Here is a 57,671-nt window from a genome sequence, read left to right on the forward strand (position 1 = left end):
GGGGGGGGGGGGGGGGCCGCGGGGGGGGGCGCCCCCCCCCCCGCCCCCCCCCGCGCCCCCCCCCCCCCCCCCCCCAGCCCCCAACAGCAACCACCTCACAAGAGCAACCAGCCCACAGCAGCAACCACCGAACAGCCGCGCCGATCACCCCAGCCCGGCGCCCACCGAGCAACCGCAGCTGGCGGCGTACCCCGGATCAGCCCTCGACGGCGGCGGCGAGCCGCCGGGGCTCCTCGGGCGGCGCGGCGTCGGCCTGGCCCACCGGGGCGCCGGCGACCGGCACGGCGACGGCGGCCTCGGCGACCGCCTGGGCGCGGCGGGTGCGACGCAGCGCCCGCACGGCCAGCGCCAGCGCGACCAGCCAGCCGGCGCCGAGCACCGCGTAGACCAGGAACGGGATCGGGCCGGCCAGCTCACCGGCGCGCAGGAGCGCCCGGGCGTTGGTCAGCACGATCACGCCGCCGATCGTCGCGCCCAGCAGCTGGGCGGGAACGATGCGGACCAGCCAGGCGGCGATCGGCGCCGCGACCAGGCCACCGATCAGCAGGGCGGCCACGGTGGGCAGCAGGAAGCCCTCGGAGCCGAGGCCGATCAGGAACCCGACACTGGCCGCGCCGGCGACCATGAACTCGGCGGTGTCGACCGAACCGATGACCTTGCGCGGCTCCATCCGGCCGGAGACGAGCAGCGCGGGCGTGGCGACCGGGCCCCAGCCCCCGCCGCCGGTGGCGTCGATGAAGCCGGCGACCAGGCCGAGCGGGCTCAGGAACCGCCCCCGCAGCCGGCCGGCGGTCCGGTTGGCGCGCAGCGGTCGGGAGAAGCGCACCAGCAGGTACGCGCCCAGGGTGAACAGGATCGCGGCCATCCACGGGGCGGCGGCCTCGGTGGAGATCGAGCTGAGGAAGGTGGCGCCGACGAACGCGCCGATCGCGCCGGGTACCGCGATCCGGGCGACCACCCGCCAGTCGACGTTGCCGAACCGCCAGTGCGCCACGCCGGCGGCGACCGTGGTGCCGATCTCCGCCAGGTGCACCGAGGCGGACGCGGCGGCCGGCGCCACCCCGGCGAACAGCAGCAGGGTGGAGGAGGTCAGCCCGTACGCCATGCCGAGCGCGCCGTCGACCAGCTGCGCGGCGAGCCCGACCAGGGCGAGGATCAGCAGCTTGCGCATGAGGTCCTCCGACTTTTCGGCATCTCCTATCGACTTGGTCGACAATGCGGTACGCGACCGCTCCGGTCAAGTCCCCCATCCAGTTAGTGGGACGCGCCGGACGGCGCGGAATGGGCGCGGGTCAGCCGGCCGGGCGGGACCGGCGGGCGGAGCGCGGGCAGCCCGGTCACGGGCTGAGGGGCGGGCCGGCGGACGGCCGGGTCGGTCAGCTCCAGGCGCTCGGGTCGGCGGCGAGCTCGTTGACCCGGCCGGGCAGTGCACCACTGGCCACGTCGGCGAGGGAGACCTGCTCCAGGATCTGCCGCTCACTGGCCCGCAAGGCGATCCAGACGTCCTGCAACGCCCGGGCCGCTCCCTGGTAGCCGAGATCCTCGGGTCGCTGACCGCGGATGTGGGCGAGCGGACCGTCGATCACCCGGATCACCTCGGCGAGGGAGATCTCCGCCGCCGGCCGGGCCAGCCAGTAGCCGCCCTCGGGCCCCCGCTGGGCGTGCACGATCCCGCCCCGGCGCAGCTGGAGCAGGATGCTCTCCAGGAACTTCGGCGGGATGTCCTGGGCGCGGGCGATCTGCTCGGCGGTCACCGGGCGGCTCCGTCCGGTGGCCGTCCCGTCGGCGACCGAGGCCAGCTCGGCGGCCGCGCGGAGGGCGTAGTCGACCCGGGCGGAGAGACGCATGCCGGCAAGATTAGTCGGCTGGTCAGCCAGCCGGATTGCCGGCCCTCGCCCGAGCGGGCACGGTGGCCCGGTCAGGCGCCCTCGCGGCGCAGCAAGCCCTCCTGCACCGCGCTGGCGATGTGCCGGCCGTCGGTGGTGAACATCCGGCCGGTGGCCAGCCCGCGGGCACCCGAGGCGGACGGGCTCCAGCAGTCGTAGAGGAACCACTCGTCGGCGCGGAACCGCCGGTGGAACCAGAGCGCGTGGTCGAGGCTCGCGCCCACCACTCCCCCGGGCCCCCACACCTCGCCGTGCACGGACAGCACCGAGTCGAGCAGGGTCAGGTCGGAGGCGTATGTGAGGGCGCAGGCGTGCAGCAGCGGGTCGTCGGGCAGCTTGCCGTCGATGCGCATCCACACCCGCTGGTGCGGCTCGGCGGGGCGGTCGCCGGGGCGTACCCAGCCGGGCTCGCCGACGTAGCGGACGTCGATCGGGCGCGGGATCTGACCCCAGATGCCGAGCCGCTCCGGGTAGCGGGCGAGCCGGTCGGTCATGGTCGGGATCTCGTCCGGCCCGGGCACGTCCGGCGGGGCCGGCGCGTGGTGGTCCAGCCCCTCCTCCTGCCGCTGGAACGAGGCCGACATGAAGAAGATCGGCTTGTCGTGCTGCAGCGCGACCGAGCGCCGGACCGAGAAGGACCGGCCGTCCCGGATGTCCTCGACCCGGTATTCGATCGGCTCGGCCGGGTCACCGGGACGGACGAAGTAGCCGTGCAGGGAGTGCACGAAGCGCTCCGGGTCGACGGTGCGTCCGGCGGCCACCAGGGCCTGGCCGGCGACCTGGCCGCCGTACACCCGCTGCGGGCCGACCGGCGGGCTGATCCCCCGGAAGGTCATCTCGCCGATCTTGTCCAGGTCGAGGACCTCGAGGAGCTGGTCGACCGCGGCCTGGCCGGTCGCCACCGGCTGCGCGCTCACGGGGCCACCTCAGTTCGCGACTGCGGGGCTCGCAAAACCGGCTCACTCCTCGCGCTCACGGTGCCGCTCTTCGTTCGCGACTGCGGGGCTCGCAAAACCGGCTCACTCCTCGCGCTCACCGTGCCGCTCTTCGTTCGCGACTGCGGGGCTCGCAAGACCGGCTCACTCCTCGCGCTCACGGGGTCACCTCGCCTGCGAGCCGGATAGCTCGGGCGCCCCGCTCGCTCACTGCAGCGCTCGGGCCGAGGCGGCGTCGACCAGCGAGCCGAGCTGGTGCACCCGCAGGGTGTTGGTGGAGCCGGGGGTGCCGGGCGGGCTACCCGCCACGATCACCACGTGATCGCCGGGGTTGGCCCGGTTGAGGCCGAGCAGCGCCTGGTCGACCTGGCGGAACATGTCGTCGGTGTGCGCGACGAACGGCATCAGGAAGGTCTCCACGCCCCAGGAGAGGGCGAGCTGGTTGCGCACCTCGGGCACCGGGGTGAAGGCGAGCAGCGGCAGGTCGCAGTGCAGCCGGCTGAGCCGCCGGACGGTGTCGCCGGTCTGCGAGAAGGCGACCAGCGCCTTGGCGCCGATGGCCCGGGCGATGGAGGACGCGCCGACGGTGAGGGCGCCGCCGTGGGTACGCGGGTCGTGCTGCAGCCGCGGCACGCCGATCGAGCCGGACTCGGTGGTGGAGATGATCTTGGCCATGGTGCTGACCGTGAGCACCGGGTACTTGCCGACGCTGGTCTCGCCGGAGAGCATCACGGCGTCCGCGCCGTCGAGCACCGCGTTGGCCACGTCGGAGGCCTCGGCGCGGGTCGGCCGCGAATTCTCGATCATGGAGTCGAGCATCTGGGTGGCCACGATGACCGGCTTGGCGTTCTCCCGGCAGAGCTGCACGGCGCGCTTCTGCACCAGCGGCACCTGGTCCAGCGGCAGCTCGACGCCGAGGTCGCCGCGGGCGACCATGACCCCGTCGAAGGCGAGCACGATCGCCTCCAGGTGGTCGACCGCCTCGGGCTTCTCGACCTTGGCCAGGACCGGGCGCTGCACGCCCTCCTCGGCCATGATCGCGTGCACCAGCTTGATGTCCTCCGGCGAGCGCACGAAGGAGAGCGCGATCAGGTCGACGCCCAGGCCGAGGGCGAACCGCAGGTCCTCGGCGTCCTTCTCCGACAGGGCCGGGACGCTGACCGCCACGTTCGGCAGCGAGACACCCTTGTTGTTGGAGACCGCGCCGCCCTCGGTGACCAGGCAGCGGATGTCGTTGCCGGTGACGTCGCTGACCTCGACCGCGACGCGGCCGTCGTCGATCAGCAGCCGGTCGCCCGGCTTCACCTCCTGGGGCAGCTTGCGGTAGGTGCAGGAGACCCGGTCCTTGGTGCCGAGGATGTCGTCACCGGTGATCACCACCGAGTCGCCGGTGCGCCACTCGTGCGGGCCGTCGGCGAACCGGCCGAGCCGGATCTTCGGGCCCTGCAGGTCCGCGAGGACCGCCACCGGGCGCCCCGAAGCCTCGGCCGCCTCGCGGACCAGCCGGCAGACCGCCTCGTGGTCCGCGTGACTGCCGTGGCTGAAGTTGAGCCTCGCCACGTTCATGCCCGCCTCGACCAGGCCCCGAATGCGCTCCGGGGACGAGGTGGCGGGGCCGAGGGTGCAGACGATCTTCGCGCGGCGTGTCACGCCCATCAGGCTAGTCTCTCCTCCGGGTCGACCTGCCGGCCGACCCCTTTCAGAGTGCGGAATTGTCCAACGACGGGCCATCCCCGCGCGGCGGGCGGAGCGGAACCGCGGCCGGAACGTCGTGGGTGGCGGGCATCGGCGACCGCGCGGCGGAAATCGTACCCCCCGCCACCAGTTCCCGTCGGGGCGCTCCCGGCCCACCCGCGAGCGCCGGTCGAGGCGGCGTCGACCGTTGCCCCACCGCGCTCAGCGCTGCGCCTCGGCCAGCGGGAACTCCAGCGAGCCGGCCGGGCAGAGGAAGGTCAGCACATCCACCCGGTAGAGCCCGGCCTGCACCGCCGGGTCGGCCTCCATGACGGTACGCACGTCGTCCACCGAGCCGGTGCGCGCCAGGCCGAAGCCGATCGGCGGGTCCGGCTCGCGGGCCGGACCGTCCACCGAGCCGTCGATCAGGATGATGCCCCGCCGGAGCAGCGCCTGCATGTGCTCCTGGTGCTCGGCCTGCAACCGCTGCACCGTCTCCTCGGGCAGGGCCCGGCCGGACGGCCCCGGGTAGAGCACGATGCACTCGTACGTGTCGAGCGCGAAGTCGACCTGCGGCGTTCCGGTCATGTCGCACCTCCAGACGTACGCCTCGGCCCAGCGTCGCACGGCTCGGACGGCCGCCGTGGTCGCTCGACCCAACTGCCCGGGGCGCCGCCGGGTTCCCGACCCGCCGCGCCGTTCGTCCCGGCGACAACGAGTTCCTGGCCGGCCTCGACGGCACGCCGTACCCGGTCGACGCCCCGCCGCCGGCGGGACCGGGCGACGGCCGCTGGCGTGCTCCACGGCCGGACCGGCGGGCGCATTCGGCCGCCCGCCGGGTGCTCGGATCAGATGGCGAAGCAGTTCGGGTGGATGGCGGCGCCGGCGAGCGCCTGCCGGACGATGCTGTAGGCCGTGCCGTCGAGGACGAGACCGAGGTGGCCGACCACTCGCAGCGGGCACGACGACTGGATCAGCACGTTGGTCGCGCCGTCGGCGAGGGTGGCGTTGTCGACCGGGATCACCAGCTCGTCCTGCCAGGTCCGGATCGTGGTCCAGCGGACCGCGCCCGGGGTGTCGTCACCGCCGTTGAGGTCGGCGAGCAGACCCGAGCCGACCGACATCTGCTGGCAGGCGACGATGCCGGCGCAGCTGCCCAGGCCGAGGAACTTCACGATGTTCGCGACGTAGGTGCCCTGCTGGGGGGTGCCCAGGCTGACGTAGCGGCCGACCTTGTCGACGCCGCCGAGGAACTTCACGTACCAGCGGGAGACCAGGCCGCCCTCGGAGTGGGTGACCAGGTCCACCTTGGCCGCCCCGGTGGCGGCGCGGACCTGGTCCACGTAGGACGAGAGCGCGCGGGCGGATTCCCGGATGTCGCCGAAGCCGAGGTCGGGAAGCTGGTAGATGGAGACCCGGTAGCCGTCGGCGCGCAGCCGGGCGGCGATCGGCTCGTACGCGATGGAGACCCCGATCAGGCCCCCGACGACGATGACCGGGTTGCCGGTGGCCGCGGCGGTGCGGCCGACGGTCTCGGTGGCGCCGGCGGGGGTGCCGGAACCCGCCGCGGCCGCCTGGGCGGCGGTGGCGGGCAGCAGCAGGGCCGCGACGGTGGTGATGGCGACCAGGATCTTTCGGAGCAGCATGGCTGCACCTCCGGTGGGAGGCACCCGGGGAACCGGGAGGGACGGATGAGGGAATCCGATCGATCGTGGGAACGATGATGCGTGGCAGATTTCACATACGTCAATGGAAAGTTACGCGCCGGTAACCCGTTGTTCCGCGAGACGCACAAACCGGCGTACCGGGCAACTGTCCTCTATGGAGTGGCGGGACGCGCCGGACCGCCCGCACCGGTCCCGGGCCGCCGAACCGACGGCAGCGCTCACGCCGAGGCGGCCGCGCGGGTGATCGCGCGAGCGGTCGCCGCCAGCCCGGCCCGGTCGCACCGCTCCGGGTCGGCCAGCACGTCGACCGCGACGCCCGGCTCGACCAGCCAGAACGCCTCCCCCACGCCGATCAGGCCGGGGCCGTCGGGGTGCGCGAACTCGGCCCACTCCCCGCCGCCGGGATCGCGCTCGTGGTAGTCGGCGAGGAAATCGTGCAACGCGGTGAGGTCGATGAGCCGCTCTCCCCGGAGCACGTGCACCCGCAGGTCGACCCGGAAGCCCTCCGCGACCTGGCGCTCCCAGACCCGCGTGGCGAAGCTGACCTCGTCCCACTCGCTGGCGAAGTCCGACACCTCGGTGCCGACGCCGGCCGGCACGTGACCGACGTGGAAGCCGTCCAGCTCACCGCCGTCGCGGGCGACGGACCCGTCCCGATCGCTCATCCCGGGCTCAGCTTCCCAGCGCCTGGACCTTGGCGATGGTCTCCTGGACATGCTGCCGGGCGGGCTCGCCGCCCTGGGCGGCCTGGGCCAGGGCCTGCCGATAGGCGTCGACCACGCCGAGCAACGGTCCCGCCGCCACGCCCTCCAGCGCGCCGGCCACCAGCGCGCGCGCCTCGGCCGCGTCCTGGGCCGCAGCCGCCGTCTTGGCCTTCGCCTCGTCCAGCTTCTGCGCCGCCGCCGCCAGCCTGGCGATGATCTGCGCTGCGCTCACGCCACCGCCTCGCTGCTGAACTGAATGGTTCGCTCGCTCCGCTCGCTCACGCGCCCTCCCCGTCCCGCCGCGTCGCCCCGACCGCACCACGGCACCTACACCGGCACCGGCCACTGAGGAGCCTACGAGATCACGGCACGCCCCGCGACCATCCGATCACGGATACTCGGCCGGCCGGGATCCCGCATGGTCAGCGCATCAGGCGGAACACCAGGAGGTAGACGCAGAACAGCGACGGCGAGAACAGCGCACAGATCACGAAGCCGAGCGGGACGTACCGCGACGGTGGGGGGCCGGAGCTGACCGGCGGCCGACCCCAGCGGGCAAGCACCAGTTGCCCGGCGAGGAACGACAGCAGCGGCACGCCCGCGCACGAGGCGGCGGCCACCAGATCGAGCCCGGTGGCCGGGATCTGCGAGCCCACCAGCGCGACCAGCATCAGCACCGAGCCGGCCAGCGCGCACGCCGCGTAGACCGCGACGGCCCGGGCCGGCGACGACCAGGCCGGCAGCAGCGCGGGCCGGTGCGCGATCGCCTCGGCCTGCTGCCCGTACCGGTCGGCCTCGTCGGCCAGTTGCCGGGCCGCGGCCAGCTCCGCCGCCGGATCCGCCTCCGCCGAGGGGGCGGGCACCGCATTTTCCGGGTACGCCCCGACGCCCGGCCGCCCCGGCGCGGCGGCTGCGCCGCCGGTCGCCACCGCCCCGGTTCCGGGCGCAGGTCCGGGTGCCCCCGCCAGGCGCGGTGCACCCGCCGGCGGCGGTACGGCCCCCGGCCCCGTGCCGGACCCGGGTCCGGCCAGACTCGACACACCGGTCGACGTCGACCAGGCCGGTGCCGGCCCAGCCGGGATCGCCGGTCCGCCCTGTGACGGGACCCGGTCCGCCGGGTCCGCCGGCGGCGACGCCGGCAGTCCGGCGGCCCGGCCGAGCTGGTCGAGGCGCTGCCCCTGGGCGGCGAGCCGCTGGCCGAGTTGGTCGACGGCGGTGTGCAGGGACCGGCGGCGTTCCGCCTCGGCGGCGACGGCCTGCTCCTCGCCGCGCTGCCGCGCGGACAGCTCCCGGGCCAGGGCCGCGTACTCCTCGAATCCGCTCACGCCGCCGCCTCGCTCCGCTCCGCGGCGGCGCGAGGCGCCACGCTACTGAGCCAAATGGTTCGCTCGCTTCGCTCTCTCACACCGCCGCCCCGCTCCGCACCGCGGCGGCGCGAGGCGCCACGCTACCGAGCCAAATGGTTCGCTCGCTCACGTGTCGCCTCCGTCACCGACGAAGGGCACGATCAGGGTGGTCCGCTGGTCGTGCCGGTCCACCAGCAGGGCCCGCCCGTCACGCGGGACATAGCCGAGGTCGTGCCAGCCCAGATGCAGGCCGAGGTCAGCGCCGGGCACGTTCAGCGCGACCAGGCAGGCCAGGTCGTCGCGGTTCTGCGTACCGCCGAGGTCCTCGCCGAGCCGGCGCAGCCCGCGCCACCAGCCGAGCAGGTGCACCCCGTGCGCCGGCCCCTGGCGGAGCACGGCCCGCAGGTCGTCGTGCCCGGAGCGGAAGGTGGCCGGGTCGGTGGCGGCGAGCACGCCGGAGGCGGCGTCCACCCCGAACAGCACGAGGTAGGTGCGCCCGGCCGTACCATCCCCCGAGCCAGCCGGGGCGCCGGACGGGCCGCCCGGTCGCTCACCTCCGGGTCCGGCGGCCGGCTCGGCGAGTTGGGCGCGCAGTGCCGCCGCGTCGAGGCGGCGGACCGGATGCCCGGCGGCGGCCAGGGTCATCGCCAGGTCGTCGGCGGCATCGGTGGTGCCGGGCGCCAGGGGGGCGAGCAGGAAGCGGGCCGTGCCGGGGGCCTGCTGCCGGGCCAGGCTGAGGGTGGCCGAGCGGAGCACGTCCACCCCGGCCGAGGCGGTGCCGACCACGGCGAGGTGCCGGCCGGGGCTGGCGTCCAGGCGGAAGGCTGCCGTGCTGCCGGCCACGTCCACCGTCCGGCCGACCAGCGCGAGCGGCGGCTCGGTGCCCGGCCGCAGCGCGGCCCAGGTGGGGTCGGCGGCCAGTCGCGGCGTCTCGTACCCGCGGAAGACGGTGGGCGGGCGCGCGCCCGCCGGCCGGGCCTGGAACAGCTCGTGCCGGAGGGTGGCCAGGTCGGCCCCGGCGGCGTGCGCGTCGGGGAAGCGGACCTCGGTGTTCGCGCCGGCCGCGCCCCCGGCGGTGTTGACCACGGCCGTCCCCACCCGCAGCGTCTGCGCGGCGTCGTTGAGCGGGTCGAGCACTCCGCTCCCGCCGGGGAGCGCCACCCGCAGCGGGAACTGGCCGAAGATGGCCTCGGCCCGGCCGTACAGGGCCTCGATGCCGGTGGTGCTCTGGCTGGCCAGCACCAGGTGCAGGCCGTACGAGCGACCCTTGCGGGCCAACTCCTCCAGCAGGTCGACGGCCTGCCGGGCGAGGGCGTCGTTGCCGGCGAACAGCACGTGGAACTCGTCGACCACGGTGACGATCCGGGGTGGCCGGTGCTCGGCCGGCAGGTCGGCGAGCTTGGTGACGCCGTGGCGCTTGAGCAGGTCCGCCCGGCGGGTCAACTCCTCGCGCAGCTCGCGCAGCACGGCGACGCCGTACTCGCGGTCGGACTCGATGCCGACCGCGCGGGCGTGCGGCAGCCAGGACGGGTCGCGCTCGGTGGGGACGAACTCGGTGAAGCTGACGCCCTCCTTGAAGTCGAGCAGGAGGAGCTGGAGCTCGGTCGGGGCGTACCGGGCGGCCAGGCCGTAGAGCACGTCGAGCAGGAACACCGTCTTGCCCGCGCCGGTCCGCCCGCCGACCAGCCAGTGCGGGGTGGCGTCGTCGAAGGCGACCGTGACCGGCTGGCCGACGGCTGCAGGTCGTGACGCGGCGTCAGCCGGGCCGAACTGAAGCCGTAGCGGCGCGGCGTCAGCCGGGCCGAGCGGGAGTTGTCGAACCGACCGGCCGAGCACGGTACGCAGCCCGGTGGCGGACGACTCGGCCCAGCGCCGGGCCGGGAGCAGGTCGGCGAAGGTCACCGCCTCGGCCCGGCGGGTGGCCGCGGCGAGCTGCCGGGCCAGCCCGGTGACGGTGGCGTGCGCCGGGTCGCCGTCGAGCACCACCGGGGCGGTCAGGCCGCTGCCGTCGGCGCTGAACGGCTCCCCCGGCGGGTCGCCGACCAGCGCGTACCGGTCGTTGAGCCGTAGCTGGGTGGTGGCGCCGAGCGGCGGTGGCGGGTCGCCGGGACCGGCGGCGGGGTAGCCGGCGAGCAGCACGCAGACCGCCCCGGCCGGACCGGCGTGGGTGAGCGCGGCGAGCCGGGCCAGCTCGCGGGGTGGCGGGGCGGACGCGGCGACCACCAGCAGCAGCTCCTGGTCGTCCCGGGCCGCCTGCTGGGCGCTGCGGGCGTGCCGTTCGGCCTCGTCGAGCAGGGCGGCCACCTCGGCGGCGGTGGTCGCGGCGGGGCCGAGCACCCCGGCGTCCAGCAGCGGGCGCAGCGGCAGGAACGCGGCGCCGAACGCGGCGGGGTCGATGCCGGCGACCCGGACCGTGCCGGCCGGCGCGGCCGCGAGCAGCCGCACCACCGCGGCCCGCAGCAGCTCACCGACCCGGGGATCGCGGGCGTCGGTGTCGACCGCGAGGTGCGTGCCGCCGGCCAGCGGCACCAGCACCGGGAAGCGACCGTCCAGGGTGGTCGCCTCGCCGATGCGGACCGGCACCGGGGTCGTGACCGGGCGGGCGGTGCCCGGTGCGGCGGCGGCCAGCTCGGCGCCGAGCCGGGCCAGCCGGGCGACCAGCTCGGGGCTGCCGGGGGCGACCGGCCCGGCGGCGGCGAGCGCCTGTCGCGCGGCCTCCCAGCGCCGTACGGCCCGCCGGTGGAAGGCAACCGCCTGCCCGTACGCCGTCGCGAGCCTGCCCACCGTCCCGTCCCTCCGACGCCGTCGCGGTCCCGATCGAGGGAACCCTAACGGAAGCGCGCCGAGCCGGCACAGTACGTGACGCGTTTTCAGGATTTGTCTACTGTTCACCTCGCGGATCCCGGCCGCGTCGGCGGCGTTCCCCGGCCACCGTTTGCCTGCTGACGGAAGCATCGTGAACAGGAAGGCGACGACGTGAGCTCCTCCCCCATTTCCCGCCGGTCCATGCTGCGCGGCGGTGCCGCTGGCGCCCTGGGCATCGTGGTGGCCGGTAACCTGGACGTCATCGCGGGACCGGCGGCGGCGCGCGCCGCGGCCCGCCCGGCGGTCGGCTACGGCGAACTCGTTCCGGACCCGGCCGGCCTGCTGGCCCTGCCGCCCGGCTTCTCGTACACCATCGTGGCGCAGGCCGGCGTGACCCTGCTGGAGTCCGGGCAGCCGACCCCGAGCGACGCCGACGGCACCGGCTGCTTCCTCGGCCGTGAGGGCTCGGTGCTGGTCAACAACCACGAGATCGGCGGCAGCGAGCCCTTCCCGGTGCCCGCGCTGGCCGGCCTCACCTACGACCCCGGTGCCCGCGGCGGCACCACCACCATCGAGGTGGACGCCCAGGGCCGGCGGCTGCGCGAGTACGTCAGCGTGGCCGGGACGCACAACAACTGCGCCGGCGGCATCACCCCGTGGGGCACCTGGCTGACCTGCGAGGAGACCGAGCAGAAGGCCGGCGGGCGGTACCTGAAGGACCACGGGTACACCTTCGAGGTCGACCCGCACGACCGGTCCGCCAACCTGGACCCGGTGCCGCTGAAGTTCCTCGGCCGGTACGCGCACGAGGCGGTGGCGGTCGACCCGTACACTCACGCGATCTACCTGACCGAGGACGCCGGCGGGCCGAACGGGCTTTACTTCCGCTGGACGCCGCCGGCCGGCTTCCGGGGCGGCAAGGGCGCGCTGCGCGCGCTGGCGCAGCGTCCCGACGGGGACACCGCCGGCAGCCTCCAGGCGATGCAGTGCTTCCGGGGCAGCCAGCACGTCGCCGACCTGTCCGAGGCGACCACGCCGGGCACCCGGTACAAGGTGGAGTGGGTGGACGTGCCGGACCGGGACGCGAAGACCGTCTCGGTGCGCAAGCAGTTCACCGACGAGCAGGTGACCCGCAGCCGCAAGCTGGAGGGCGCCTGGTGGGCCGACGGTGGCGCCTACTTCGTGGCCAGCTTCGCCCGGCACTCCGACGGCAGCGTCAACGAGCACGACGGCCAGGTGTGGTTCTACGACCCGCGGACCGAGACCGTCACGCTGAAGACCATCTTCGGGGTGAACCAGAACCCGGACGAGGAGGCCGGCAACTACGACGGCCCGGACAACATCACCGTGTCGCCGTACGGCGGGGTGATCCTGGCCGAGGACGGCGAGGGCCTGTCGCACCTGGTCGGGGTGACCGAGCAGGGCAAGGCGTACCCGCTGGCCCGCAACGAGCTCAACGACAGCGAGTTCACCGGGCCGACGTTCAGCGCGGACGGGAAGATCCTGTTCGCCAACATCCAGTCCCCCGGCTACGTCTTCGCGATCACCGGCCCGTGGGGCCGGCCGAGCAACGCCGACCTGGCGGCTGACCACTCCTGAGCACCTGCGGCGGCCGGCGGTTCCCGAGGGGCCGCCGGCCGCCGGCTTGGCAGGACCACCCCAGTCGTCCGGTGCTGGCCTCGGCGGCTGCCGACCTGGCACCGTCGACCCGGCCCACCGGCTGCGCTCGACGCGACCGGACCCGGCGCGCGGACCTACCCGGGCGTCAAGGGCGCGCAGCCGGGTGGCGCAGGCCGTCCAGGGCGATGGCCAGCACCCGGTCGCGCTGGGCCGGCTCGGGGAACTGGTACGCCGTGATTCCGCTGATCAGCCGCACCACGTCGTCGAAGCTGGCGTCCGGCCGGGCCACCCCGGCCTCCTGGGCGCGGCGCAGCAACGGCTCGCCCGCGGCGTAGATCTCGGTGCGGCAGCTGCGGAACACCTCGGAGTCGTGCACCAGTTCCTCGGCGAGAGCCCGCTTGGTGCCGACGTAGGCGACGAACCGGTTGAGCCAGGCGACCAGGGCATCCCACGGCGGGAGATCCGCCAGGTCGGCGGCGGACCGGCTGAGCGCCCCCACCTCCTCGACGTAGACCGCCTCGAACAGGTCACGCCGGTTGGGGAAGTTCCGGTAGAGCGTCCCGATTCCGACCCCGGCCCGCCGGGCGATCTCCTCCAGCGAGGCGCCCGCACCGCACTCCCCGAAGACCTCCCGCGCGGCGGCGATCAACGCGTCGTAGTTGCGCCGGGCATCCGCTCGTTTCGGGCGCCGCGCAAGGACCTCTCCCAGCTGGTCGCCGCTGGCCATGACGGGCGTCACCTCTCCTGCCTTGCAACCGGAGGCAGCCCTCCGCTAGGTTAGTGGAGGCACCCCTCCGGAACTGACCGGAGCCATGCCTCCGGATAGCTTACTCCGGCTTTCGGGCCGATCCCACCTGGCGCGATCGGCCATCCAGACACCGGACCCAGGAGGTCCCACCATGCCCGCATTCGGCTGAGCACCGGCAGTCCCGGCCGCCACCGCGGCAGATCAACCCGGCCGCGCCCGTGCGCGAGCCGTCCCCCGATCCGCGCGAGCGGCCCGCGGTCACGTCGACCGCACACCCCGGGCGAGGCGACCGTCGCCCCCGGCAGACCTTTCTTTCGTACGCGAACGGGAGTTCCCTCCGTGACCGAAACCATCCGACGCGGCTCGCGTCGGTTGACCTTCCTCGTCCTCGCGGCCGGCACCGGCTTCTTCGCGATGCTCCAGTCGCTGATCACCCCGGTGCTGCCCACCATCCAGCACGACCTGCACACCTCCCAGAACACCGTGACCTGGGTGCTGACCGCCTACCTGCTCTCCGCGTCGATCTTCACCCCGATCCTCGGCCGGGTCGGCGACATGGTCGGCAAGGAGCGAATGCTGGTCGTCTCCCTCGCCGCGCTCGCCCTCGGCTGCCTGCTGGCGGCCGTCGCGCCCAGCATCGGCGTGCTCATCGTCGCCCGGGTGGTCCAGGGCGTCGGAGGCGCGGTCTTCCCGCTGTCGTTCGGCATCATCCGCGACGAGTTCCCCGCCGCGCGGGTCGGCTCCGCCGTCGCGGCGATCTCGGCGATCGTCGCCGCCGGTGGCGGCCTCGGCGTCGTCCTGGCCGGTCCGATCGTCGCCACCCTGGGCTACCGCTGGCTGTTCTGGATCCCGCTGGTCGTCGTCGGGCTCACCGCGCTCGCCGCGCACCGGTTCGTGCCGGAATCGCCGGTCCGCACGCCCGGCCGGATCAACTGGGCGGCCACCCTGCTGCTCTCCGGCTGGCTGGTGGCGCTGCTGCTGCCGATCAGCAAGGGCGCCGCCTGGGGCTGGACCTCCGGTCGGGTGACCGGCCTGCTGATGCTCGCCGGCCTGCTCCTGGTCGCCTGGCTGGTGGCCGAGGCCCGCTCGGCGAACCCGCTGATCGACCTGCGGATGATGCGCCTGCCCGGGGTCTGGACGACCAACCTGGTCGCCCTGCTCTACGGCGCTTCGATGTTCGCCGTCTACGCCTTCCTGCCGCAGTTCGTGCAGATCCCGACCAGCGCCGGATACGGCTTCGGCGCCAGCGTCACCCAGGCCGGGCTGCTGATGCTGCCGATGCTGGTCGCCATGTTCGTCGCCGGCCTCGCCGCCGGCCGGCTGCAGGCCCGGTTCAGCGCCAAGGCGCAGTTGGCGACCGGCGCCGTGTGCAACGTGCTCGCCTCGGCGATGCTGACCGTCGCCCACGACACCCGCTGGGAGATCGGTGTGGCCGGGGGACTGGTCGGCCTGGGCATCGGGCTGGCGTTCGCCTCGATGGCCAACCTGATCGTGGCCAGCGTGCCGCCCGGGCAGACCGGGGTGGCCACCGGCATGAACGCCAACATCCGCACCATCGGCGGCGCGATCGGTGCCGCGGTGGTGAGCGGCGTGATCACCGCCCACCCGCAGGCGAGCGGGCTGCCGCGCGAGGCCGGGTTCACCCTGGGGTTCCTGGTGCTCACCGGGATCGCGCTGGCCGCCGCGATGGCCGCGCTGATCGTTCCGTCCGGCCGGCCGGCGATGCGTGAACGGCGCGCGGCGCTGTCGCCGGGGACCGCCGGGCCGGAGCTGGCCGGCGAACTCGCGACGGCAGGACGCTGATCCGACTCCGGAGCTGACAGCACCGACTCAGCCGCGCGCCGGCCACCGACCCGTGGTCAGCGCGTTCCGGCGGTGGAGATTCGCGGCGCAGCCACCGGGTCGGTGGCGGCCTCGACCGCCCGGATGTGCCGGTACGCGAACCAGAGCGGCGGGAACGCGCCGACCGCGAAGGAGAGGTCGACCAGCGTCCAGAACCACGGGATGTCCCGCACCGGACCGCAGATCAGCGCCAGCGGCACGATCCCGACGCAGGCGATCATGCCGAGCTGGACCACCCAGACGTTGCGGACCGGGTCCCGCAGCGGCCCCCAGAACGCCACCGCGAGCACCAGGTGGGCGAAGGCGAGCCAGTCGGTGCCGTACAGCATGAACGGGTAGCGGTCACCGGTCTCGACGAGGCCGGTGTGGACCCGCTCGATCCAGGCCACCAGCGCCGGGAACTGGCCGGCGAGCGGGTCCAGCACCCGGAGCAGCCACCGCACCTCGAACTCCAGCGGGAATGCGGTCACCCCGCTGAGAAACAGCCCCACCACCACGACCCACAGCCACCGGCGGATCCGCCGCAGGCGTTCCTCGACGTCCATACCGGCAGCGTAGTGACGATCTTCGTGCTGCCGGACCCTTCGCACCCGTCGTACGCGCATGACCTCGCTCACGTCCATCGCGCGCCGCCAGCCGCCGCCGTGGCCGTGGTCGCGCTCGATCGAGGAAGTAGTGGCCTACCGCGCCCCGGGAGGCCACTACTTCCTGGATCGAGCGGGATCTTGATGCGCCGGTGAATCATTGACGCCATCAGGTTCGTAGCGGGTCCGGACCCATCTGCCGCGCCGGCCGGATCGCGCCACCCACGCCGGTCGGCGTCGGGTCCTGCACCAGGAGACGGGCCGGGTCAGCCGGCGAGGGCGCAGTCGGCCGCGTGAACCAACGTCGTGGCCCGGGACCGGCGGCGCGACCGGTGTGACGCGCAGGCGGCGCACTCGTGGTCCGGGCGGGCGGACGGGCCGGCCGCGAACCGCCCGGCCCGGGGGCGCAGCCCGGCGAACCGCGTGCCGGGCAGGCGCAGCCCCGCCGGGTGGGACGCCGGGACCGGGCGCGGGCCCTCGGCCATCGGGGCGACGGGGCCGGCCGCGACCACCGGGCGGGCGACGGCCGGGCCGCTCGCCGGCCGGACGACGCGGGCGGTGGCGGCGACCCGGCGGCGCACGGCGGGCGCGGCGAGCACCAGGCTGAGCCGGCGCCGCAGCCGCCGCTCCCTGAGCCGGTCGAGGGCCACCCCGGCCGCCACGGTGGCGACGGTGGTGAGCGTGCCGGCCAGCACCAGGGTCTGCCGGGGTCCGGCGTGCTCGGCGAGCCAGCCGAGCAGGGGCGCGCCGACGGCCGCGGAGACCGAGCCGGTGACCGCCAGGGCGGCCAGCACCCGACCCCGCATGGCGTAGTCGGTGTCGAGCTGGGCGCGGGCGCCGACCGTGGTGTCGATGACCACGGCCGCCGCCGCCACCGGCAGCATCACTGCGGCGAAGCTCAGCGTGCCGGGGGCCAGCCCGGCGACGATCTGCAGGGCGCTGGCCAGCAGGCCGGCCCCCACCAGCACCCGGTAGCCGAGCTCCCGGCGGCGGGCCGCGACCAGCGCGCCGAGCACCGTACCGACCGCGAAGACGGTGGAGAGGAAGCCGTACCCGGACGCGCCGCCGCCCAGCGGACCGTCGCTCATCGCGGCCATGGTCACCTGGTAGTTGCGGCCCAGGCTGCCGAGCATGAAGGACAGCGCCAGGGCCACCAGCACCACCGGCTGCCGCAGCAGGTACCGGAAGCCGGCCCGGATGCTGCGGTCCGCCGGCGCCGCCTCGGCCTCCGACAACTCCAGCTCGGCCCGTCTTGCGCCGCGCCGCGACCTGGAGCCGTCGTCGGGCGTACCGTGCCGCTCCCCCTCGCGTACGGCGAACAGGGCCGCCACCACCGCGACGAAGCTGGCGGAGTTGATCGCGAAAAGCAGCGCGGGGCCGACGGCGGCCACCACGACGGCGCCGACGCTCATGCCCAGGATGCGGCCGGCCGAGTTGGTGAGCGAACCGAGGGCGAGCGCGTTGCCGAGGCTCTCCCGGTCCACCAGGGTCGAGCACCAACGGCCCATCACCGGGCCCTCGATCGCCGACACCGCGCCGGTGACCAGGGAGATCGCGTAGATGGCCGGCAGGCCGCCGGTGCCGGTGACGGCGACCATGGCCAGCCCGGCGGCGAGCAGCGCGTGGGCGGCCTGGGCGCCGATCAGCAGCGGCTTGGCGGGCAGCCGGTCGGCCAGCGCGCCGCCCCAGACGCTGAGCACCAGGCTGGGCAGCGCCTGCAGCAGGACGGTGAACCCCATCGAGGTGGCGGACCCGGTCTCCGCCAGCACGTACCAGTTGACGCCGAGAACCTGCATCCAGGTCCCGATGACCGACACGAACCCGGCGCCGGCCCAGATCCGGTAGTTGCGGTGGCGCAGCGCGGCGAACGTGGCGCCGAGGGCCATGAGGATTTCCCCGTCCAGTGGGTGACACGACGAAAGCCGGACCCCGCAGGTCCGGCCAGCCGCCAAGTCTGACCGCCCGCAAACCTCATTGCCGCTGTTCGTGAGGCGTTTCACGGGCCGGGCAGGAACCGGACGACCAACGTGAGCACCCCGGTCCGGGCCGGCTCGGCCCGGACCGCGGGGGTCGGCGACCGCGCCGGCTCAGCGCGCGGCGAGCGGCTGCCGGGCCGGATCCACCGGCGCGGGCAGCTCGCCCACCCCACCGAGGTACGCGTGGACGGCCGCGGCCGCGGCCCGCCCCTCGGCGATCGCCCAGACGATCAGCGAGGCGCCCCGGTGCATGTCCCCGGCGACGAAGATCCCATCGGCGTCGGTCTGCCAGTCGGAGCGGGCGTCGACCGCGCCCCGGGCGTTGCGGGTCACCCCGAGCTGGGCCAGCAACGGCTGTTCCTCGGTCCCCTCGAAGCCGATGGCCAGCAGCACCAGGTCGGCGGGCAGTTCCCGCTCGGAGCCGGGCAGCGCGGTGACGATCCGCCGGCCGTCCCGCTTCTCCACGCTCACCTCGGCGATCCGGACCGCCCTGACCTGGCCGGTGCCGTCGTCGACGAACTCCTGCACCGCCACGGCGAAGACCCGCTCGCCGCCCTCCTCGTGGGCCGGGTAGTCGCGCAGGATCCACGGCCAGGTGGGCCACGGGTCCCGGGCGGCGTCCCGGCCGGCCGGCGGCTCCGGGTAGAGGTCGAGCTGGTGGACGCCGGCCGCGCCCTGCCGATGCGCCACGCCGAGGCAGTCCGCGGCGGTGTCGCCACCGCCGATGATCACCACGTGCTTGCCGGCCGCGTCGATCGGGGTCCCGTCCGGCAGCGTGGCCAGGGCGGGCTTGCCCTCCCCGGCCGCCGCGACGACCCGATTGGCCGCCACCAGGTGCGCCATCGCCTGGTGTACGCCGCGCAGTTGCCGGCCCGGCGTCTCGGGGACGTCCCGGCCCTGCAGCGCGCCGCAGGCGAGCAGCACCGCGTCGTGCTCGGCGCGCAACTGCTCGGCGGTCACGTCGACTCCGACGTTCACCCCGGTACGGAAGCGCACCCCCTCGGCGGCGAGCTGGGCCAGCCGCCGGTCGATGTGCTGCTTCTCCAGCTTGAAGTCGGGGATGCCGTACCGGAGCAGGCCGCCGAGCGCGTCGTCCCGCTCGTACACGGTGACGGCGTGCCCGGCGCGGGCGAGCTGCTGCGCGGCGGCGAGCCCGGCGGGTCCGGAGCCGACCACGGCGACCGACTTCCCGGTCGGCGCCGACACCGGGCGGGGGCGCAGCCCGCCGCGGGCCACCGCGGCGTCGGCGATCTCCACCTCGACCTGCTTGATGGTGACCGGCAGCTGGCCGCCGAGGCCGAGCACGCACGCCGCCTCGCACGGAGCCGGGCAGAGCCGGCCGGTGAACTCGGGGAAATTGTTGGTGGCGTGCAGCGACTCCACGGCGGCGTCCCAGTTGCCGGTCCGGACCAGGTCGTTCCAGTCCGGGATGCGGTTACCGAGCGGGCAGCCGTCGTGGCAGAAGGGAATGCCGCAGTCCATGCACCGGGTGGCCTGCTCGCGGATCAGCTCCTCGCCGGCCGGCGGATACACCTCCCGCCAGTCCATGATCCGCACCGGCACCGGCCGGCGGGCGGGCATCCGCCGGTCGTAGCGCAGGAAACCGTTCGGGTCAGGCACGAGCCACCTCCTGGGCGACCGCCCGGGGGGCGGGCGGCACCGGCAGCGCCGGTTGGGCCGGCTCAGCCGGCGCCGTCAGTTCTTTCATGACCGCGTCGTCGACGTCCCGGCCGGCGGCTTCGGCGGCCCGCATGATCTCCAACACCCGGCGGTAGTCCCGGGGCACCACCGCGGTGAACTCCTCCACCGCCTCCGACCAGCGCTTGAGCAGCTCCTCCGCGACCGACGAGTCGGTCTCGGCGAAGTGCCGCTGGACGAGGTCGTGCAGCAGGTCCCGCTCCCCTTCGCGCAGCGGCGACAGGTCGACCAGCTCCGGGTTGACCAGCCGCCGGTCGAGCCGGTGCACGAAGGCGGCGCCGCCGGACATGCCGGCGGCGAAGTTGCGGCCGGTCGGGCCGAGCACCACCACCGTGCCGCCGGTCATGTACTCGCAGCCGTGGTCGCCGACGCCCTCGACGACCGCCACCGCGCCCGAGTTGCGCACCGCGAACCGCTCGCCGACCCGGCCGCGCAGGAACACCTCGCCGCCGGTGGCCCCGTACAGCAGGGTGTTGCCGGCGATGATCTGGTCCTCGGCCCGCTCCCCCGGCCCGGCCGCGGCGTCGGCGAACGGCGCCGCCGGGTCCGGTCGGACGATGATCCGCCCGCCGGAGAGGCCCTTGCCGACGTAGTCGTTGGCGTCGCCGTGCAGGCGCAGGGTGACCCCGTGCGGCAGGAACGCGCCGAACGACTGGCCGGCGGTGCCGTGCAGCAGGAACTCGATGGTGTCGGTGGGCAGGCCGGCGCCGCCGAACCGGCGGGTGACCTCGCCGCCGAGCATCGCGCCGACGCTGCGGTGCTCGTTGCGAATCGCCAGCTCGGCCCGGACCGGCGTGACCGGTGCGGCGCCTTGCGCCTCGGCGCCGGCCGCCCGGGACCCCGCATCCCGCAGGGCCGGCGCGGCCAGGGCGATGAGCTGGTTGTCCAGGGCCAGTTCCAGGCCGTGGTCCTGGGCCCGGATGCCGCGCCGGGCCGCGCCCTCGGGCAGCTCGGGCAGGTGCAGGACCCGGCTGAGGTCGAGGCCGTGGCCCTTCCAGTGGTCGACAGCCGGGGTGACGTCGAGCAGCTCGGTGTGCCCGATCGCCTCGTCGATGCTGCGGAAGCCCAGCTCGGCCAGGTATCCGCGGACCTCCTCGGCGAGGAAGAGGAAGAAGTTCTCCACGAACTCCGGCTTGCCGGTGAAGCGCTCGCGCAGCACCGGGTTCTGGGTGGCGATGCCGACGGGGCAGGTGTCCAGATGGCAGACCCGCATCATCACGCAGCCCTCGACGATCAGCGGGGCGGTGGCGAAGCCGAACTCCTCCGCGCCGAGCAGCGCGGCGATCAGCACGTCCCGGCCGGTCTTGAGCTGGCCGTCGACCTGCACGGTGACCCGGTCGCGGAGCTTGTTGAGCAGCAGCGTCTGCTGCGCCTCGGCCAGCCCCAGCTCCCACGGGGTGCCGGCGTGCTTGAGCGAGTTGAGCGGGGACGCGCCGGTACCGCCGTCATGGCCGGAGATCAGGATGACGTCGGCCTTGAGCTTGGCGACGCCGGCCGCCACCGTGCCCACCCCGACCTCGCTGACCAGCTTGACGTGCACCCGGGCGCGCGGGTTGACGGACTTGAGGTCGTGGACGAGCTGGGCCAGGTCCTCGATGGAGTAGATGTCGTGGTGCGGCGGCGGGGAGATCAGGCCGACGCCCGGCGTGGCGTGCCGGGTACGCGCGATCCACGGCCAGACCTTGTTGCCGGGAAGCTGGCCACCCTCGCCGGGCTTCGCCCCCTGGGCCATCTTGATCTGGAGGTCGTCGGCGTTGACCAGGTATTCGCTGGTCACGCCGAAGCGGCCGCTGGCGATCTGCTTGACCGCCGAGCGGCGCTCGGGGTCGTGCAGCCGGACGACGTCCTCGCCGCCCTCGCCGGTGTTGGACTTGCCGCCGAGCCGGTTCATCGCGATGGCCAGGGTCTCGTGCGCCTCGGCCGAGATCGACCCGTACGACATGGCGCCGGTGGCGAACCGCTTGACGATCTCGCGGGCCGGCTCCACCTCGTCCACGGGCACCGCCGGGCGTACGCCGGTGCGCAGGGTGAACAGGCCGCGCAGCGAGCCGGCCTGCGCGGCCAACTCGTCGACCTTGGCGGTGTACCGGCGGAAGATGTCGTACTGGCGGCTGCGGGTGGCGTGCTGGAGCAGGAAGACCGTCTCCGGGTTGAACAGGTGCAGCTCGCCCTCGCGGCGCCACTGGTACTCGCCGCCGACCTCCAGCCGGTCGGACGGCTGGGCCCCGGCGGCCGGCCAGGCCAGGGCGTGCCGGGCGGCCACCTCGGCGTGGATCTCGTGCAGCCCGATCCCGCTGATCGTGCTCGGGGTGCCCCGGAAGTAGCGCTCGACCAGGCGGGTGTCCAGGCCGACGGCCTCGAACACCTGGGCGCCGCAGTACGACGACACCGTCGAGATGCCCATCTTGGACATGATCTTCAGGACGCCCTTGCCGAGCGCCTTCACGTAGTTGCGGACCGCCTTCGCCGGGTCGACGCCGACCAGCGCGCCCGTGGAGATCATGTCCTCCACCGATTCGAAGGCCAGGTACGGGTTGACCGCCGCCGCGCCGTAGCCGATCAGCACCGCCGCGTGGTGCACCTCGCGGCAGTCGCCCGACTCCACGACCAGCGCCACCTGGGTACGCGTCTGCTCGCGGACCAGGTGCTGGTGCACCGCCGCGGTGAGCAGCAGCGACGGGATCGGGGCCAGGTCGGCGTTGGAGTCCCGGTCGGAGAGCACCAGGATCCGGACCCCGTCCTCGATCGCCTCGGAGACGTGCCGGCAGATCTCGGTCAGCCGGGCCTTGATGCCGGCCCCGCCGTCCCGGACCCGGTAGAGCCCGGAGACCCGGACCGCCTTGAACCCGGGCAGGTCGCCGTCCTCGTCGATGGAGAGGATCTTGGCCAGCTCGTCGTTGTCGATCACCGGGTACGGCAGCACGATCTGCCGGCAGCTCGCCGGGCCCGGGTCGAGCAGGTTGCCCTCCGGCCCGATGGTGGACGCCAGGCTGGTCACCAACTCCTCCCGGATGGCGTCCAGCGGCGGGTTGGTGACCTGGGCGAAGAGCTGGTGGAAGTAGTCGTAGAGCAGCCGCGGCCGGGTGGACAGCGGCGAGATCGGGGTGTCCGTGCCCATCGAGCCGATCGGCTCCGCACCGCTGCGGGCCATCGGGGCGAGCAGGATCTTCAGCTCCTCCTCGGTGTAGCCGAAGGTCTGCTGCCGGCGGCGCACGGAGTCGTGGGTGTAGACGATGTGCTCGCGCGGCGGCAGTTCGTCCAGCTCGATCAGGCCGGCGTGCAGCCACTCGTCGTACGGCCGGGCGGCGGCCAGCTCGGTCTTGATCTCGTCGTCCTGGACGATCCGGCCGTTGACCGTGTCGACCAGGAACATCTTCCCCGGCTGGAGGCGGCCCTTGGCGACCACGGTGGCCTGGTCGAGGTCGAGCACGCCCGCCTCGCTGCCCAGCACGACCAGCCCGTCGGCGGTGCGCCACCAGCGGCCGGGGCGCAGCCCGTTGCGGTCCAGCACCGCGCCAACGATCTCGCCGTCGGTGAAGGCGACCGAGGCCGGACCGTCCCACGGCTCCATCAGGCTGGCGTGGAACCGGTAGAAGGCGCGCTTGTCGGCGCGCATGTCCGGGTCGTTCTCCCACGCCTCCGGGATCATCATCAGCACCGCGTGCGGCAGGCTCCGCCCGGCCAGGTGCAGCAGCTCGAGCACCTCGTCGAAGTTGGCCGAGTCGGAGGCGCCGGGGGTGCAGACCGGGAAGACCCGGCGGATGTTGCCGGGGATGTCGGCGGTGCGCAGCAGCGCCTCCCGTGCCTGCATCCAGTTCCGGTTGCCGCGGATCGTGTTGATCTCGCCGTTGTGCGCGATGAACCGGTACGGGTGGGCCAACGGCCAGGACGGGAAGGTGTTGGTGGAGAACCGCGAGTGCACCAGCGCGATCGCGCTGACCACCCGCTCGTCGGTCAGCTCCGGGTAGAACGCGGGCAACTGGTCGGGGGTGAGCATGCCCTTCCAGACCATGGTCCGCCCGGACAGCGACGGGAAGTATGCCGGCACGCCCCGCTCGGCGCTCTCCCGCTCGGCCTGCTTGCGTACGCAGAACGCCACCCGGTCCAGGTCGAGCCCGGTCAGCGGGGAACCGGCCGGGCCGGCGGGCGAGTCGGTGAGCCGGTGCGCGGCGAGGAAGACCTGCCGGACCCGGGGCATCGCGGCGAGGGCCGTCTCGCCGAGGCCGCTCGGGTCGGTGGGGACGTCCCGCCAGCCGAGGATGACGGCCCCCTCGACCAGGGCGTACTTCTCCACCACCTGGCGCGCCCGGGCCTCGGCCGCGTCGTCGTCGGGGAGGAATACCAGGCCGGTGGCGTACTGACCGGCGGGCGGCAGCGGGAAGTCGACGACCGCGCGCAGGAACGCGTCCGGCACCTGGATCATGACCCCGGCGCCGTCGCCGGTGTTGGGCTCCGCGCCCCGGGCGCCCCGGTGGTCCAGCCGGCAGAGCGCCCCGAGACCGTTCGCGACGACCTCGTGCGACCGGCGTCCGTGCAGGTCGGCCACGAAGGCCACGCCGCACGCGTCGTGCTCGTGCGCGGGGTCGTAGAGCCCCGTCGCGCGGGGGGCCGGCTGCGGGCTGAGAGGGTACGGAAAGGCCACCGGGCCTCCTGTCGTCACTCAGGTTGGATCATGGTCGGGACGACGTCGGCCCTACGTGGGTTTTATTGAGTCTACGTTAGGGCTTCCGGCGCAAGGCCAGTTCAGATTGATCACACCTTCCACAACGTGGGACATGTAGTCTCGCGCGGTGGATGTCGTACGCACTGACGTGCTCGACCGGTTGGAGCGGTTCTACGACGCGGTGCCCCGCGACGGGGCGCGTACCGAGGAATTCGGCGCACTGGTGCTCTTCGTCCGGGACGGCGCCGGGTGGCCGTTCTACGCCCGCCCGCGGCTCGACGCCACCGCACCGCCCTCGCTCGCCGACGTGACCGCCGTCCGGGCCCGGCAACGGGAGCTGGGCCTGCCGGAGGCGTTCGAGTGGGTGCACGAGATCACCCCGGATCTGCTCGCCGTCGCCCGCTCGGCGGGGCTGACCGTGCTGGAGGCACCGTTGATGGTGCTCGACCCGGCGCGCCTGCCCGACCCGGCCGCGCTCAGCGACGTACCGGTGCGGGTCCTCGACCCGGCGGACCCGGGCTTCGCGGCGGACGTGGCGGTGCGGCGGGCCGTCGCCGCGGTCGGCTTCGCCAACGGCGGCACCGCACGCGGCGACGCCGGCCCGGCCGAGCGGGACGCCGCGGTGTCCCGGCTGGACGTGGCCACGCTGGAGGAGGACGGCACCCGGATCGCCGACGGCCGGCGGATCTCGGTGCTCGCCGAGACCGCCGAGCAGGGGGCGCTGGCCAGCGGCATGGCCATGCGGGTCGGCGACGTGGCGGAGATCGCCGGGGTGGCTTCCCTGCCGGCGGCCCGCCGGCGCGGCCTCGGTGCGGCGGTGACCGCGGCGCTCGCCCACGAGCTGCGCGCCGCCGGCACCGACCTGATCTTCCTGTCCGCCGGCAGCGAGGACATCGCCCGGGTCTACCTGCGGGTCGGCTTCCGCCGCATCGGCACTGCCTGCATCGCCGAGCCGGCCGCCCTCATCGGCTGACCCCGCCCGTCCCCGGGCGGGTCAGGTCGGTGGGTGCCAGGCGGCGGCCGCGGCGGCGGCCGTGTTGCGCAGCCGGGGGCTGATCGTGCCGAGGGCCGCGTCGCGGGCGCGCAGCGCCAGGCGACCCCGGGTCTGCAGGACCGCCGACATCCGGCGGGTCTGCCGGACCATGGTCGCCGCGCGGGGCCGGCGCAGCCGGTCGTACGCGGCCACCGCGTCGGGCAGCCGGGACTCGCGCAGCAGCACGGAGAGGGTGGCCGCGTCCTCGAAGGCGAGGCAGGCGCCCTGCCCGAGGTGCGGGGGCATGGCGTGCGCGGCGTCGCCGAGCAGTACCACCCCGCCCGGCCCGGCCGGGAAGCCGTACGCCCTGGGCAGCGGTCGCAGCTCGCGGATCTCCTGCTGCACCAGGTCGGCCGGCTCGGTGGCGTCGAGCAGCTCGGCGATCGGCGCGGGCCAGCCCGCGTACCAGCGCTTGAGCAGGGCGAGCTGGGTCTGGGCGGGCTCCGGGCGGGGCGCGCCGGCGGCGGTGGCCACCCAGTAGATGCCGCCCCGGCGGGAGGCGCCCGCGGCGCCCCGGTCGCCGAGCGAGGCGGCCACGAAGCGGTAACCCGCGCCCAGCGTCTCCCCGGGCACCGGCTGGTCGTCGGGCAGCTTCGGGGCCCGGTACCACGGGATCACCGCCCGCCACGCGGCGCAGCCGGAGCTCACCACCGCCGACTCCGGGGCGAGTTGCCGGCGGATCTCGCTGTCGGTGCCGTCGGCGGCCACCACCAGGTCCGCGGTCACGGTCTGCCGGCCGTCGCCGACCGCCGGGCGCTCCCCGGAGACCGCCCGCACGGTCCGCACGGTCACCCCGGTCCGCAGCTCCACCTGCTCACCGAGGCCGGCGATGAGCGCGTCGTGCAGGTCCTCCCGGTGCACCACGACCGGCATCCGCTCGGCCGGGGTGGGGCGGGGCTGTACCAGCCACTGCCCGTCGGGGCGGCGTATCCCGCCGTCGGGCAGCGGGGTGGCGATGGCGTCCAGCCCGGCGCCGAGCCCGAGGGCGCGCAGCGCGCGTACCCCGTTGGGCCAGAGCACGACGGCGGTCGGCTCCGGGCGGACCCGGTCGGACCGTTCGAGGAGGGTGACCTGCCACCCGGAGCGGGCCAGCACGCCGGCCACCGCCAGCCCGCCGAGGCCGCCGCCGACCACCACCGCGGTACGCATGACTCCCCCGCTCAGCTGTCCCGGTCGGCGGGGCTGGCGGCGGTGGCGTCGGCCCGGTCCGCGGTGCCGCCGGCCGCCGGCCGCTCCCCGGCGGCGTCGGCGGACCCGGCTACGGTCGACTCGACGGTCTGGTCGGCCGCGTGCCCGGACTCCGTGCCGGCCGCCGGTTCCGCGGCCGGCTCCTCCTCCGGTACGACGCCGGTCTCCCGGTACGCGCGGAACTGCTCCTCGCTGACCACCCGGTAGCCCTCCGGGGCGACCGGCTGCGGCCCGGCCTCCTGGGCGGAGAGGTCGACCTGCGACACGTCGCCGCCCGCGGGTGGCACCGGGGCGGCGGGGACACCGACCGGGATCAGGTACTCGCGGGGCCCGCGGACGCGCACGAAGTAGACCAGCGCGCCGAGGAAGACCAGCGCCGCGGTCCAGACGTTGAGCCGCAGGCCGAGGATGTGGTTGGCCTCGTCGGTGCGCATCAGCTCGATCCAGAACCGGCCGGCCGTGTAGCCCATCACGTAGAGCGCGAAGGCCCGGCCCCGGCCGAACCGCAGCTTCCGGTCGAGGAGGAAGACCAGAGCGGCGACGCCGATGTTCCAGAGCGCCTCGTACAGGAAGGTCGGCTGGTAGAGCCCCGGCAGCAGGACCGGGTTGCCCGCGTCGTCGCGCAGCGCGTGCCCGGGGTGGTCCGGGTCCATCACGTGGACCTCCAGCCCCCAGGGCAGGCTGGTCCGGCCGCCGTAGAGCTCGTTGTTGAACCAGTTGCCGAGGCGGCCGACGGCCTGGGCCAGCGGCAGGCCCGGCGCCAGCGCGTCGGCCACCACCGCGAACGGGATGCCGAGCTGCCGGGCCGCGATCCAGGCACCGAGCGCGCCGCCGGCGACGGCGCCCCAGATACCGAGGCCGCCCTCCCAGATGGCGAACGCCTTGAGCGGCTCGCCGCCGGCGCCGAAGTACTTCTCGGGCGAGGTGATCACGTGGTAGATCCGGGCGCCGATGATGCCGGTCGGCACCGCCCAGACGGCGATGTCGAGCACGGCGCCGGGGGCGACGCCGCGCCGGCGCAGCCGGTACTCGGTCACCACGCAGGCCACCACGATGCCGACAATGATGCAGAGCGCGTAGGCCCGGACCGGAAAGGGTCCGAGCTGCCAGACGGCGGTGCTGGGGCTGGGCAGGGCCGCCAGTGGGGTCATCGGGGCGAGGGTCACGGGTGAACACGGTACCGCTGCGGACCGCACTCCCGGCACCCCGGTTCGCCGGCTTGACGCCTCGGATGACTTGTGCTTTGCCCGGCCGTAGGCTCTTTGTCCATGAGCTCGCTCACCTGGGCGGTCGCCGCGGTCGTCACCGACCAGGCCGGACAGGTGCTGCTCTGTCGCCGGTCCGGGCCCGGCCGGCGGTGGGCGCTGCCCGGCGGCCGGCCGCGCCGCGACGAGAGCCCGCTCACCGCCGCGGTGCGCGAGATCCGCGCGGAGACCGGCTGGGCGGTCGACCTGGTCGACCTGGTGGGCCTCTACCGGCTCGGCGAGCCCGGCGTGCCCCGGCCGCCGGCCGGCCGCTCCGGCGCCCTGCCGGACGTCCTGGTGCACGTGTTCCGTGCCCGGCTGAGGGGGGACGCCCCGGCCGCCACCCCGGTCGGCGGCTGTGACCTGCGCTGGTACCCGCCCGAGGGACTTCCCGAGGCGCTGACCCCGACCACCCGGGCCGCGGTGGCCGACGCCCTGGCGGGCCGGTCGGGGGTGCTGCGGGAGCCGCGACCAGACCCGGTCCCGCCCGGGCCCCGAGGTGAACCGCGCAGCGCGCCGGTCGACGGCGAGAACGCCCTCCCGCGCTGACGGGCCCGGCACGCTCCACGGCGCGGCGCAGTGCCAGCCGGGACCTGCCATGGCCACTCGTGGCGCATGACACAGTGTGACGATTCTGTCACTCGGACGGCGGCCGGGCGGCCGGGCGACTCAGCGGGCCGGGTTGCGGACGCCCTCGGCGAGTTCGGCGCTCAGCGCCCGCAGCGCGGCCAGCCCGGTGGCCTGGTCCGGGGTGTCGAGCAGGCAGCGGATCAGCGCGCTGCCGACGATGACGCCGTCGGCGTACCCGGCGACGGTGCCGGCCTGCGCGCCGGTCCCCACGCCCAGCCCGACACCGACCGGCAGATCGGTGACCTCGCGCAGCCGGGAGACCAGGATCGGCGCCGCCTCGGAGGTCTGCGACCGGGCACCGGTGACGCCCATCAGCGCGGTGGCGTAGACGAAGCCGCGGCAGTGCTCGGCGGTCATCCGCAACCGCGCGTCGGTGGACGACGGGGAGACCAGGAACGTCCGGTCCAGGCCGTACGCGTCGGAGGCGGCCAGCCACTCGCCGGCCTCCTCGGGGATGAGGTCCGGCGTGATCAGGCCGGTGCCGCCGGCGGCGGCCAGGTCCCGGGCGAACGCGTCGACACCGTACTGCTCGATCGGGTTCCAGTAGGTCATGATGACCACCTGCGCGCCGGTCGCCGCGACGGCCTCGACGATCCGCAGGGTGTCGGCGATCCGCACCCCGCCGGCGAGGGCCAGGTCGCTGGCTCGCTGGATGACCGGGCCGTCCATCACCGGGTCGGAGTACGGGATCTCCACCTCGATGACGTCAACGCCCGCCTCGACCATGGTCTTCATCGCGGCGATGCTGCCGTCGACGGTCGGGAACCCGGCCGGCATGCAGCCGACCAGCACAGCCCGCCCGTCGGCGCGGGCCTTGTCGAAGGCGACCCCGATGCGGCTCACGCCACCGCCTCGCTTCGCTCCGCGGCGGCGCGAGCCGCCGCGCTGCTGAGCTGAATGGTTCGCTCGCTCCGCTCGCTCACGCTGTCTCCCTGTCGAGGATGCCGAAGTACTGGCCGGCGGTGTGCACGTCCTTGTCGCCCCGGCCGGAGAGGTTGACGATGATGACCGGCTCCCGGCCGAGCTCGGCGGCGAGCTGCGGGGCGATCTTCAGGGCGCCGGCCAGCGCGTGCGAGCTCTCGATCGCCGGGATGATCCCCTCGGTGCGGCAGAGCAGCTCGAACGCGGCCATCGCCTCGTCGTCGTCGACCGGCAGGTAGGTCGCCCGGCCCTGGTCGTGCAGCCAGGCGTGCTCCGGCCCGACGCCCGGGTAGTCCAGGCCGGCCGAGATCGAGTGCGACTCGATCGTCTGCCCGTCGGCGTCCTGCAGCACGTACGTCCGGGTGCCGTGCAGCACCCCGGAGGAGCCGCCGGTGATGCTGGCCGCGTGCCGGCCGGTCGCCACGCCCTCGCCGCCGGCCTCGAAGCCGTACAACCGCACCCCGCTGTCGGGCACGAAGGCGTGGAAGATGCCGAGCGCGTTGGAGCCGCCGCCGACGCAGGCGGCGACCGCGTCCGGCAGCGCGCCGGTCAGGTCGAGGCACTGCTGGCGGGCCTCCTCGCCGATGCCGCGCACGAAGTCCCGGACCATCTCCGGGAACGGGTGCGGGCCGGCGGCGGTACCGATCAGGTAGTGGGTGGTGTCGACGTTGGCGACCCAGTCCCGCATCGCCTCGTTCATCGCGTCCTTCAGCGTCCGCGAGCCGGTGGTGACCGGCACGACGGTGGCCCCGAGCATCCGCATCCGGGCCACGTTGAGCGCTTGGCGCTGGGTGTCGACCTCGCCCATGTAGACCACGCACTCCAGGTCGAACAGCGCGGCGGCGGTGGCGGTGGCCACGCCGTGCTGCCCGGCGCCGGTCTCGGCGATCACCCGGGCCTTGCCCATCCGCTTGGTGAGCAGCGCCTGGCCGAGCACGTTGCGCACCTTGTGCGCGCCCGTGTGGTTGAGGTCCTCCCGCTTGAGCAGGATCCGCGCCCCGGCCCGGGCGGAGAGCCGGGTGGCCGGGTAGAGCAGCGACGGGGTGCCCGCGTAGCCGCGCAGCAGGCCGTCGAACTCGGCCCGGAAGGTCTCGTCGGTCATCGCCTTCCGGTACGCCGCGTCCAGCTCGTCGAGCGCCGCGACCAGCGCCTCCGGGACGAACCGGCCGCCGAACCGGCCGAAGTGACCGGCGGCGTCGGGAACCTGGGCGGCCGGGGCTGCCGGGTCGGCGCTCATCGGCGTGTCCTCTCGCTGCGTCTCGGGTGCCCGGCGGATCAGCGCACCGGGCGGGGCGTGGCCGGGTGGTTGCCGGCGTTGACCAGCTCGGCCACCGCCTCGCGGGGGCTCTTCTGGGTGACCAGGCCCTCGCCGACCAGCACCGCGTCGGCGCCCGCCGAGGCGTACCGGATGAGGTCGTGCGGGCCGCGTACGCCGGACTCGGCGATCTTGACGACGCTGCTCGGCAGGCCGGGCGCGATCCGCTCGAAGACCGAACGGTCGACCTCCAGGGTACGCAGGTCACGGGCGTTGACCCCGATCACCTGCGCGCCGGCCTCCAGGGCCCGGTCGGCCTCCTCCTCGTTGTGCACCTCGACCAGCGCGCACATGCCGAGCGACTCGATCCGCTCGAGCAGCCCGACGAGGGCGTTCTGCTCCAGCGCGGCGACGATCAGCAGCACCAGGTCGGCGCCGTGCGCGCGTGCCTCGTGCACCTGGTAGCTGGAGACCACGAAGTCCTTGCGGAGCACCGGGATGTTCACCGCGGCCCGCACGGCGGCCAGGTCGTCCAGCGACCCGCCGAACCAGCGGCCCTCGGTGAGGACGCTGATCGCCCGGGCGCCGCCGGCCGCGTAGTCGCCGGCCAGGTCGGCGGGGTCGGCGATCTCCGCCAGCCGCCCCTTGGACGGCGAGGAACGCTTCACCTCGGCAATGACGGCCACGCCGGGCCGGCGCAGGGCCGCGTACGCGTCCAGCGGCGGCGGCGCGGCGGCGGCCAGCTCGCGGATCCGCTCCAGCGGAACCTGCTCCTGTCGCCGCGCCACGTCCTCGCGGACGCCGGCCAGGATCTCGTCGAGCACGTTTGCGGACGCCGCCGGACCGGCCTCGTCCCCCTCCGCGTGCGCATGCTCAGCAGTCACCAACGGACTCCCCTCTCCGGGTGTCATGGGCCGATGCTAGGGGGCGCCACCTGGCGACAAGTCCCGGGGGGTATGGCGCTCCTCACGAAATGGGCTGTGGCATGATGGCCGACTTCCGGTGAACGCGATGTCACGCAGCGCCACCCCACGACGTTCCTCGATGCTGTGACCAAGCTCAAGGACGAACGACCCTGCGCTGGTCGCCCCGGCTACCCGACAGTTGACCAGGGCGTCACGGCGGCGAAACGTGCGCCCGGCAGCATCGTCCTCGGGCAGACTCGATGAGGCGGCTGCCAATCGTCGCCAACGATCTCGTACGGGGTGACCATGAGCGCCAACGGGCCGAACCAGACCATCGGGTTCACCACCATCTCCCGGACCGTCGCCTCGCTCGCCGTCGGCGTGGTGCACACCCTGGAACGCGCCGTGATCGGCGATGCCCGGATGCGGACCGCCCGGGGCAACGCCTGGGAGGCGGTCTGCGCCGACCGGGCCCGGGCCGCGCAGCGCCGGGACCTGGACCGCCTGGTGGCCGAACTGGCCGCCGCCCGCGCCGTGGCCACCGAGCGGCGCGGCGCGCGGGACGCCCAGCCGGTCAGCTGACCGTCGGATCCTCGCCCCGGTCCAGCGCCTCCCAGGCGTCCCGGGTGCCCCGCTCGACCGCCGGCCGGTCCGGGCCGGACCGGGCCGCCGAGCGGACCGGCCGCTCGTAGCGGGCACCCATCGCCGGCCAGCCCGCGCCCCGCAGCGCGGTGAGCACGCCGCCGACGGCCGCGACCAGCCCGCCGACCAGCACCAGCGCCGGCCACTGCCGGCTCACCCCGGCGAGGGCGGTCAGGCCGTAGCCGCCGCCGGCCGCCACGGCCAGCCCGACCAGCGCCAGCAGGCCGCCCAGCAGCCGCCGGACCCGGCCCCGGGTGGCCAGCACCGCGCCGCCGCCGGCCAGCCCGACCAGGGCCAGCGCCGAGACCCACGGCAGCAGGTCCGCGCCGGTACGGCTGTGCCGGGTGGGCGGCAGCGAACCCCGGGCGGTCAGCTCGACCGACCACGTCCGGGTCACCGCCCAGAGCGCCAGGCCGGCCCCGACCAGGCAGAGCAGCACCGCGTACGCCAGCTCACGCCGGCCCCGCGCGGCGGGCGAACCGGTGGCGGGCGAGCCGGTGGTCGGTGCGGTCATCGGGCCGGCCGGAGGGTCTCGGCGGCGGCGATCGCGGCGAGCACCGCGGCGGCCTTGTTCCGGGTCTCCTGCTCCTCGGCGGCCGGATCGGAATCGGCCACCACCCCCGCCCCGGCCTGCACGTACGCCCGGCCCTCCCGGATCAGCGCGGTACGGATGGCGATGGCCATGTCCAGGTCGCCGCCGAAGCCGAAGTAGCCGACGGTGCCGCCGTACAGGCCCCGACGGACCGGCTCCAGCTCCTCGATGATCTCCATGGCCCGCACCTTCGGCGCCCCGGAGAGGGTGCCGGCGGGGAAGGTCGCGGCGAGCGCGTCGAAAGCGGTGCGGTCGGCGCGCAGCTCGCCCACCACCGTGGAGACGATGTGCATGACGTGGCTGTACCGCTCGATGGTGGCGAACTCGGGCACCTCGACGGTGCCCGGGCGACAGACCCGGCCCAGGTCGTTGCGGCCCAGGTCGACCAGCATGACGTGCTCGGAGCGCTCCTTCGGGTCGGCGAGCAGCTCGGCGGCGAGCCGGGCGTCCGCCTCGGGGGAGCCGCCGCGCGGTCGGGTACCGGCGATCGGGTGCAGCAGCGCCCGCCGCCGCCCGTCCGCGCCGGTGCTCACCTTGAGGTGCGCCTCCGGCGAGGAGCCGACGATGTCGAAGCCGTCGAAGCGCAGCAGGTACATGTACGGGCTGGGGTTGGTGGTGCGCAGCACCCGGTAGACGTCGAGCGGATCGGCGTGGGTTGGCCGCTCGAAGCGCTGGCTGAGCACGATCTGGAAGCCCTCGCCGGCCCGGATCGCCTCCTGGGCCGCCGCCACCGCCTTCGGGTAGCCGCCGTCGGGCGTACGGCTGACCACGTCGCCCAGCGGGGGCCGGGCGACCGTCGAGATCATGGGCGGAATCGGTCGGGACAGCGCCCCGGTCATCGCGTCCAGCCGCCCCACCGCGTGGTGGTACGCCGCCGTGACCAGGGCCTCCCGGTCGGGCGCGTCGAGCGGGGGCAGGACCGCGTTGGCGACCAGGATCGCCGAGCCGTCGTAGTGGTCGAGCACCACCAGGTCGGTGGCGAGCATCAGGCCCAGCTCCGGCACGTCGAGGTCGTCCTCGGTCATCTCCGGCAGCCGCTCGAAGCGGCGGACGAGGTCGTACCCGAGGTAGCCGACCATGCCGCCGGTGAGCGGCGGCATGCCGCTGGCCGGGTCCCAGGCGGGGCCGGCCAGGGCGGCCACGGTCTCGCGGAGCACCGTCACCGGGTCGCCGGAGGCCGGTACGCCGGCCGGCGGCGCCCCGGCCCAGACCGCCGCGCCGTCCCGCTCGGTCAGCGTGGCGCTGCTGCGGACGCCGATGAACGAGTAGCGGGACCAGGCCATTCCGGCCGAGCCGACGCCCTGCTCGGCCGACTCCAGCAGGAACGTGCCCGGGCCGCCGGCCAGCTTGCGGTAGACGCCCACCGGGGTCTCCGCGTCGGCGAGCAGCCGGCGGGTGACCGGCACGACCCGCCAGCGGGCCGCCAGGTCGGCGAAGGTGGCCGGGTCGGGGCTGACCGTGCCGTCCGTCATGAGGTCGCCTCCGGGGAGCTGACCGGCAGCTCGGTGAAGAAGCAGGTCCGCTGGCCGGTGTGACAGGCGACGCCGACCTGGTCGACGCTGACCAGCAGGGCGTCCCCGTCGCAGTCCAGCGCCACGGAGCGGACGTACTGGTGGTGGCCGGAGGTGGCGCCCTTGACCCAGTACTCCTGCCGGCTGCGCGACCAGTAGGTGGCCCGGCCGGTGGTCAGCGTGCGGTGCAGCGCCTCGTCGTCCATCCAGGCGACCATCAGCACCTCGCCCGAGTCGTACTGCCGGACCACCGCGGCCACCAGGCCGTCGGGGGTCCGGCGCAGCCGGGCGGCGATCGCCGGGTCGAGCCGGGACGGTCGGGCCGGGCCGGGGGCCACGGCGCCGCCGGAGCTGGCGGGGGCGCCGGTCACCGGCGCGTCAGAGGCGGGCACAGTGAGCCATTCTCCCGCACGCGGCGCCGGCACCGTCGACGTGTCCCGGGAGGCGGGCGCGGGACCGTCGAGCGCGCCGGTCAGTTGCCCCAGGTAGCGGTCCAGCCGGCCGTCCTGCAGGGCCTCCGCCAGGTCCGCGCCGGCCGTCGCGGCGATCTCCTCGGCGTACGGGCGGACCAGCGGGACGATGCCGCTGACCAGCCGGCCGGCGGCGGCGCTGAGCTCGCCGACGGCGCCCGGGCGCAGCCCCAGGCAGAGCAGCATGTCGTCGCGGTAGCCGGGCGGGGCGACCGGCAGGTCCAGCGCGGCGGCGAGCGCGTCCCGGCGGGAGACCACCCGGACCGACGGGTTGACGAGCCGCAGCACGGACGGGCAGAGCCGGGCCAGGTCGGCGGCGGCGAGCCGGACGCCCAACGGGTCGTCGGCCCGTCGGGCGGCGGCGACCTTGCCGAGGGTGGCGATCAACTCCTCCAGCCGCGGCTCCTCGGCGGGCTGGCAGAGCACCGGCAGGTCGATCCGGCGGCGCCACTCCGGCACCGCCCAGATCAGCCGGGCCGGCGCGGTGACCGGCAGCCCGAACGCCCAGTCCGCCGGCTGGCCGAGCCGGCGGACCCAGGACCGGACGTCCCGGGCGGCCACCGAGACGTGCACGAGGCGACCGCCGAACTCGGCCAGGTACGCCTGATGTGCCGCGTACGGGACGACGGCGGGGTCCGCCGTGGGCTGCTCACGGTCGTCGCCGGACAACTCCTCGTCGGCCACGACCAGCACGTCCAGGTCCACGTCGCTGTGCTCGGTGGCGGCCCGGCGGGCGTGACTGCCGCGCAGCATGATGCCGACGACCGGTCGGTCGGCGGCCTGCCGAAGGCGGACGGCCCAGTCGTCGAGGAATCCGGACTCGGGCAGCGGAGCGGGTCCCACGGCGACATGGTGCCGGACGTCCGATCTTCGGCGCAATGACCGCTGGCTGACCGGATGTCCGGTGCGATAGCTATCGACCGATGAATCTCATTGCTGCCTCGGGGTACCTTTCTCCGGCGGCGGCGCCAGGGAGCACCGCCCCGTCGAGTCGGGCCAACTGCTCCGGGCTGAGCCGGAGGTCAGCCGCCGCCGCGTTCTCCTCCCGGACCGGCGATCAGCCGCACGCCCACTCGTCGCCGGATCATGCCAGTTCCTCCTCCGCCCGGCGATACGCGTCGATCTTGTAGTCGAGCACCCTGAGGTCCTCCTCCAGCTCGGCCATCCGGGCCAGCACCCGGGCGCGGTGCGCCTCGAACAGCGCTCGCCGGGCGCCGAGCGTCCGATCGCCCTGCCGGGCCAGCTCGGCGTAGCGGCGCATGTCCCGCACCGGCATCCCGGTCCGCCGCAGCCGGGTGAGCAGGAGCAGCCAGTTGACGTCGGATTCGGTGTAGCGCCGACGGCCCGCGGAGTCCCGCCCGACCGGGGCGACCAGCCCCTCCTGCTCGTACCAGCGCAGCGTGTAGGTGGTCAGGCCGACCCGCTCCGCCGCCTCACCCACGGTGAGGCTCATCTCCCGCGTGCTGATGTCCACGCACCCAGGCTTCCAGTTCGAGCGCACTCGAAGTCAACCGTTGCGCCGAGCGGCATAACTCAACTAGCGTTGAGTTCAACACCTGATGAGTTTTGGAGGCGGGCATGGACGACGCGGTCGTGGTCCGTGACCTGGTGGTCGACCGGGGCCGGCGGCGGGTGCTCCAGGGCATCTCCTGCGCGGTGCCGCGCGGCGCGGTCACCGGGCTGCTCGGGCCCAGCGGCAGCGGCAAGACCACCCTGATGCGCGCGATCGTCGGGGTGCAGACGGTCAACTCGGGCGCGGTCACCGTGCTCGGCCGACCGGCCGGCACGGCGGAGCTGCGCCACCGGGTCGGCTACCTCACCCAGGCGCCCAGCGTCTACGCCGACCTGACCGTCCGGGAGAACGCGCGCTACTTCGCGGCGCTGCAGGGGCGCGGCCGGGCCGAGGCGGACGGCGCGGTGGCCGACGTGGGCCTGGCCGAGGCCGCCGACCAGTTGGTCGGCACGCTCTCCGGCGGCCAGCGCAGCCGCGCCTCGCTGGCCTGCGCCCTGGTCGGTGAGCCGGAGCTGGTCATCCTCGACGAGCCCACCGTCGGCCAGGACCCGGTGCTCCGGGCCGACCTGTGGGCCCGGTTCCACGCCATGGCCGCCACCGGCACCACGCTGCTGGTGTCCAGCCACGTGATGGACGAGGCGGCCCGCTGCGACCGGCTGCTGCTGATCCGGGACGGTCAGCTGATCGCCGACGACATCCCGGACGCGGTCCGCGCCGCCACCGGTGTGCAGGACCTGGAGGAGGCGTTCCTCCGGCTGATCAGATCTCGCGAGGAGGACCGGTGAGCGCGCGGAGTGGACCGGGGCGGCGAGCCCCGCAGTCGCGAACGAGGGAGGCCCGGTGGTGAACCCCCGCATCCTGGTCGCCACCATCGGGCGCATCCTGCGTCAGCTGCGGCACGACCGGCGCACCGTCGCGCTGCTCGTGGTGGTGCCGGCCGTGCTGCTCACCCTGGTCTACTTCATGTACGTCGACCAGCCCCATCCGCCGGGGCAGCCCGCGGTCTTCGACCGGGTGGCGCTGATCATGCTGGGCTTCTTCCCGTTCATCATCATGTTCCTGGTGACCAGCATCGCCATGCTGCGGGAGCGCACCACCGGCACCCTGGAGCGGCTGCTCACCACCCCGCTGGGCAAGCTCGACCTGCTCTTCGGCTACGGCATCGCGTTCGGCCTGGCCGGCGTGGTGCAGGCCACCATCGCCTCGGCCGTGGCGTACTGGGTGTTCGGGCTGAGCACCGCCGGCAGCAGCGGACTCGTGATCATGATCGCCGCGATCAACGCGGTGCTCGCGGTCGCGCTCGGGCTGCTCTGTTCCGCCTTCGCCCGGACCGAGTTCCAGGCCGTGCAGTTCATGCCGGTGGTGGTGGCCCCGCAACTGCTGCTCTGCGGGCTCTTCGTGCCCCGGGGGCAGATGGCCGGCTGGCTCCAGGCGATCAGTGACGCGCTGCCCCTGTCGTACGCCGTCGAGGCGCTGCAGGAGGTGGGCGCGCACGCCGAGCCGACCACGACGATGTGGCGGGACGTGGCGATCGTCGCGGGGGCGGCGCTGCTGGCGCTGGTGCTCGCCGCGGCGACGCTGCGCCGGCGCAGCGGCTGACGCCGTTCGTGGCCCGGTCCCGGCCGGGACCGGGCCACGAACGGGATGACGGAACGAGCGAAGGGTGGCAATGGCACGGCGTACCGGACGGCGACCGGGCAACCCGGGCACGCGGGAGGCGATCCTCGACGCGGCCCGGACCGCGTTCGCCGAGCGCGGCTTCGACGGCGCGTCCATCCGGGCCATCGCCGCCGCCGCTCAGGTGGACCCGGCGCTGGTGCACCACTACTTCGGCACCAAGGAGGAGCTGTTCCGGGCCACCGTGGCGATCCCGGTCGACCCGGCTGACCTGCTGCCGGCCGTGCTGGCCGGCGGCCCGGACGGCGTGGGCGAGCGGCTGGTCCGCGCCTTCCTGGCGGTCTGGGACTCCCCGGTCGGCGGAGCGGCGGTGGCCCTGCTCCGCTCGGCGGTCGGCAACGAGTGGACCGCGCGGCTGCTGCGCGAGTTCCTGGTCACCCAGGTGCTGCGCCGGGTGCTCGACCAGCTCGACGTCGACCCGGCCGAGCTGCCGCTGCGCGGCGGGCTGGTCGGCACCCAGATGATCGGCCTGGCCATGATGCGGTACGTCATCCGGCTCGAACCGGTCGCCTCCGCCGCCCCGGAGGCCCTGGTCGCCACGATCGGCCCCACCGTCCAGCGCTACCTCACCGGCCCGCTGCCCACCCCAGCCACGGAAAGTTGATCAAGAAGTTCGCGTCTCCGGACGCGCGATCCGGACGCGAACTCCTTGATCAACACGGGCTGCGGGGAGCGGCAGCCGGGGGCGGGTTAGCGGGTTTGTTCCAGCCAGGAGGCGTAGAGCAGGGCGTAGACGGAATCCGGGTCCTGGACCAGTTCGTCGTGGGAGCCGCGTTGGACGATGCGGCCCCGGTCCACCACGATCACCTCGTCGGCGACCTGGGCGGTGGAGAGCCGGTGCGCGATGGCGAGCGTGGTCCGGCCCCGGGTGACCGCGTCCAGGGTGCGCTGCAGGCGCACCTCGGTGGCCGGGTCGACCGCGCTGGTCGCCTCGTCCAGCACCAGCAGGTCGGGGTCGGCGACGTACGCCCGGGCCAGCGCGACCAGCTGCCGCTCGCCGACGCTGAGCGCCTCCCCGCGCTCCCCCACCGGGGTGTCCAGCCCGGCCGGCAGCCCGTCCAGCCAGTCGGCCAGGCCCAGCTCGGTGAAGGCGGCGGTGAGCTGCGCGTCGGTCAGCTCGGGGCGGGCGAAGCGGACGTTCTCTCCCACCGTCGTGTCGAACAGGAAACCGTCCTGCGGCACCATCACCACCCGGGAGCGCAGCGAGTCGAACCGCACCTGCCGCAGCGACACGCCGGAGAGCAGCACCTCCCCCTCGGTGGGGTCCATCAGCCGGGTGAGCAGCTTGGCGAAGGTGGTCTTGCCGCTGCCGGTCTCGCCGACCACGGCCACCCGGCTCTTCGCCGGGATCTCCAGGGTCACGTCGTGCAACACCGGCGGCCCACCCGGGTAGGCGAAGGTCACCCCGGCGAAGCGGATGTCCAGCGGGCCGGGCGCCAGCTCCCGCCCCTGCTTGGGGTCGGCCACGTCCGGCGCGACGTCCAGCACGTCGAGCACCCGGCGCCAGCCGGCGATCGCGTTCTGCGCCTCGTTGAGCACCTCGGTGGCGATCTGCACCGGCTGGATGAAGAGCGTCACCAGGAACAGGAACGCGGTGAGCTGGCCGATCGACAACGTGCGGTCCACGCCGAGGTTGACCCCGACCACCACCACGCCGGCCAGCGCCAGGCCGGCGGCCAGCTCCCCCACCGAGCTGCCCATGATGCTGATCCGGATGGCCCGCTGCTGGGCCTGCCGCTGCCCCTCGATCGCCGCGTCCAGCCGCCGAGCGGTCCGCCCGGCGATCCCGTACGCCCGGATCACCGGGGCACCCACCACGCTCTCGCCGATGGTGCCGAGCAGCGTGCCCATCCGCTGGCGGACCAGGCCGTACGCGGCGGCCAGCCGGCGCTGGAGCAGCCGGATCACCAGCACCGCCGGGGCGAACGCGATGAGCACCACCAGGGTGAGCTGCCAGGAGTACGCCAGCATCACGGCCGTGGTCACCGCCAGCTGGCCCAGGTTGACGATCAGGATCACGCCGCCCCACTGGAGGAACTGGGTGATCTGGTCCACGTCGCTGGTGACCCGGGAGACCAGCGAGCCCCGCCGCTCGGACTGCTGGTGCAGCATGGACAGGTCGTGCACGTGCCGGAAGGCCCGGGTACGCACCCCGGCGAGGGCGGTCTCGCTCACCGTGAAGAGCCGGCGCATCATCAGGTAGCCGCAGGCGGTGGTGACCACCAGCACGGCGGCGGTGGCGACCACGGTCAGCGTGACCACGTCCAGGTCGAGGCCACCGACGATGCCGTGGTCGATGCCGCGCTGCACGGCCACCGGCACGGCGACCCGGCCGATCATGTAGACCAGCGCCAGCCCGAGCGTGCCGGCCAACCCGGTCTTCAGCTCCGGGGAGAGCGCGAGCCCGCGCCGCAGCGTCCGCCAGGTCGACTCGGTCGCCTCGGCCGGCCGATCCGCCTCCACAGTCGTGCTCACCGGGCCCGCCTTCCGTTCGCGACTGCGGGGCTCCGCTCCGCTGCACTCCTCGCGCTCACCGGGCCCGCCTTTCGTTCGCGACTGCGGGGCTCCGCTCCGCTGCACTCCTCGCGCTCACCGGTCAACCTCGACTTCCAGGCCGGAGGTCAGCGGGGTGACCTCGTCGTACGGGCGGGGCTGCTCGCGTTCCTGCTCGGCCTGCTCGTACGCGGTGACCAGGTCGGCGTAGCCGGGCACGGTGGCGAGCAGCTCGGCGTGCGTGCCGCGGGCGAGCACCCGGCCGCGCTCGACGTAGATCACCTCGTCCGCGAGCGCGATGGTGGCCCGGCGGTACGCGACCACCAGGATCGACGCGGGTGCGCTGCGGCCATGATTCGGCCGCCGCGCCGCTTGGTGGCGCTCCGGGCCGGATGGAGGCCGGTCGGTCGGGGTGCGCAGCCCGGCCAGGATGGCCGCCTCCACCCGGGGGTCGACGGCGCTGGTGGCGTCGTCGAGCACCAGCAGCCGCGGCCGGCCGGCGAGTGCCCGGGCCAGGGTGAGCCGCTGCCGCTGGCCGCCGGAGAGCGAGGTGCCCCGCTCGCCGACCATGGTGTCCAGCCCGTCGGGGAGCGCGGCGACGAAGCCGTCCGCCTCGGCGAGCCGCAGCGCAGCCCAGACCTCCTCGTCACCGACGCCGGGCCGGTCCAGGGCGATGTTGGCCCGGACGGTGTCGTCGAAGACGAACGGGACCTGGGCGACCAGGGCCACGTTCGCGGCGAGCGAGGCCGCCGTGAGGTCGCGGACGTCGACGCCGTCCAGGGTGACCGTGCCGCTGCCCGGGTCGACCAGCCGGACGGCGAGCGAGGCGATGGTGGACTTGCCGGCCCCGGTGGGCCCGACCAGGGCGACGGTCTTCCCCGCCGGCACGGTGAAGGAGACCGCGCCGAGCACCTCCGCGCCGGGCAGGTGCGCCTCGGCCGGCTCGTAGCCGAAGTGGACGTCGCGGAAGGCGAGGGTGGCCGGCGTGGGCGTGGCCGGGTCGAGCGTCGCCTCGCCGTACGGCATCTCGCCGGTGGCGTCGAGGACCCGGCGCACCCGGTCCCAGCCGGCGACGCTGCGCGGCAGCTCGGCCAGCACCCAGCCGATGGCCCGGACCGGGAAGGCCAGCACGGTGAACAGGAAGGCGACGCTGACCAGCTCGGTCACGTCGATCGCGCCCTGCCGGAGCCGGACCGCGCCGACCACCAGTACGGCCAGGGTGCCGAGGCTGGGCAGGGTCTCCAGCATCGGGTCGAAGACGCCACGCAGCTTACCGACGGAGATCAGCGCGTCGCGCAGCTCACCGGCGCGGGCGGCGAACCGGGCCGTCTCCTGCGCCTCGCGACCCATCGTCTTGACCACCAGCGCGCCGTCGAAGCTCTCGTGCGCGATGCCGCTGACCTCGGCGCGCAGCCGCTGGGCGCGGGCCTGGCGGGGGGCCATCCGGCGGGAGTAGACGACGTTGAGGGCGAACAGCGCCGGGAAGACGGCGAGGCCGACCAGGGCGAGCGCCCAGTCGGTGACGAACAGCGAGACCACGGCGCCGACCAGCATCACCAGGGTGCCGACCGCGAACGGCAGCGGCGCGATCGGATACCAGGCCGCCTCGACGTCGGAGTTGGCGTTGGAGAGCAGGGTGCCGGTGGCGTTGCGGTGGTGCCAGGCCAGGGGCAGGTCGAGGTAGCGGCGGGTGACCCGGCGGCGGTAGGCGGCCTGGAGCCGGTACTGCATGTAACCGGCGCCGAGCCGGCGGCCGAAGATGCCGACCACCCGCAGCACGCTGATCCCGAACAGCGCGGCCGCGGCCAGCGCGAGGACGCCACCGGCCACCGAGCCGCGGGCGACGGCCGGGACCACCACCTTGCCGACCACCCCGCCGACGACGTACGCGCTGGCGATCACCATGAGGCCGAAGAGCACGCTGCCGGCCACCGCGACCGCGAAGATCCGGGGTTGTTCCCGGATGGCCCGGCCGAGTACCCGCAGTCCCCTGCCGAGCACGTCCCGACTTGTCCCGCTCGCCACGCTCTCCCCCGCCGTAAGCCGCAATTTTCTCCCTCATCCTTACCGCTCGGTGCCAGATCCGCCGACCCGGAGGGCGTATGTCCGACGTCACCTTCCGGCACCGGCCACCCTGACCAGGGCGGTTCGTGGCACCGCGCCCGACCGGTGGCCGCCGGCGCGGCGCCGCCGGCCGTGCCGTCCCGGTGGTCGGGCCGCCACGGGCCTACGATCGGGCCATGCCGCGGTACGCCCGATCGGAGCGCGAGGCGCTCGCCGATCTGCTGCTGGACCTGGGACCGGACGCGCCGACGATCGACGAGGGGTGGCGCACCCGCGACCTCGCGGCGCACCTGACGGTGCGGGAGCGCCGGCCGGACGCCGCCGCCGGCATCCTGCTGCGGCCGCTGCGCCGGTACGGTGAGGCGGTCCGCCGGCGCACGGCCGCGGGGCCGTACGCGGAGCTGGTGGCGCGGGTGCGCCGCCCGCCGGTGTGGAGCCCGGTCAGCAACCCACTCACCGACGAGCTGGTCAACACCCTGGAGTTCTTCATCCACCACGAGGACGTCCGCCGGGCGCAGCCGGGGTGGCTGCCGCGGGACCTGCCGGCGGGGTTCCAGGCGGTGCTCTGGAAGCGGGCCGCGGGGATGGCCCGGTTGGCGCTGCGCCGCTTCCCGGCGGATCTGCTGGTCCAGGCACCGGGGTTCGGCGAGCGCACCGTCGGCCGGGGCGGCGACCGGCTGCGGGTGGTGGGCGCGCCCGGCGAGCTGGTGCTCTTCCTCTCCGGCCGCCAGCGGGTGGCGCGGGTGCAGGTGGACGGCCCGTCCGCGCCGGCCGAACGGTTGCGGGCGGCGAGCCTGGGCTTCTGACGGATGGGCGGAAACGGTCACCACGAGATGTGAAACGGCCCTCGACCCGACCACCACGGCTGATCATTCCTGTCGTACGCTCTCGGCCACCGCCCCATTACCGAGGGCGGCGGGACAGGGGGACGGATGCGGAGCTTCGCGGTCTCGGCACTGCGCGAACCCCCCTTCCCGGCGCGCCGGCACCCCGCTGTCGAACTGGCCGCCGGGGAGAGCGCCGGCTGGGTACGCGAGCTGGGCCTGATCGACGATCCGGCCGGGCTGCGCCGGCTGGCCGGTGCCAACCCGGCGGAACTGGCCGGCCGGGCCTGCCCGAGCGGGCCGCTGAACCGGCTGCGCCTGCTCACCGACCTGATCTCCTGGCTGTTCGTGATGGACGACGCCTGCGACGAGGACGGCCTGGGCGCCAGCCCGACCCGGCTCGCGCCCACGGTGGCGGGCCTGCTGGCGGTGCTCGACCGGCAGGGCGACCCGGACGCGCCGGCGCCGGTGGACGCCGGGCCGCTGGGCGTCGCGCTGCACGACCTGTGCCGGCGGGCGCGCGCCCGGCAACGGCCGGCCCTGCTGTTGCGGCTGGTCAGCCAGTTGCGGGAGTACCTGCTGGCGCTGCTCTGGGAGGCGGCCAACCGGGAGCACCGGCGGGTGCCCGGGGTGGCCGAGTACGTGCAGATGCGCCGGCACACCGGCGGGGCCCGGCCCAGCTTCACCCTCACCGACCTGGCGTACGACGCGGTGCCGGAGCCGGGGCGGCGGGCGGATCCGGCGCTGGCCGCCGTGGACGACCTCGCCGCCGATCTGGTCTGCTGGTGCAACGACCTCTTCTCGTACGGCAAGGAACGCAGCAGCGCGCCGGACAGCCACAACCTGGTCACCACGATCGCCGGCGAGACCGAGCAGGACGAGGAGTCGGCGTTGCGCGCGGCGGCCGCCCGGTTCAACGCGGCGCTGGTGGCGTACGGGGAACGGGAGTCGGCGCTGGCCGCGGGGGGCGACGAGGCAGTCCTGGCCTTCCTGACCACCCGGCGGAACTGGATCCGGGCCACCTACGACTGGTCGCTCGCCGCGTCCCGGTACGCCTGACCGGGCCGGTCCCCGCCGGGGGACGCCGGTCGCCGCAGGCACCAGGGCTAGCCGCCGCCCCGGTGGAGGCAATACTCTTCGGTAACCGCAGAATGGCGTGACCTCCGTCACGTCCCTCCACCCTGAAGGCGGCTTCAGCGATGGCTCTCGATGTACCGTACCGTTCCATCCCCGACATGTTCCTCAAACGCGTGGCGGCCACCCCGGCCAGTCCCGCGTTCGCCCACCCCGCCGCGGACGACTCGGGGCCGGTGTGGCTGAGCTGGGAGCAGGTCGGGCGGCGCGCCAAGGCGGTCGCGGCCGGGTTGCACGGACTCGGCGTCGGCCTGGAGGACCGGGTGGCGATCCTGGCGAACACCCGGCTCGAATGGGTGCTCGCCGACTTCGGCATCATGTGCGCGGGCGGGGCCACCACCACCGTCTACCCGACCAGCGAGCCGGAGGAAACGACCTACATCCTCGCCGACTCCGGGTCGCGGGTGCTCTTCGCCGAGAACCCGGCCCAGGCCGCGAAGATCGCCGGCGCCGAGATTCCGGCGCTGACCCACGTGGTGCTCTTCGACGGCGAGCCCGACCCGGCCGCCGCGGTCCCGCAGCTCACCCTGACCGAGCTGGAGGCGCGGGGAGCCCGGGCGCTGGAGCACGAGCCGGACCTGATCGACATGCTGGTCGCCGGCATCGGCCCGGACCACCTGGCCACCCTCATCTACACCTCCGGCACCACTGGCCGGCCCAAGGGCGTCGAGTTGCTGCACGGCGGCTGGTGCTGGGAGGGCGTGGCGCAGGCCGAGCTGGGCGTGCTGCACGCCGACGACCTCCAGTACCTCTGGTTGCCGCTGTCACACTCCTTCGGCAAGACGCTGCTCTGCGGGGTCACCCACGTCGGCGTGCCCACGTACGTCGACGGGCGGGTGGACAAGCTGGTCGAGCTGCTCGCCGTGATCCGGCCGACGCTGATGTGCGCCGCGCCCCGGGTCTTCGAGAAGGTCTACAACAAGGCCGTCACCACGGCCCAGGACGCCGGCGGCGCGAAGGCGAAGATCTTCGCCTGGGCCGTCGCGGTGGGCAAGGACAAGGTCGCGCTGGAGCAGGCCGGCCAGCCGCTGCCCGTGGGGCTCAAGCTGAGGTACGCGCTGGCCGAGAAGCTGGTCTTCCGCAAGCTCCAGGCCCGGCTCGGCGGCCGGATCCGGCTGCTCGTCTCCGGCGCGGCGAAGCTGAACGAGGAGATCGCCACCTTCTTCGCCGCCGCCAGCCTGCCCATCTCCGAGGGGTACGGCCTCACCGAGACCAGCGCCGGCAACTTCGTCAACCCACCGGACGGACTGCGCATCGGCACCGTCGGCACGGCACTGGGCGACCTGGAGTGCCGGATCGACACCGACGGCGAGATCCTGCTCCGCGGCCGGCCGGTGATGCGCGGCTACCACAACCTGCCCGAGGAGACCGCCGCCGCGTTCACCGAGGACGGCTTCTTCCGCACGGGGGACATCGGCAGCCTGGACGACGACGGCTATCTGCGAATCACCGACCGGAAGAAGGACCTGGTCAAGACCTCGGGCGGGAAGTACATCGCACCCTCGCACATCGAGGCCATGTTCAAGTCCATCTGCCCGTACGCCTCGCAGGCGGTGGTGATCGCACAGTCCCGCAACTACTGCACCATGCTGGTCACCCTCGACGAGGACGCGATCAGGGGCTGGGCGGCCGGCGGCCCGCTGGAGGGCCGCGACTACACCGGGATCGTCACCTCGCCGGAGGCCCAGGCAATGGTCGAGGGCTACGTGGCGGAGCTCAACGCCAAACTCAACCGCTGGGAGACGATCAAGAAGGTGACCGTCCTCCCGCGCGACCTCACCATCGAGGACGGCGAGGTCACCCCGTCGCTGAAGATCAAGCGCCGGGGCGTGGAGAGCAACTTCGCCGCCGAGATCGAGAAGATGTACGCGGGCACCCTCGCCGAGCTGTAGCGGCGGATCCGTACCGTCCGGCGGCCGTGCCCCACCGTCCCGGGGCACGGCCGCCGGTCCTTCCGGCGGTCGTCGGCCGCGGTCACAGGTGATGCTGGCGCCACCGGGTCTGCTCCATCTCGGCGGCGATCTGCTCCTCCAGCGCGAGCTGCCGGATCTGGCGCCGCCGACCGTCCTCGCGCAGCGTCTCGGCGACGATGGCGGCCACGCAGAGCACCGCCAGCAGCACCACCGCCACGAGTTCCGGCAGCCCGGCCGCCGCCGGGACCACCGCCACGATCACCACCGCCGCACCCAGCAACGGCCAGCGCACGGCCTGCAGCACCAACAACGCGCAGGCCGCGAGGCTGAGCAGGTAGACGGCGACCCCGCCGTAGAGGACCGTCACCCAGAAGGCGCCGAGCGGCTCCCCCCAGGCCGGCGTGCTGGGCAACGCCGACTCAGCGAGCAGGTCCTTGAGCCCGAGGGCGAAGAAGATGATCCCGGCGACCATCGGCAGGTGCAGGTAGGTGTACGCGTTGCGGGCCAGCCGGGCCCGGGCGCCCGGCTCCCGGGCGGCGTGCAGCCGCTGCTCGACCCCGGGGGCGAGGGTGTCGAAGTACGCCCACCAGAGCACCGCGGCGATCGCGACGCCGAGCACCGCGGCGGTCATCACCGGCCCGGTCAGCGGCAGCGCGCTGATCGCCTTCGGACCTAGCCCGAGCGCGATGATCGACTCGCCGAGCGCGAGCAGGACCATCAGGGCGTGCCGCTCCGCCCAGTGCCCGGCGGAGGTCACCACCCAGTACGAGCCGCCGAGGATGATGCCCGCCACGTACTCCACCAGCACCGCTGCCGTCCACAGGCTGAGCTGGATGGCGGTCGCCAGGGCTCCGGAGGTGACCCGGGGCGGCACCTGCCCGGCGGCGACCAGCAGCACCGTGGCGGCCACCGGCAGCGCGGCGAGCCGCAGCCAGAGCCGGAACTGAGCCGGATCGGACCGGGCCACCCAGCCGAAGACCGCGAGCTGCGGGCCGCGGACCAGGAAGTAGCAGACCGCGAAGACGAGCGGGCCGTTGAGCCCGCCAGGCTGGTCCACGAACGCGCCCGGAATGCTCAGCACCAGCAGGAAGGTGGCGGCCCCGATGACGAAGCCGACCACCGGCAGCACGCCCTGGTCGGCCCGGACCAGGTTGCCGAGGCCGGCGAAACCTTGCCAGCACCACCAGAGCAGCGCCAGCACGAGCAGGGCATGGAACAGGTTGACCCAGCTGGGCTGGCTCGCGGTCAGGCCGGTGACGGTGAGGAACGCGAAGACGAAGACGAGGTCGAAGAAGAGCTCCAGCCGCGTCACCCGGGACCCCGGCGCGCCGAGCCGGACCACGCTCGCCCACCGGGTGCCGCCGTTGTTCCTCACCCGCGCAGTGTCGCAGCGGGTGTGGCCCACCGAGTGCGATCCGGGCAGGCTGGCCGGTTCCGGCGGCGATCTGGCGCCCGCCGTCCTGACCGGATGCGGTGCGGGGCGGTCAGCGGCCCCCGCTACGGGCCCGCCTCGGGCACCAGCGGTTCGCGCAGCACCCGTCTGAGCTGCGCCGTACGGACCGCTTCGACGATCAAGAAGATGATGGCGACGGCGACGAGGACCGCGAGGCCCACCAGCCCGGCCCACGGCGCGGCCAGCGGGACCAGCGCGACGAACACCAGGGTCGTGATGCCGCGGATCCACCGGATGCCGTGCTGCGTCCGCCACCAGAAGGCCTGATCGCCGATCAGATAGAGGATCACCCCGCCGTAGAGGGCGAGGTGGGCCAGGGTGGGCAACCCCGCGGCCAGCCCGGGCCTCCGGTGCGCCAACGCGAGCGTCTGGCCCAGACCGAGCGCGACCAGCACGATGCCGGCCACCATCACCAGGTGCAGAAAGGTGTACGCGTCGGCGGCCAGCCGGCTGCGGTCGCCGCCCGCAGCGGTCTCCACGGCGCGTTCCCCGGCGATGGCGTCGATGTCGAAGTACGCCCACCACAGCGTCCCTACCAGCGCGGTGCCGAGGATCGCCCCGACGATCACCAGCCCGGATATCGGTTGGTCGGCGACCGCACGTCCGGTGGCGATGATCGCCTCGCCGAGCGCGACGATGACGATCAGGCCGTACCGCTCCGCCCAGTGACTGGCCGAACTGATTTGCCACTGCCTGACGTTCACCAGGTACCGACTGCTGTAGTCGACGGCTATGGCGGCCAGCCACAGGGCGATCCGCAGCGGGCTGTAGGCTCCCCGCGCGCCGACCAGTTCGGGCAGCAGCGCGGCGCTCAGCAGCAGGAGCGTCGCCAGCCCGGCCGCGAGGGCGAGCAGCAGCAGTTGGCGGCGTAAGCCGGGATTGCCGCGCGCGACCACCCAGAACGTGCCCAGGTGCAGCAGCCGGACGACGCCGTAGCAGGTCGCGAAAACCAGCGGCCCGTACAGCCCGGCCCGCGACGGGTCGTAGAACGCCACCGGGATCGCGATCGCGATGATGAGGATGTTCGCCGCGACGGCGACGTAGACCAGGCGAGCTCCCGGCTCGTCCGTGCGCAGCGCGGTGGACAGCCACGCGAACACGTTCCAGGCCCACCAGAGTACGGCCAGCACCGCCAGCCCGCGGACCAGCCCGTGCCAGGTTGGATCGGCGGCCATCAGGCTGGTGACCTGGATGAACGCGTAGACGAAGACCAGATCGAAGAAGAGTTCCTTCGGGGCGACACCGACGGCCCGCTGGACGGCGGGCTGGATCGCGCGGTGCAGGACCTGGTGCCGGCCCCGGAAGACGGTACGGTCGGCGAGCACGAGCACGGCCACCAGGCCGGCGAGAATCGCGAGCGCGGCCAGCGCCGGCACCTGGGCCGCCACCGGTATGCCGAGGGCGAGCAGGACGAGGCCGAGCAGCGGCCCCCGGCCCACGATGTGCATCGTGCGCCCTTCGAAGGCGAGCAGCCCGACCAGGTAGAGGATCACGCCGCCGTACAGTGCGAGCAGGGACAGCGCGGGCAGCGGCGCCGGTTCGCCGACGGCCCCCACCGCCTTCTCGAGGCCGAGCGAGAGCAGGATCAGACCGCCGATCATCGGTAGGTGCAGGAAGCTGTACGCGTTCCGCGCCAGCCGTATCCGGGCCGCCCCGGACACCCGCTCAAGGGCGAGTTCGGCGGCGAACCGGGCGAGGTCGAAGTAGGTCCACCAGAGCACGCCCACGACGCTCATGCTGAGCAGGATGGCGGCGACCAGCGGCCAGGTGATCGGTGCGGTGGAGCCGATGCCCCGGCTGACCCCGACGGAGATGATGGTCTCCCCGAACGCGACCATGACGATCAGGGAATGGCGCTCGACCCAGTGTCGTACCGGGATGTCGCGCCCACCGACCACGCCGGTGAGGATCCCACCGCGGTACTCGATGAGGATCGCCAGGAGCACCAGACCCAGGCGGGCCCACGGATGGATCTCGACGTCGATCAACCGGCCGGCCAGCAGCGCCGCGAGCAGCAGCAGCGGGGCGGCACCGAACAGGGGAAGCCAGCCGCGCCGGACCCGCTGTCGGGAGACCGGGTCGGACCGGGCGCAGATCATCGCGACCGTCAGGGCGCCGGCCCGCGCGGCGAGGTAGCCCAGCACGAAGATGAGCGGGCCGGGCAGCCCACCGGGCCGGTCGACGAATGCCTCCTGAATCGCCACCCCCACCACGAAGATGATCGCGATGAGGCCGAAGGCGACCATCGGCATGATCCCCCGGTCCAACCGGATGGAGTTGCTGAGCCAGGCGTAGGAGACCCAGCACCACCACAGCAGCGCGAGCAGCAGCAGACCGCGCACGATCCCGAAGAGGTCGGGTTGGGCAGCGGCCAGACTGGTCACGTTGAGGAAGGCGTAGACGAAAACCAGGTCGAGGAAGAGTTCCAGCCGGGTCACCCCGCCGCTCTCGGCGACCATCTGGAACCGATCGGACAGTCCCCTCGACCTACCGCTGGCCATCGCTTGAGTCTGCCCGGCGGCGGTGCCCGGCGCGGGGGCATCCGGCAAGCCCGCCCGGCTCAGGCGATGACGGACGGCTCCCGCCACTGCGGGCGGCCGGCCCGGTCGAGGTCGTAGCGGACCGCGGCGAGCCGGCCGACGGCCTCCACCAGGTCGGCGGCGGGCAGCGTGAACGGCAGCCGCAGGAACCGCTCGAGGGTGCCGTCCAGGCCGAACCGGGGTCCGGGCGCCAGGCGTACGCCGGCCTCCTCGGCGGCCCGGGCCAGGGCGCTGGAGACCGGGCCGTCCAGCTCGACCCAGAGCGTCACGCCGCCGCGCGGCACGCTGACCCGCCAGTCGGGCAGCCGCTCGGCCAGCGCGCCGACCAGCGCGTCCCGCTGGGCGGCGAGCTGCGCCCGCCGCGCGGCCACGATGGTCGCCGCTTCGGCGAGCAGGTGCACCGCGACGAGCTGGTCGAGGACCGGGCTGGCCATGTCCACGCCGACCCGGGCGGCGGCCAGCCGCTGCACCTGCGGCGCGGACGCCCGGACCCAGCCGATCCGCAGGCCACCCCAGTACGGCTTGCTCATCCCGCCGATGCTGATCACCCGGGAGTGCCGGTCGAAGGTGGCGACCGGCGGCGGCAGCGGGGTGCCGTCCAGCGGCAGGTCCACGAAGGACTCGTCGATCACCAGGTCGGTCCCGGCGGCGTGGGCGGCGGCGACCAGCCGCTCGCGCAACTCGGCCGGCATCAGGTGGCCGGTCGGGTTCTGGAACTCGGGGATCAGGTACGCCAGCTTCGGCCGGGCCTGCCGGATGCTGCCCAGCAGCAGTTCGGCGTCCCAGCCGAGGTCGTCCATGGCGAGACCGTGGGTGCTGATCCGGGCCCGGCGGGCCGACAGCGCGGCGAGCGCGTTGGGGTAGGTCGGGGACTCCACCAGCACCCCGCCGCCCGGCGACAGGGCCAGCCGCAGCACCAGGTCCAGCGCGTGCTGGGTGCCGCTGGTGACCATGATCTGCTCCGGGCTGGTCGGCAGCCCCCGCTCGGTGTACGCCCGGGCCACCGCCTCGCGCAGCTCGATGATGCCGGTCGGGTGGTAGCCGGCCCCGCCCAGGTAGTGGGGCAGATCCTCGGTGGCCGCCCGGGCGGCCGGGACGAGCTGCGGCGGGGCGGCGAGCGCGGCCACCCCGAGGTCGATCATGTCCCGATCGTCCAGCGGGGTCCACAACCCGGTGCTGGCCACCCGGTGGGTACCGGGCAGCATGGTCCAGCTGCCGGCCCCGCGCCGGCTGGCCAGGTGGCCGCTCTCGCGCAGCTCCCGGTAGGCGGCGGTGACCGTGGTACGGCTGATCCGCAGCGCCTCCGCCAGCTCCCGCTCGGCCGGCAGGCGTACCCCCAGGGGGAGCCGGCCGTCGGCGAGCAGGCCGCGGACCGCGGCGGCGAGCGCGGCGTAGTCGGGGCTGCGTCGGCGGCCGGGCAGCGCGTGCCACTGGCCGAGGAGCCGAGCCAATTGGACACCGCGCACCTGACTCGTCATGGCCACCCCTCCGAAATTGGCTCTGTCGCGGGCGAGATTGGACCCTAGGGTGGCATGCATGGCACCGATTGGCAATTTCCGGTACCGGCCCGCCCGGCGACTGACCCAGCTCTACGCCGGGCTCACGCTCTACGGCGTCAGCATGGCCCTGATGATCCGGTCCGGCCTCGGCCTCGACCCGTGGGACGTGTTCCACCAGGGCCTCGCCCGGCAGACCGGGCTCTCCTTCGGCACGGTCACCATCGCGGTCGGCGCCCTGGTGCTGCTGCTGTGGATCCCGCTGCGGCAACGCCCCGGCCTCGGCACGGTCAGCAACGTGGTGGTGATCGGCCTGGTGGTGGACGGCACCCTGGCCCTCGTGCCGGCCGGCGGCGGCCTGCCGCTGCGGATCTGCCTGCTGATCGTCGGGATCGTCGCCAACGGCGCGGCCACCGGGCTCTACCTCGGGGCGGCCTTCGGCCCCGGCCCGCGCGACGGCCTGATGACCGGGTACGTCGCCCGCCGCCCCGGCCGCTCCATCCGGCTGGTCCGGACCGTCATCGAGGTGACCGTGCTGGCGCTGGGCTGGCTGCTCGGCGGCACGGTCGGCGTCGGCACGGTCGCGTACGCGCTCGCCATCGGGCCGCTCGCCCAGTTGTTCATCCCGCTCTTCGCGGTGCCCCCGCAGCAGTCGGAGGGTCCCGCCGTGGAACCGGCGGTGGGCCCCACGCCGCACCCGGCGGGCGAGGCGGCCTGAGCCGGGGTCACCACGCAGCGCCACCCGGCCCCGCCGACGGCCACCGGACGGGCCGGACCGCACCCCGGCTGAGCTGCGCCGACGGCCGGCGTCGAAACCAGGTGTTTTCTCCGCCGGCAACGCCGGGCATCATTCGTTCATGGGGGAGAACGGATGGCGCTGGACCGACGCCTGGATCTTCGTCTCGCTGGTGATCGCGAGCGGTGCCGGACGGCACCGCCGGGCGGCCACCACCCGGCGTCCGGAGGGTGTCCGCCTGGCTGACGTCCTCTCCACCGCCGACCACCTCAACCGGTCCATCCCCGAGCGGGACGAGGTCGAGGGAGCCGTCCGCCGGCTCCTCGGCGCGGGCCTGGTCACCGTCTCCGACGGCTGGTTCCGGCTCACCCCCGACGGCGAGCGGCTGTGGCGCACCCGGCCGAGCGCCGGGCTGGGGACCACCGTGGACACCGTGCAGGGCGTGCTGACCCGCCGGCACACGCCGGGCACGTCCGACTGGAGCCTCGCCGAGGACGACCACGCCGCCGCCGTCCAGGAGTACGTGGTCCGGTCGATCCCGATGCCGCGCCGTTCCCCCGAGGGCCACTCCGGCCGCCCCTGAACCCGCCGCCCCGTTTGGCCGCGCCAGCTCGGCGACCCCGGGCGGCATCCGGACCGGCCCGTGGGTGGGTCAGCGGACCGGGTGGCCGGCGGTGCGCAAGGCGTCCTTGACCTCGCCGACGGTCAGCTCGCCGAAGTGGAAGACGCTGGCCGCGAGCACCGCGTCGGCGCCCGCGCCGATCGCCGGCGGGAAGTGCGCCACCGCGCCGGCGCCACCGCTCGCGATCACCGGCACGTCGACGGCCGCCCGGACGGCCTGGATCAGCGGCAGGTCGAAGCCGGCCTTGGTCCCGTCGGCGTCCATCGAGTTGAGCAGGATCTCCCCCGCACCCAGCTCGGCGCCGCGCCGGGCCCACTCGACCGCGTCGAGGCCGGTGCCCCGGCGGCCGCCGTGGGTGGTCACCTCGAAGCCGCTCGGCGTGGTGCCGTCCGGCGCCCGCCGCACGTCGAGGGAGAGCACCAGCACCTGCCGGCCGAACCGGTCGGCGATCTCGGCGATCAGCTCCGGCCGGGCGATCGCGGCGGTGTTCACGCCGACCTTGTCCGCGCCCGCCCGCAGCAGCGTGTCGACGTCGGTGACCGTGCGTACGCCGCCGCCGACGGTGAGCGGGATGAAGACCGACTCGGCGGTGCGCCGGACCACGTCGAGAATGGTCCCCCGGTCGCTGACGGACGCGGTGACGTCGAGGAAGGTCAGCTCGTCCGCGCCGGCCCGGTCGTACGCGGCCGCCAGCTCGACCGGGTCGCCGGCGTCCCGGAGGTCGACGAAGTTGACCCCCTTGACCACCCGTCCGGCGTCCACGTCCAGACAGGGGATCACCCGTACCGCCACCGTCATGTCGCGAGCCTATCCTTCCCCGTTTCCGCCAGCGGCCGGCCTGTGAGGCCGGCCACGGTGCTGGCCGGGACCCTCCACTACCGGAGCCCTGGTGCAGGGGCCCCGTCCTGCCTCACAGCCGGACCAGCATCTTGCCCAGGTTCTCGCCGCGCAGCATGCCGAGGAACGCCGCCGGGGCGTGCTCGATGCCGTCGACCACCGTCTCGTCGTACGCGATCTTCCCGGCGCGCAGCCAGCCGGCCGTCTCCTGGACGAACTGCTCGCGCAGGTGACCGTGGTCGCCGACCAGGAAGCCGCGCAGGGTGAGCCGCTTGCCGATCAACAGCGCCAGGTTGCGCGGCGCGGCGGGCGGCTCAGTGGCGTTGTACTGGGCGATCATGCCGCAGATCGCGGCCCGGCCGTGCAGGTTCATCGCCCCGATCGCGGCCTCCAGGTGCTCGCCGCCGACGTTGTCGAAGTACACGTCGACACCGTCGGGCGCGGCGGCCCGCAGGGCGTCCCGGACCGGGCCGTCGTGGTAGTCGAAGGCGGCGTCGAAGCCGAGCGACCTGAGCCGCTCGACCTTGGCCGGCGAGCCGGCGCTGCCGACCACCCGGGCCGCGCCGCGCAGCTTGGCGATCTGGCCGACCATGCTGCCCACCGCGCCGGCCGCGCCGGAGACGAAGACGGTCTCGCCGGGCTTCATGGCGGCAACGTCGAGCAGGCCGGCATACGCGGTCAGCCCGGTCATGCCGAGCACGCCCAGGTAGGCGCTCAGCGGGGCGAGGTTCGGGTCGACCTGGCGGGCGGCTTTCGCGTCGACCAGCGCGTACTCGCGCCAGCCGAGGCCGTGCAGCACGGTGTCGCCGGGGGCGAACCCGTCGGCCTCGCTGGCCACCACCTCGCCGACCGCGCCGCCGTCGAGCGGGGCGTCGAGGGCGAACGGCGGCACGTATGACCTGACGTCGTTCATCCGGCCGCGCATGTACGGATCGACCGAGATGAACTGGTTGCGGACCACCAGCTGGCCAGGGCCCGGGGTGGGCACCTCGGTCTCCACGAGGCGGAAGTTGTCGGGGGTCGGCCAGCCCTGCGGGCGGGAGGCCAGGTGGATCTCGCGGTTGGTGCTCATGAGGAGAGGTACGCCTCCAGCTCCACCTCGACCAGCTGCTCCGGGTCGATCAGCCCGGCCACCACGACCATCGTCGCCACCGGGCGGACCGCCCCGAACACCGCGTTGTGGGCCCGGCCGACCTCGTCGGCGTGGCGCCGGTCGGTCACGTACATCCGGGTCCGGATCACGTCGGCCGGCTCGGCGCCCACCTCGGCGAGTGCGTCCAGGCCGATCCGCAGCGCCTGCGCGGTCTGGGCCGCGGCGTCCCCCACGTGCGCCACCTGCCCGTCGACCGTCGAGGTGCAGCCGGCGGTGATGGCCAGGTTCCCGACCCGGACCACCCGCGAATAGCCGAACTGGGCCTCCCATGGGCCACCGGAGCCGAGGCGGGTGACGACCGGGGAGGTCACGCCGCGGCCCGCAGCGTGGCCAGGGCCTCGGCGACGGTGAACGCCCCGGCGTAGAGCGCCTTGCCGGCGATCACGCCCTCCACGCCCACCGGCTCCAGGGCGGCCAGGGCGCGCAGGTCCGCCAGGGCGGAGACGCCGCCGGAGGCGATCACCGGCGCGTCGGTGCGGGAGCAGACCTCGCGCAGCAGGTCCAGGTTCGGCCCGCGCATGGTGCCGTCCTTGGTGATGTCGGTGACCACGTACCGGGAGGCGCCGGCCTTGTCCAGCCGCTCCAGCACCTCCCACAGGTCACCGCCGTCGCGGGTCCAGCCCCGCGCGGAGAGCGTACGGCCGCGCACGTCCAGCCCGATCGCCACCCGGTCGCCGTACTCGCCGCAGATCCGGTCGCACCACTGCGGGTCCTCCAGCGCGGCAGTGCCGATGTTGACCCGGGCCGCCCCGGTGCCCAGCGCCGCCTGCAGCGACTCGTCGTCCCGGATCCCGCCGGAGAGCTCGACCTTCACATCGAGCTGCCGGACCACCTCGGCGAGCAGGTGCGCGTTGGTGCCCCGGCCGAAGGCGGCGTCCAGGTCGACCAGGTGGATCCACTCCGCACCGTCGGACTGCCAGGCGAGGGCCGCCTCCAGCGGGTCGCCGTACGCGGTCTCGCTGCCGGCGGCGCCCTGCACGAGCCGGACGGCCCGACCGTCGGCGACGTCCACAGCGGGCAACAGGGTGAGGCTCACAGCACTTCTCCTCGCATCAGGTACGACGGTCCAGGGCGATCACCACGATCGCCGGCAGCACCAGCAGCAACAACACGACCAACGCCAGCCGCAGCGCCAGGTCGTCCACCAAGGTCCAGATGCCGGCCAGCGCCGCCCCGGTGAGCAGCACGATCGCCGCCCGCTCGCCCCGGGTGTGCCGCCTCAGCCGGCCGGTCCGGCCGCGCCGCAGCCGCGGCGTCAACCGGCGTACCAGGGCGCGCCGCCGCTCCCGGCGGGCCGCCCGGCGGCGGCGGACGGCACGCTCGGCCTCCAGTTGCGCCTCGCGGGCTTCCCGGCGGCGGGCCCGCTCCTTGCTCACCGGTCCACCGCCGCTCGCGACCGCGGGGCTCGCAAACCCGGCTCGCTCCTCGCGCTCACAGTGCAGTTCCTGGTTCGCGACTGCGGGGCTCGCAAACCCGGCTCACTCCTCGCGCTCACAGTGCCGCGAGCCAGTTGCGCAGCAGGGTGGCGCCGGTGTCGGCCGACTTCTCCGGGTGGAACTGGGCCGCCGCCAGCGGACCCCGCTCCACGGCCGCGACGAACTCGGTCCCGTGCTCGGCGGTGGTCACCGTCGCCCCGGCCGCGGCCAGCCCGGCGGTGTCCGTCACCCCGTACGAGTGGACGAAGTAGAACCGGGCGTCGGCCGGCAGGCCGGCGAAGAGCACCGAGCCCGCCGGCGGGCGGACGGTGTTCCAGCCCATGTGCGGCAACCGCTCGGCGGGCAGCCGGGTCACCCCGCCGGGCAGCAGACCGAGCCCCTTGGTCACCACGCCGTGCTCGTCGCCGTGCTCGAAGAGCACCTGCATCCCTACGCAGATGCCCAGCACCGGCCGGCCGGCTGCCACCCGCTCGGCGATGACCGGGCCGGCGCCGAGCGCCTCGATCCCGGCCATGCAGGCGGCGTACGCGCCGACACCCGGCACCACCAGGCCGTCCGCCTCGGCGGCGGCGGTCAGGTCGTCGGTCACGGTGACGTCCGCACCGGCCCGCTCCAGGGCGCGCTCGGCCGACCGCAGGTTGCCCGAGCCATAGTCGAGCACCACGATCCGCTTCGCTCGCCGTCGCTCGCTCATGCGCCGTCTCCGGGTAGCAGCCAGAGCAGCCCGCCGGCGGTGGCCAGGGCGGCGAGCAGCCCGGTGATCACCACGGCGCCGCGCGGCGCGCCCTGGCGGTAGAGCGACCACGTCCCGCCGACCAGCACCCCGGCCAGGATCAGCAGCAGCGTCGGCAGTGCCGCCCCCATCAGAGTGCGCCCTTCGTGCTCGGGATCGCCCCGGCGTTGCGCGGGTCGATCGCGGTGGCCTCACGCAACGCCCGGGACACCGCCTTGAACTGGGCCTCGACCACGTGGTGGGCGTCCGGGTGGCCGCCGGGACGGGCCGCCCGCAGCACGTCCACGTGCAGGGTGATCCGGGCCGCCTGGCCGAACGACTCCCAGATGTGCCGGGTCATGCTGGTCGGGTAGACCGGGCCGATGTACGGGGCGAGCGGCGGCTCGTCGTGCACCACGTACGGCCGGCCGGAGAGGTCGACCGCGGCCCGGACCAGGACCTCGTCCATCGGCACGGTGGCCGAGCCGTACCGCCGGATGCCGGCCTTGTCCCCCAACGCCTGGTCGAC

At 74.4% G+C, this 57,671-nt stretch carries 50 protein-coding genes and 1 pseudogene (1 of these 51 running past the window's edge); 13 read left to right on the forward strand and 38 right to left on the reverse strand.

Features of this window, described 5'->3' with window-relative positions; genetic code table 11:
• Positions 1-196 precede the first annotated feature (196 nt).
• The 10 genes from ACFYML_RS27815 to ACFYML_RS27860 form a co-directional block, all read right to left on the reverse strand.
• Entirely contained in the window at positions 197-1,171 is a 975-nt protein-coding gene (locus ACFYML_RS27815) for a sulfite exporter TauE/SafE family protein (protein WP_387423439.1), read from the reverse strand.
• A 205-nt stretch (positions 1,172-1,376) separates the two neighbouring features.
• A complete protein-coding gene (locus tag ACFYML_RS27820; protein ID WP_357435281.1) occupies positions 1,377-1,847 on the reverse strand; it encodes an Rrf2 family transcriptional regulator in 471 nt (156 codons plus the stop codon).
• A 71-nt stretch (positions 1,848-1,918) separates the two neighbouring features.
• Positions 1,919-2,803 carry an acyl-CoA thioesterase gene (locus tag ACFYML_RS27825; protein WP_387423440.1) on the reverse strand — a complete coding sequence of 295 codons (885 nt, stop codon included), beginning with the start codon at positions 2,801-2,803 and terminating at the stop codon, positions 1,919-1,921.
• 225 nt (positions 2,804-3,028) lie between these two features.
• Positions 3,029-4,477, reverse strand: a complete 1,449-nt coding sequence (gene pyk / locus ACFYML_RS27830) for a pyruvate kinase (protein ID WP_387423441.1) — start codon at positions 4,475-4,477, stop codon at positions 3,029-3,031.
• Between the two features lie 240 nt (positions 4,478-4,717).
• On the reverse strand, positions 4,718-5,083 hold the full coding sequence (locus tag ACFYML_RS27835; protein WP_387423442.1) for a YciI family protein: 366 nt from the start codon (positions 5,081-5,083) through the stop codon (positions 4,718-4,720).
• Between the two features lie 260 nt (positions 5,084-5,343).
• Positions 5,344-6,141, reverse strand: coding sequence for a lipase family alpha/beta hydrolase (locus ACFYML_RS27840; protein ID WP_387423443.1), 798 nt, complete (start codon positions 6,139-6,141; stop codon positions 5,344-5,346).
• A gap of 239 nt (positions 6,142-6,380) precedes the next feature.
• Positions 6,381-6,827 (reverse strand): hypothetical protein, encoded by a 447-nt coding sequence (locus tag ACFYML_RS27845; protein ID WP_387423444.1) that lies wholly within the window; start codon positions 6,825-6,827, stop codon positions 6,381-6,383.
• A gap of 7 nt (positions 6,828-6,834) precedes the next feature.
• A complete protein-coding gene (locus ACFYML_RS27850) occupies positions 6,835-7,098 on the reverse strand; it encodes a DUF6244 family protein (protein WP_387423445.1) in 264 nt (87 codons plus the stop codon).
• A gap of 190 nt (positions 7,099-7,288) precedes the next feature.
• Positions 7,289-8,191, reverse strand: coding sequence for a hypothetical protein (locus ACFYML_RS27855; protein WP_387423446.1), 903 nt, complete (start codon positions 8,189-8,191; stop codon positions 7,289-7,291).
• A 147-nt stretch (positions 8,192-8,338) separates the two neighbouring features.
• A complete protein-coding gene (locus tag ACFYML_RS27860) occupies positions 8,339-10,996 on the reverse strand; it encodes an FtsK/SpoIIIE domain-containing protein (protein WP_387423447.1) in 2,658 nt (885 codons plus the stop codon).
• Between the two features lie 192 nt (positions 10,997-11,188).
• Between ACFYML_RS27860 and ACFYML_RS27865 the strand changes: the two genes are divergently transcribed.
• On the forward strand, positions 11,189-12,616 hold the full coding sequence (locus tag ACFYML_RS27865; protein WP_387423448.1) for an alkaline phosphatase PhoX: 1,428 nt from the start codon (positions 11,189-11,191) through the stop codon (positions 12,614-12,616).
• Between the two features lie 166 nt (positions 12,617-12,782).
• Here the strand turns inward: ACFYML_RS27865 and ACFYML_RS27870 are convergent, their stop codons facing one another.
• On the reverse strand, positions 12,783-13,376 hold the full coding sequence (locus tag ACFYML_RS27870; RefSeq protein WP_357435266.1) for a helix-turn-helix domain-containing protein: 594 nt from the start codon (positions 13,374-13,376) through the stop codon (positions 12,783-12,785).
• Between the two features lie 348 nt (positions 13,377-13,724).
• Between ACFYML_RS27870 and ACFYML_RS27875 the strand changes: the two genes are divergently transcribed.
• A complete protein-coding gene (locus tag ACFYML_RS27875; protein ID WP_387423449.1) occupies positions 13,725-15,188 on the forward strand; it encodes an MFS transporter in 1,464 nt (487 codons plus the stop codon).
• Positions 15,189-15,244: 56 nt separating this feature from the next.
• Here ACFYML_RS27875 and ACFYML_RS27880 read toward each other — a convergent pair whose 3' ends face one another.
• The 4 genes from ACFYML_RS27880 to gltB form a co-directional block, all read right to left on the reverse strand.
• A complete protein-coding gene (locus tag ACFYML_RS27880) occupies positions 15,245-15,772 on the reverse strand; it encodes a hypothetical protein (RefSeq protein WP_387423450.1) in 528 nt (175 codons plus the stop codon).
• Positions 15,773-16,077: 305 nt separating this feature from the next.
• On the reverse strand, positions 16,078-17,697 hold the full coding sequence (locus ACFYML_RS27885; RefSeq protein WP_387423451.1) for an MFS transporter: 1,620 nt from the start codon (positions 17,695-17,697) through the stop codon (positions 16,078-16,080).
• A gap of 201 nt (positions 17,698-17,898) precedes the next feature.
• The gene (locus ACFYML_RS27890) at positions 17,899-19,407 is read right to left on the reverse strand and encodes a glutamate synthase subunit beta (protein WP_387423452.1); all 1,509 of its coding nucleotides are present in this window, start codon (positions 19,405-19,407) and stop codon (positions 17,899-17,901) included.
• Positions 19,400-24,127, reverse strand: coding sequence for a glutamate synthase large subunit (gltB, locus tag ACFYML_RS27895; RefSeq protein WP_387423453.1), 4,728 nt, complete (start codon positions 24,125-24,127; stop codon positions 19,400-19,402). Before gltB ends, ACFYML_RS27890 begins: the two co-directional genes overlap by 8 nt.
• Positions 24,128-24,275: 148 nt before the next feature.
• Between gltB and ACFYML_RS27900 the strand changes: the two genes are divergently transcribed.
• A complete protein-coding gene (locus ACFYML_RS27900) occupies positions 24,276-25,121 on the forward strand; it encodes a GNAT family N-acetyltransferase (RefSeq protein WP_387423454.1) in 846 nt (281 codons plus the stop codon).
• Positions 25,122-25,142: 21 nt separating this feature from the next.
• Here the strand turns inward: ACFYML_RS27900 and ACFYML_RS27905 are convergent, their stop codons facing one another.
• A complete protein-coding gene (locus ACFYML_RS27905; RefSeq protein ID WP_387423455.1) occupies positions 25,143-26,330 on the reverse strand; it encodes an FAD-dependent oxidoreductase in 1,188 nt (395 codons plus the stop codon).
• Between the two features lie 11 nt (positions 26,331-26,341).
• Entirely contained in the window at positions 26,342-27,535 is a 1,194-nt protein-coding gene (gene lgt, locus ACFYML_RS27910) for a prolipoprotein diacylglyceryl transferase (RefSeq protein WP_387423456.1), read from the reverse strand.
• Between the two features lie 102 nt (positions 27,536-27,637).
• Here lgt and ACFYML_RS27915 point away from each other — a divergent pair, with 102 nt between their 5' ends.
• Entirely contained in the window at positions 27,638-28,162 is a 525-nt protein-coding gene (locus ACFYML_RS27915) for an NUDIX hydrolase (RefSeq protein WP_387423457.1), read from the forward strand.
• Between the two features lie 120 nt (positions 28,163-28,282).
• Here the strand turns inward: ACFYML_RS27915 and trpA are convergent, their stop codons facing one another.
• The 3 genes from trpA to trpC form a co-directional block, all read right to left on the reverse strand.
• Positions 28,283-29,086 (reverse strand): tryptophan synthase subunit alpha, encoded by an 804-nt coding sequence (gene trpA / locus ACFYML_RS27920; RefSeq protein WP_387423458.1) that lies wholly within the window; start codon positions 29,084-29,086, stop codon positions 28,283-28,285.
• 76 nt (positions 29,087-29,162) lie between these two features.
• A complete protein-coding gene (trpB, locus tag ACFYML_RS27925; RefSeq protein ID WP_387423459.1) occupies positions 29,163-30,401 on the reverse strand; it encodes a tryptophan synthase subunit beta in 1,239 nt (412 codons plus the stop codon).
• A 38-nt stretch (positions 30,402-30,439) separates the two neighbouring features.
• Complete coding sequence (gene trpC / locus ACFYML_RS27930) at positions 30,440-31,243, reverse strand: indole-3-glycerol phosphate synthase TrpC (RefSeq protein WP_357435327.1); 804 nt, start codon at positions 31,241-31,243, stop codon at positions 30,440-30,442.
• Positions 31,244-31,630: 387 nt separating this feature from the next.
• Between trpC and ACFYML_RS27935 the strand changes: the two genes are divergently transcribed.
• Entirely contained in the window at positions 31,631-31,906 is a 276-nt protein-coding gene (locus ACFYML_RS27935) for a hypothetical protein (protein WP_357435249.1), read from the forward strand.
• Here ACFYML_RS27935 and ACFYML_RS27940 read toward each other — a convergent pair.
• The 5 genes and pseudogenes from ACFYML_RS27940 to ACFYML_RS27960 all read right to left on the reverse strand — a co-directional run bounded on the left by ACFYML_RS27940 (position 31,899) and on the right by ACFYML_RS27960 (position 36,013).
• Positions 31,899-32,480, reverse strand: coding sequence for a Trp biosynthesis-associated membrane protein (locus tag ACFYML_RS27940; protein ID WP_387423460.1), 582 nt, complete (start codon positions 32,478-32,480; stop codon positions 31,899-31,901). The genes ACFYML_RS27935 and ACFYML_RS27940 overlap by 8 nt on opposite strands.
• Positions 32,477-34,030, reverse strand: a complete 1,554-nt coding sequence (locus tag ACFYML_RS27945) for an anthranilate synthase component I (protein ID WP_387423461.1) — start codon at positions 34,028-34,030, stop codon at positions 32,477-32,479. The genes ACFYML_RS27940 and ACFYML_RS27945 overlap by 4 nt, the downstream gene beginning before the upstream one ends.
• Positions 34,027-34,461 (reverse strand): phosphoribosyl-AMP cyclohydrolase, encoded by a 435-nt coding sequence (hisI, locus tag ACFYML_RS27950; protein WP_387423539.1) that lies wholly within the window; start codon positions 34,459-34,461, stop codon positions 34,027-34,029. The genes ACFYML_RS27945 and hisI overlap by 4 nt, the downstream gene beginning before the upstream one ends.
• Positions 34,462-34,641: 180 nt before the next feature.
• Positions 34,642-35,292 (reverse strand): annotated as a pseudogene (locus ACFYML_RS27955) (phosphoribosyl-AMP cyclohydrolase); the annotation flags it as partial.
• 331 nt (positions 35,293-35,623) lie between these two features.
• The gene (locus ACFYML_RS27960) at positions 35,624-36,013 is read right to left on the reverse strand and encodes a MerR family transcriptional regulator (RefSeq protein WP_357435242.1); all 390 of its coding nucleotides are present in this window, start codon (positions 36,011-36,013) and stop codon (positions 35,624-35,626) included.
• Positions 36,014-36,117: 104 nt separating this feature from the next.
• Here ACFYML_RS27960 and ACFYML_RS27965 point away from each other — a divergent pair, with 104 nt between their 5' ends.
• The 3 genes from ACFYML_RS27965 (at position 36,118) to ACFYML_RS27975 (ending at position 38,333) form a co-directional block, all read left to right on the forward strand.
• Positions 36,118-36,837, forward strand: a complete 720-nt coding sequence (locus tag ACFYML_RS27965; RefSeq protein WP_387423462.1) for an ABC transporter ATP-binding protein — start codon at positions 36,118-36,120, stop codon at positions 36,835-36,837.
• A 58-nt stretch (positions 36,838-36,895) separates the two neighbouring features.
• Entirely contained in the window at positions 36,896-37,651 is a 756-nt protein-coding gene (locus ACFYML_RS27970; protein ID WP_387423540.1) for an ABC transporter permease, read from the forward strand.
• A gap of 70 nt (positions 37,652-37,721) precedes the next feature.
• The gene (locus tag ACFYML_RS27975; RefSeq protein ID WP_387423541.1) at positions 37,722-38,333 is read left to right on the forward strand and encodes a TetR family transcriptional regulator; all 612 of its coding nucleotides are present in this window, start codon (positions 37,722-37,724) and stop codon (positions 38,331-38,333) included.
• An 86-nt stretch (positions 38,334-38,419) separates the two neighbouring features.
• Here the strand turns inward: ACFYML_RS27975 and ACFYML_RS27980 are convergent, their stop codons facing one another.
• Positions 38,420-40,204 carry an ABC transporter ATP-binding protein gene (locus ACFYML_RS27980; RefSeq protein WP_387423463.1) on the reverse strand — a complete coding sequence of 595 codons (1,785 nt, stop codon included), beginning with the start codon at positions 40,202-40,204 and terminating at the stop codon, positions 38,420-38,422.
• A gap of 114 nt (positions 40,205-40,318) precedes the next feature.
• Positions 40,319-42,247 carry an ABC transporter ATP-binding protein gene (locus ACFYML_RS27985; RefSeq protein WP_387423464.1) on the reverse strand — a complete coding sequence of 643 codons (1,929 nt, stop codon included), beginning with the start codon at positions 42,245-42,247 and terminating at the stop codon, positions 40,319-40,321.
• A gap of 215 nt (positions 42,248-42,462) precedes the next feature.
• Here ACFYML_RS27985 and ACFYML_RS27990 point away from each other — a divergent pair, with 215 nt between their 5' ends.
• The 3 genes from ACFYML_RS27990 to ACFYML_RS28000 all read left to right on the forward strand — a co-directional run bounded on the left by ACFYML_RS27990 (position 42,463) and on the right by ACFYML_RS28000 (position 46,136).
• On the forward strand, positions 42,463-43,092 hold the full coding sequence (locus ACFYML_RS27990; protein WP_357435233.1) for a TIGR03085 family metal-binding protein: 630 nt from the start codon (positions 42,463-42,465) through the stop codon (positions 43,090-43,092).
• 126 nt (positions 43,093-43,218) lie between these two features.
• Positions 43,219-44,169, forward strand: a complete 951-nt coding sequence (locus ACFYML_RS27995; protein WP_387423465.1) for a terpene synthase — start codon at positions 43,219-43,221, stop codon at positions 44,167-44,169.
• 140 nt (positions 44,170-44,309) lie between these two features.
• Positions 44,310-46,136 (forward strand): AMP-dependent synthetase/ligase, encoded by a 1,827-nt coding sequence (locus ACFYML_RS28000; protein ID WP_387423466.1) that lies wholly within the window; start codon positions 44,310-44,312, stop codon positions 46,134-46,136.
• A gap of 82 nt (positions 46,137-46,218) precedes the next feature.
• Here the strand turns inward: ACFYML_RS28000 and ACFYML_RS28005 are convergent, their stop codons facing one another.
• From ACFYML_RS28005 to ACFYML_RS28015, 3 genes are all read right to left on the reverse strand, one after another.
• Positions 46,219-47,532: a low temperature requirement protein A gene (locus ACFYML_RS28005; RefSeq protein WP_387423467.1), complete on the reverse strand. Its 1,314-nt coding sequence runs from the start codon at positions 47,530-47,532 to the stop codon at positions 46,219-46,221.
• Positions 47,533-47,654: 122 nt separating this feature from the next.
• A complete protein-coding gene (locus tag ACFYML_RS28010) occupies positions 47,655-50,111 on the reverse strand; it encodes a low temperature requirement protein A (RefSeq protein ID WP_387423468.1) in 2,457 nt (818 codons plus the stop codon).
• 59 nt (positions 50,112-50,170) lie between these two features.
• Positions 50,171-51,628 (reverse strand): PLP-dependent aminotransferase family protein, encoded by a 1,458-nt coding sequence (locus tag ACFYML_RS28015; RefSeq protein ID WP_387423469.1) that lies wholly within the window; start codon positions 51,626-51,628, stop codon positions 50,171-50,173.
• A gap of 58 nt (positions 51,629-51,686) precedes the next feature.
• On the opposite strand from ACFYML_RS28015, the gene ACFYML_RS28020 reads away from it, so the two are divergent.
• Positions 51,687-52,364, forward strand: coding sequence for a YitT family protein (locus ACFYML_RS28020; protein ID WP_387423470.1), 678 nt, complete (start codon positions 51,687-51,689; stop codon positions 52,362-52,364).
• A 139-nt stretch (positions 52,365-52,503) separates the two neighbouring features.
• The gene (locus ACFYML_RS28025; RefSeq protein ID WP_387423471.1) at positions 52,504-52,965 is read left to right on the forward strand and encodes a hypothetical protein; all 462 of its coding nucleotides are present in this window, start codon (positions 52,504-52,506) and stop codon (positions 52,963-52,965) included.
• Positions 52,966-53,034: 69 nt separating this feature from the next.
• Here ACFYML_RS28025 and hisF read toward each other — a convergent pair whose 3' ends face one another.
• From hisF to hisB, 8 genes are all read right to left on the reverse strand, one after another.
• Entirely contained in the window at positions 53,035-53,802 is a 768-nt protein-coding gene (gene hisF, locus ACFYML_RS28030) for an imidazole glycerol phosphate synthase subunit HisF (RefSeq protein ID WP_387423472.1), read from the reverse strand.
• Positions 53,803-53,914: 112 nt separating this feature from the next.
• Positions 53,915-54,913, reverse strand: coding sequence for an NADP-dependent oxidoreductase (locus ACFYML_RS28035; protein ID WP_387423473.1), 999 nt, complete (start codon positions 54,911-54,913; stop codon positions 53,915-53,917).
• The gene (locus ACFYML_RS28040; RefSeq protein WP_387423474.1) at positions 54,910-55,305 is read right to left on the reverse strand and encodes a RidA family protein; all 396 of its coding nucleotides are present in this window, start codon (positions 55,303-55,305) and stop codon (positions 54,910-54,912) included. The genes ACFYML_RS28035 and ACFYML_RS28040 overlap by 4 nt, the downstream gene beginning before the upstream one ends.
• Complete coding sequence (priA, locus tag ACFYML_RS28045; protein WP_387423475.1) at positions 55,302-56,030, reverse strand: bifunctional 1-(5-phosphoribosyl)-5-((5-phosphoribosylamino)methylideneamino)imidazole-4-carboxamide isomerase/phosphoribosylanthranilate isomerase PriA; 729 nt, start codon at positions 56,028-56,030, stop codon at positions 55,302-55,304. Before priA ends, ACFYML_RS28040 begins: the two co-directional genes overlap by 4 nt.
• 16 nt (positions 56,031-56,046) lie before the next feature.
• Positions 56,047-56,370 carry a hypothetical protein gene (locus tag ACFYML_RS28050; RefSeq protein WP_387423476.1) on the reverse strand — a complete coding sequence of 108 codons (324 nt, stop codon included), beginning with the start codon at positions 56,368-56,370 and terminating at the stop codon, positions 56,047-56,049.
• A 115-nt stretch (positions 56,371-56,485) separates the two neighbouring features.
• Positions 56,486-57,124, reverse strand: a complete 639-nt coding sequence (hisH, locus tag ACFYML_RS28055; RefSeq protein WP_387423477.1) for an imidazole glycerol phosphate synthase subunit HisH — start codon at positions 57,122-57,124, stop codon at positions 56,486-56,488.
• Positions 57,121-57,294, reverse strand: a complete 174-nt coding sequence (locus ACFYML_RS28060) for a hypothetical protein (protein WP_198940227.1) — start codon at positions 57,292-57,294, stop codon at positions 57,121-57,123. The genes hisH and ACFYML_RS28060 overlap by 4 nt, the downstream gene beginning before the upstream one ends.
• On the reverse strand, positions 57,294-57,671 hold the 3' portion of the coding sequence (gene hisB, locus ACFYML_RS28065) for an imidazoleglycerol-phosphate dehydratase HisB (protein WP_357435210.1). Its footprint extends 234 nt past the window's final position; the window shows 378 of its 612 coding nt (coding positions 235-612); its start codon lies beyond the right edge, outside the window; it ends in the stop codon at positions 57,294-57,296. The genes ACFYML_RS28060 and hisB overlap by 1 nt, the downstream gene beginning before the upstream one ends.

This window comes from Micromonospora sp. NPDC007230 (assembly GCF_042869115.1).
Lineage (GTDB): Bacteria > Actinomycetota > Actinomycetes > Mycobacteriales > Micromonosporaceae > Micromonospora.

Excerpts from the sequence above, each read along its gene's own strand:
- ACFYML_RS27815 (WP_387423439.1), bottom strand. The coding sequence starts at position 1,171 with ATGCGCAAGCTGCTGATCCTCGCCCTGGTCGGGCTCGCCGCGCAGCTG.
- ACFYML_RS27820 (WP_357435281.1), bottom strand. The coding sequence starts at position 1,847 with ATGCGTCTCTCCGCCCGGGTCGACTACGCCCTCCGCGCGGCCGCCGAG.
- pyk (WP_387423441.1), bottom strand. The coding sequence starts at position 4,477 with ATGGGCGTGACACGCCGCGCGAAGATCGTCTGCACCCTCGGCCCCGCC.
- ACFYML_RS27835 (WP_387423442.1), bottom strand. The coding sequence starts at position 5,083 with ATGACCGGAACGCCGCAGGTCGACTTCGCGCTCGACACGTACGAGTGC.
- ACFYML_RS27840 (WP_387423443.1), bottom strand. The coding sequence starts at position 6,141 with ATGCTGCTCCGAAAGATCCTGGTCGCCATCACCACCGTCGCGGCCCTG.
- ACFYML_RS27845 (WP_387423444.1), bottom strand. The coding sequence starts at position 6,827 with ATGAGCGATCGGGACGGGTCCGTCGCCCGCGACGGCGGTGAGCTGGAC.
- ACFYML_RS27880 (WP_387423450.1), bottom strand. The coding sequence starts at position 15,772 with ATGGACGTCGAGGAACGCCTGCGGCGGATCCGCCGGTGGCTGTGGGTC.
- ACFYML_RS27885 (WP_387423451.1), bottom strand. The coding sequence starts at position 17,697 with ATGGCCCTCGGCGCCACGTTCGCCGCGCTGCGCCACCGCAACTACCGG.
- ACFYML_RS27905 (WP_387423455.1), bottom strand. The coding sequence starts at position 26,330 with ATGCGTACCGCGGTGGTGGTCGGCGGCGGCCTCGGCGGGCTGGCGGTG.
- ACFYML_RS27915 (WP_387423457.1), top strand. The coding sequence starts at position 27,638 with ATGAGCTCGCTCACCTGGGCGGTCGCCGCGGTCGTCACCGACCAGGCC.
- trpB (WP_387423459.1), bottom strand. The coding sequence starts at position 30,401 with ATGAGCGCCGACCCGGCAGCCCCGGCCGCCCAGGTTCCCGACGCCGCC.
- ACFYML_RS27935 (WP_357435249.1), top strand. The coding sequence starts at position 31,631 with ATGAGCGCCAACGGGCCGAACCAGACCATCGGGTTCACCACCATCTCC.
- ACFYML_RS27940 (WP_387423460.1), bottom strand. The coding sequence starts at position 32,480 with ATGACCGCACCGACCACCGGCTCGCCCGCCACCGGTTCGCCCGCCGCG.
- ACFYML_RS27945 (WP_387423461.1), bottom strand. The coding sequence starts at position 34,030 with ATGACGGACGGCACGGTCAGCCCCGACCCGGCCACCTTCGCCGACCTG.
- ACFYML_RS27965 (WP_387423462.1), top strand. The coding sequence starts at position 36,118 with ATGGACGACGCGGTCGTGGTCCGTGACCTGGTGGTCGACCGGGGCCGG.
- ACFYML_RS27975 (WP_387423541.1), top strand. The coding sequence starts at position 37,722 with ATGGCACGGCGTACCGGACGGCGACCGGGCAACCCGGGCACGCGGGAG.
- ACFYML_RS27990 (WP_357435233.1), top strand. The coding sequence starts at position 42,463 with ATGCCGCGGTACGCCCGATCGGAGCGCGAGGCGCTCGCCGATCTGCTG.
- ACFYML_RS27995 (WP_387423465.1), top strand. The coding sequence starts at position 43,219 with ATGCGGAGCTTCGCGGTCTCGGCACTGCGCGAACCCCCCTTCCCGGCG.
- ACFYML_RS28000 (WP_387423466.1), top strand. The coding sequence starts at position 44,310 with ATGGCTCTCGATGTACCGTACCGTTCCATCCCCGACATGTTCCTCAAA.
- ACFYML_RS28010 (WP_387423468.1), bottom strand. The coding sequence starts at position 50,111 with ATGGCCAGCGGTAGGTCGAGGGGACTGTCCGATCGGTTCCAGATGGTC.
- ACFYML_RS28015 (WP_387423469.1), bottom strand. The coding sequence starts at position 51,628 with ATGACGAGTCAGGTGCGCGGTGTCCAATTGGCTCGGCTCCTCGGCCAG.
- ACFYML_RS28020 (WP_387423470.1), top strand. The coding sequence starts at position 51,687 with ATGGCACCGATTGGCAATTTCCGGTACCGGCCCGCCCGGCGACTGACC.
- ACFYML_RS28025 (WP_387423471.1), top strand. The coding sequence starts at position 52,504 with ATGGGGGAGAACGGATGGCGCTGGACCGACGCCTGGATCTTCGTCTCG.
- hisF (WP_387423472.1), bottom strand. The coding sequence starts at position 53,802 with ATGACGGTGGCGGTACGGGTGATCCCCTGTCTGGACGTGGACGCCGGA.
- ACFYML_RS28035 (WP_387423473.1), bottom strand. The coding sequence starts at position 54,913 with ATGAGCACCAACCGCGAGATCCACCTGGCCTCCCGCCCGCAGGGCTGG.
- hisH (WP_387423477.1), bottom strand. The coding sequence starts at position 57,124 with ATGAGCGAGCGACGGCGAGCGAAGCGGATCGTGGTGCTCGACTATGGC.
- ACFYML_RS28060 (WP_198940227.1), bottom strand. The coding sequence starts at position 57,294 with ATGGGGGCGGCACTGCCGACGCTGCTGCTGATCCTGGCCGGGGTGCTG.